Below are 53,406 nucleotides of genomic sequence, written 5' to 3'. Positions count from 1 at the left end.
CGGTGCTGTCCTCCCCGTTCTGGTGGGACGCCTTCTGGGTCACGCTCTTCATCACCGCCGTGTCAGTGGTGATCGAACTGGTTCTCGGAATGGGACTCGCCCTGGTCATGCACCGCACGATCTTCTGGCGCGGCGTCGTCCGCACGTCGGTCCTCATCCCGTACGGAATCGTCACCGTGGTCGCCGCTTTCTCCTGGCAGTACGCCTGGACCCCGGAACTCGGATACCTCGCCGAACTGTTGCCCAGCGGAGAGGCCCCGCTGACCGAACAGTGGCCCGCCCTCTGGCTGATCATCCTCGCCGAGGTGTGGAAGACGACGCCGTTCATGGCCCTGCTGCTGCTCGCGGGCCTCGCGCTGGTCCCCGAGGAGACCTTGAAGGCGGCCATGGTGGACGGTGCCACCGCCTGGCAGCGCTTCACCAAGGTCATGCTGCCGCTGATGAAACCGGCCATCCTGGTGGCCCTGCTCTTCCGCACACTGGACGCCTTCCGGATCTTCGACAACATCTACATCCTGACCGCCGGCGCCCACGGGACCGGCTCTCTGTCGATCCTCGGCTACGACAACCTGTTCACCGCGCTGAACCTGGGCATCGGGTCGGCGATCTCGGTCCTGATCTTCATCTGCGTCGGGATCATCGCCTTCACCTTCGTCAAACTGTTCGGCACCGCCGCACCCGGCGCGGAGGTGAAGCGCTGATGGCCGCGGCAGGAAGGACGCATGCCGCCCGATGGGGTGTCCTGAACGTGGTGGTGGTGCTGTACGCCCTGTTCCCGGTGTGGTGGATCGCCGCGCTGTCGTTCAAGGACCCCAGCACCCTCACGGACGGCGACTACATCCCCAGGGACTGGACCCTCGAGAACTACCGGGGCATCTTCGAGACCTCCGAGTTCACCCGCGCGCTGATCAACTCGATCGGTATCGCCCTGATCGCCACGGTGATCGCGGTGGCACTGGGCACCATGGCCGCCTACGCGGTGGCCCGGCTGCGGTTCCCCGGCAAGCGCGTACTCATCGGCATGTCACTGCTGATCGCCATGTTCCCGCCGATCTCCCTGGTGTCACCGCTGTTCAACATCGAGCGCATCATCGGCATCTTCGACACCTGGATCGGGCTGATCATCCCGTACATGACCTTCTCCCTGCCGCTCGCGATCTACACCCTGTCGGCGTTCTTCCGCGAGATCCCCTGGGATCTGGAGAAGGCCGCCAAGGTCGACGGGGCGACGCCCGCGCAGGCCTTCCGGATGGTGATCGTGCCGCTGGCCGCGCCGGGCGTGTTCACCACGGCCATTCTCGTGTTCATCTTCTGCTGGAACGACTTCCTGTTCGCGATCTCGCTGACGTCCACCGAGTCCGCGCGCACAGTGCCGGCCGCGATCGCGTTCTTCACCGGGAGCTCCCAGTTCGAACAGCCCACGGGGTCGATCGCCGCCGCCGCTGTGGTCATCACCATCCCGATCATCGTTTTCGTCCTGTTCTTCCAGCGGCGGATCGTCGCCGGACTGACCTCCGGGGCAGTCAAGGGGTGAACGGGCCGACCGCGGCAGACAGGCCACCGGTCCGAGACGCCGACCGCAGTGCTCGGACCCGGAAGGCATGAAGGCAAGGAGGCACCATCCATGGCCGAGATCATCCTTGAGGGAGTCACCAAGCGCTTTCCGGACGGGGCCCTCGCCGTGAAGGACGTGGACCTCGAGATCGCCGACGGCGAGTTCGTGATCCTGGTCGGTCCGTCGGGATGCGGCAAGTCCACCACCCTGAACATGATCGCCGGACTCGAGGACATCACCGAGGGCACCCTGCGCATCGGAGACCGAGTCGTCAACGACCTGGCTCCCAAGGAACGCGACGTCGCCATGGTGTTCCAGAGCTATGCCCTGTACCCGCACATGAACGTCCGGGAGAACATGGGCTTCCCGCTGCGCCTGGCAAAGGTGGACAAGGACACCGTCAACGCCAAGGTGATGGAAGCCGCCCGGATCCTCGACCTCACCGAGCACCTGGACCGCAAGCCCGCCAATCTCTCGGGCGGTCAGCGCCAGCGGGTGGCCATGGGACGGGCGATCGTCCGTGATCCCAAGGCGTTCTTGATGGACGAGCCGCTGTCCAACCTGGACGCCAAACTCCGGGTACAGATGCGCACCCAGATCTCCCGGCTGCAGCGGCGTCTCCGCACGACCACCGTGTACGTCACCCACGACCAGACCGAGGCGATGACGCTCGGCGACCGCGTCGTGGTCATGAGGCAGGGCCTGGTCCAGCAGATCGGCACCCCCGCCGAGCTGTACGACCTGCCGCGCAACATCTTCGTCGCGGGCTTCATCGGCTCCCCGGCGATGAACTTCTTGAACGCAACGGTGGAGGGCGGTGTCCTGCGCTCGTCCCTGGGCGACCTGACCCTCGACGACCGTACGAGGCGGGCGCTGGAAAGGCAGAACGCGCCCCGCGAGGTCATCGTCGGGCTGCGGCCGGAGGCATTCGAGGACGTGGCCCTGTCACACGACCGCGACCGGACGGGCCCCGTGTTCACCGCCACCGTGGAGGTACTGGAGTCACTGGGCTCCGATGCGTATGTCTACTTCACTGCGGAGGGCGGGCCCGCGACGACCGCCGAACTGGAGGAACTCGCCAAGGACTCGGGTCTGCGCGACACCGGCACCGACACCCAGAACATCGTGGCCCGCCTGGACGCCGCCACGCGTGCCCGCGAGGGTGAACCGGTAGAGCTGCAGGTCGACATGGCCAAGGCGCACGTGTTCGACCCGGCGACCGGAGCGAACCTCACGCATCCAGCGAGGGCGGACTGACGAGGCACCGCACAGGGCGCGATCCGCATCCATCCTGTCGTCCCGACCAGCTTCACCGCACGTCGGAAGGCCGTATCCACAGAGACGGGGAAGCGGCCCCGGTCGTGTGCGCGCACACGGTCGGCGCGCAGCCGCCCCTCCGTCCCGCCTGTGAGCAGCCCGAGCAGGCTGTGGATTCGCCCAACCCCCGCCGGCGTCCGTGATCCCGCTGCCAGGATGAGGCGCCATGATCCCGGGGCGCTGCTCGCGCATGCTGCGGGCCGCGGTGTTCGCGGCCGTCTGCGTGCTGCTCGCCGCCCTGGCGCATGTGCCGGTCTCCGGCCACACCCCCGCCTGGTGGGTGGTGGGCGCCGCAGCCGTCGGCACGGGCGGTGCGGGCTGGTGCCTGACCGGACGTGAGCGCGGCGCGCCGCTGGTGACGGCGGTCGTGGTCGGCGCCCAGGCTGCCCTGCACACGGCGTTCTCCCTCGCACCGGCGGCCGTCCCGGCGGCAGGCGGCACGGCCGGCATGGACCACGGGGGGCCCGCCCCCGCCGGACCGCCCTCCGCCGGCATGCTCGCCGCCCACCTGCCGGCCGCGCTCCTGTGCGGGCTGTGGCTGGCGCACGGGGAGCGGGCAGTGTTCCGTGTCCTGCGCGCCGTGGCCGAGTGGCTGACGGCACCGCTGGGACGGCCGGGGGAGCGGACCGTCCCGGCCCCTGCTCCCCGCGCCGGGGCGCGAGCCCGCGCGGCGCGGTCGGCGCGGTCGCTGGTCCTCGTCCACGCGATCACTTCCCGGGGGCCGCCCGAACGGTCCGCCGTCGCCCGACGACGGCCCGAACCGTACGGCTCACCCCCCCGACCCGAGAAGGATCCACGGCGATGCCCCCTGCCCTGACGACTTCCCGCGCGAGGACCGCGACGCCCGAGAAGGCCGCGACCCGCGCGGGGACGGCGATGCCCGAGAGGGCCGCGACCCGTGCGGGGGCAGCAGTGCCCGGGAAGGCCGCGAACCGCACGGGGACGGCGATGCCCGGCAAGGCCGCGGCCCACGTGAAGGCCGGAAAGCCCGGCCAGGGCGCGCGACACGAGAACATCCGGGAGCACACGAAGGCTCACCACCACCGTGCCCGCCGCTCCCGCGCCCGGGACACCCCGGCCGACGAGACGACCACGGCGCTCGCCCTGGCCGCCCGGCAGGGGGACGCCGACGCCGTCGAGCGGTTCGTGCGGGCCCTGCACCGGGACGTGCTGCGGTACGTCGCCCATCTGTGCGCCGATCCGCAGGCGGTGGACGATCTGGCGCAGGACACGTTCCTGCGGGCGCTGGGCAGCCTGCACCGGTTCGAGGGGCGGTGCTCGGCACGGGCGTGGCTGCTGTCGATCGCCCGGCGGGCGGTGATGGACAGCTACCGGTCCGCCGCGGCCCGCCCGCGCCTCGCGGACCTGCCGGACTGGCGGCCGGTCGTGGAACTCGCCCAGCCGCGCGGGCTGCCCGGCTTCGACGACGGCGTCGTCCTGCTCGACCTGCTGGCCGCGCTGCCCGCGGACCGGCGGGAGGCGTTCGTACTGACACAGCTGCTGGGGCTGCCGTACGAGGAGGCGGCCCGGGTGAGCGACTGCCCGGTGGGGACGGTCCGCTCACGGGTCGCCCGCGCCCGCGCCGCACTGGCCGAGCAGGTCGCGCGGTGAGGGATCACCGCAGCCGGCCGAGCCGCCGCAGCTCCTCCACCCTCAGCAGCCGGGCCAGGCCCACGTAGACCAGGCCCAGGGTGACGGTTCCCGCCGTGAGCGCGATCGCGGTGGGGACCGTTCCGCCGCCCAGCCAGGTGCCGCAGGCCCGGTCGGCCGCCCAGCCCAGGGCGGCCGCCAGGGCCGCCGCGCCGATCAGCCGGGTGTACGTCCGGCGCAGGGCACCGTCGTCGAGGCGGCCGCCCACCCGCCTGCGGATCAGGCGTGCGGTGAGGGTGAGGCCGGCGAGGTAGGACAGGGTGTAGGCGCCGGCCATGCCGGTCACCGCCCAGCGGACGGGCAGCAGCAGCTGGCAGGCGGTGGCCAGGGCGATGTTCACCGCCGCGATCCACACGGCGAGGAGGAACGGCGTCCGGGTGTCCCCGAAGGCGTGGAAGCCGCGCAGCAGCAGGTACTGGGCCGAGAACGGGATCAGCCCGAGGCCGAACGCCTGGAGCATGTGCCCGAGCGGCTGCGCCGAGGCCGCGTCGGACGCGCCGTGCGCGAACAGCAGCGTGGCGACGCGCGGCCCGAGCGCCAGGAAAAGGAAGGCGGCGGGCACGATCACCACCCCGCTCACCCGCAGTCCCCGGGACAGGTCCGCGCGCAGGTCCGCGATCCGGCCCTCCGCCACCGCCCGGCTCATCCGGGGCAGCAGCGCGGTCACCAGCGAGACCGTGACCACCGACTGCGGCAGCATCCAGATGGTCTGCGCGTACGTGTACGCCGTGTAGCCCGCGCCGGCGTCCGGCAGCGCCCGGTCGGCCGCGTTCGCGTAGTTGGTGACGACGGTGAGGGCGACCAGGTTCGTCAGGACGAACAGCAGCGTCCACTTGGCGGCGTGGACACCGGAGCCCAGGCCCGAGCCGCGCCAGTCGAAGCGCGGCCGGAAGCGGAACCCGGCCGCCCGCGCGAACGGGATCAGCGCCAGCGCCTGCACGGCGATCCCGGCCGTCGTCCCGATGCCGAGCAGCCGGACCTGGGCGGCGGTGATGTCCTCCACCCGCTGGGGCACGGTCATCAGCCCGAGATAGGCGCCGAACACACCCAGCAGGACGACGTTGTTGAGGACCGGCGTCCACATCATGGCGCCGAACTTCTCGCGGGCGTTGAGGACTTGGCCGTACATGTTGAACAGGCCGTAGAAGAAGATCTGCGGGAGCAGGAAACGGGCGAAGACGACGGTGAGTTCGTACGCCTCGTGGCCGTCCGGGGTGTCGCGCAGATACACGCTGACGATCTGCGGGGCCGCCCACACCGCCAGCGCGGTGCCCACGGCGAGCACGGACACCACCAGCGTGACCAGCCGCTGCTCGTACGCCCGCCCGCCGTCGGGACGGCCGGCCCGGGCCCGCACCAGCTGCGGCACCAGCACCGAGTTCAGCGCGCCGCCGATCAGCAGGGTGTAGAGGCTGGTCGGCACGGTGTTCGCCGTGTTGTACGTGGTGGCCAGCAGGCCGGTGCCCAGCGCGGCCCCCTGGAGCACCTGCCGGATCAGTCCGGTCGCCCGGGACACCACCGTCCCCAGCGCCATCAGCACCGAGGAGCGCGCCGCCCCGCCGGAACGTTTCGCTACCCGCTCTTGCGTCGTCGCCCCCATCGGGCAAACGTAAGCCATCAAGATCCGCGAGCCCAACCCGCCCGTGCGGAGCGGACGTTGCTAACGGCGGCTGCGGACCCGCGCGTCCCTCGGCGGTTTGATGAACTGCAGTTCCAGGGTGACCGGAGGGGCTGCGACACCCGGTCCGCCTGCCGCGGCCCACTGCAGGATCTCCTCGGTGCAGTCGTCGTCCATGGCGAAGCCGACCCAGGTGGCCCGGCCGCCGGCCCGGCGTCCGGCGGCGGAGGGCTGCACGACGACGACGTTCGCCTGGTCGCAGGGGCCGAGGCAGTCCGTCGTACGGACCTGGAAGGCGCCCCCCGCGTCGGAGGCCGCCGCGACCAGGCGCTCCAGCTGCCAGTCGTGGTCGTAACCGGGGTGTTTGCGGGCGTCGCCGCAACAGCAGCCCCTGCACACCACGAGGGTGCAGGGACGGCTGACGGCGGCGCCGATCAGCGCACGCTGACGAGGGACCATCCCGGTCAGGAGGCCGAGAGGCCGACGTGGGCCAGGGCCTGCCGGAGCAGGAACCCGTGCCCGCCCGGCATCTCGCTCTGCACCGCCGGCGACGCCGCCTCCTGCGGGCTGAACCAGACCAGGTCGAGGGCGTCCTGCCGGGGCCGGCAGTCGCCGGTCACCGGCACGATGTAGGCCAGCGACACCGCGTGCTGACGGGGGTCGTGGTACGGGGTGATGCCCTGCGTCGGGAAGTACTCCGCCACCGTGAACGGCTGGAGGGAGGCCGGGACGCGGGGCAGGGCCACCGGGCCGAGGTCCTTCTCGAGGTGGCGCAGCAGTGCGTCACGGACGCGTTCGTGGTGCAGGACCCGGCCGGAGACCAGGGTCCGGCTGACGTTGCCGTCCGGTCCGATGCGCAGCAACAGGCCGATGCTGGTGACTTCGCCGCTGTCGTCGACGCGTACGGGCACGGCCTCGACGTAGAGGATCGGCATCCGGGCGCGGGCCATCTCGAGCTCGTCGGCGCTCAGCCAACCCGGCGTGGTCTCGGTCAAGTCTGACATTGCTTGATCATACTTTCAGTGTCCGTCGGGAAGCCGGTAGACCCGGCGGGCGTTGTCCGCTCCGGCCCAGCGTGCCAGGCGCAGCGCGTCGGGCAGGCTCAGTTCGTCGGCGTCCACCCGGTCCTGGAGCAGTTCTCCGAGGCCCCGCCGGAACGCCAGCGCGCCGAGCGCGTAGAACTCGGAGACACCGTAGGCGTCCGAGCTGTACAGCAGTTTGCGGAACGGTGTGATCTCCAGCGCTTCCTCCAGCACCGCCCGCGCCCTGACCGGTCCGACGTGGTGCAGGGTGAGCCCCACGTCCAGGTACACCTGCTCGAACACGGCGGCCAGATAGGCGGCCTGCCGCTGGTAGGGCCAGCAGTGCAGGAGCAGCACCGGGACCGTGCCCGCGGTCAGGTGCAGCCAGTCCGTGAGGTGGGTGGGGTCCACGCGGTGCAGCCGGATGTCGTTGTCGCCGAAACCGGTGTGCAGTTGGAGGGGGAGGCCCAGGTCCACGGCCGTCCACAGCAGGTGCCGTACCAGGACCGGTTCGTCGAGCCGTCCGCCGCGCGCCAGCCAGCGCCGGGCCGCGCGGGTGACGTCCGCCTCCGAGGGGCGGGCCGGGTCCAGGTCGAAGCCTGTGCGATAGGCGGCCACCGACTTCACCGCGACCACCCCGGGCCGCCGCACCGCGTCCAGGGCGGCGGCCCGGAACGCGTCGGCGTACCCGCCCGCGTCGGCACCGCGCGCGGCGACCGATTCCGCCACCGCCTCCAGCCGGACGACCTCCCGGGCCGCGCCGCCTCCCGCCCGGGCCAGCTCGGCGGGCGTGGTGAGGGGATGCGGGGCGAAACCGGTGTCGACGCAGAAGACGCCGGTGCGGGCCGCCGTCAGGAAGCGCCGGTTCACCTCCCGCGGCCCCAGTTCGGCGCGCCGCGCCAGGTAGACGTCGGCCGGGGCGTGCCGGTCCAGGTCCAGCAGGGGCGCGCAGTGCCGGCGTACGGCCACGCCGGCCGGGGTGTCGAAGGGGGAGACGCCGGGCCAGCGGTCGCCCTCGGTGAGCAGGGCCTCGAAGCCCGGCCGGGTCAGCGGGCCGGGGACCACCCCGTGGCAGTGGTGGTCCACCAACTCCAGTCCGTCGAGCGCCTCGTGGACCGGTCCGGGGCCCATCTCAGTACACCCAGCGGTAGGCGGCGGCCACCCGCGCGTCGTCCAGTCCGTCCACGGCGTCGATCTCGCCCTGCCGTACGGCGGTCACCGCGTCGGCGAGGACCGGCCCCAGTGCCGCCCGCAGCACCTCGTCCCCGCGGAACTCCGCGACGGCCTCGCCGAGCGAGACCGGCAGCCGCCGTACGCCCCTGGCCGCGGCCTCGTCGGCGCCGAGGTGGGCCGGATCGCCGGTGATCTCCTCCGGCAGGACGGCTTTTGAGACCAGCCCGTCCATGCCTGCGGCGATCAGACAGCCGAGCAGGAGATAGGGGTTGGCGGCCAGGTCGACCGGTTTGACCTCGAGGTTCGCCTGCTCGGCGCGTCGGCCCGCCGTGCCCCGCACCAGCCGCACCGCCGACTCGCGGGTCTCCAGACCCCAGGCGGTGAACACCCCGGCCCACTGGGACGGTCTGAGCCGCAGATAGCTGGCCGGGCTGGGCGCGGTCACCGCCGTCAGGGCGGGCAGCCGGGCCAGCACACCGGCCGCGAACGCCTCCGCCTCGGCCGTCATGCCGTGCCGCCGGTCGCCGCCGGAGTGCAGGTTCACCCCCTCGCGCCAGGCGGACAGGTGGACGTGCCCGCCGTTGCCGACGCCCTCCGCGGCGACGGCGGGGGAGAACGACACCCGCAGACCGTGCCGGCGGGCCACCGCGCGGATCGTCTGCCGGACCAGGACACTGCGGTCGGCCGCCGCCACCGGGTCCAGCGCCCCCACCGAGATCTCGAACTGGCCGGGCGCGTACTCCGGATGGACCTGGTCGACGTCCACGCCCTGCGCCGCGCACGCCGCCAGCAGGTCGGCGGTGTACTCGCTCAGCTCGACCTGCCGGGTCGCCCCGTACGCCGGTCCGGTGGTCGCCGGCACGAACTCCCCCGCGGGCGCGGAGTCCAGGCCGACGGCCCACTCGATCTCGATGCCCGCCTTGAAGGCGAGGCCGTGGTCGCGGGCCGCGTCGGTGACGATCCGGCGCAGGAAGGTGCGGGAGCAGCCCGGGTGCCGTGCCCCGTCCTGGGTGACGCGGTCCACCGGCGCCCACGCCCACCCCGGCTGCCCGGCCAGCACGACCAGCCGGTCCAGATCGGGGTAGAGGCGCAGATCGCCGTCCGGGGAGCCCAGGACGTCCGTGGTGACGATGTGGTCGTTCGCGAGGAACGTGTCGAACACCGGGGACATGCCGACGCCCCAGGCCGCCGCCGACGCCAGCCCCGCCGTCGGGACCGTCTTGACCCGGCCGACGCCCGCAGTGTCGACGTAGGACAGGACGATCCCGTGCACGCCTCTGCCGGACAGTTCCCCGCTCAGCGCGGACGCCCGCTCGACGTCTCCGGGACGCCCGCCGGGGACGGGGTCGGCAAGGGTGGTCATACGTCCTCCACGGATACGTCCGTCGGTGTACGTCCGGCTGTGCGGGTCAGGGTTTCACGGCCACCGCGCCGTACTGCGGCACCACCGGGGCACGGTCGTCCGCGGCGCGCCAGCGCGAGCAGGACACCAGGCCCGGCTCCAGCAGGTCCAGGCCCTCGAAGAACGCGGCGATCTCCGCGCCGCCGCGGGCCGTGATCGGCGGGGTGGCGTTCTCGTTCCAGAACCTCATCGCCGGGATCTGGCCCTCGCCGCCCACCTCGGGGTCGTGGGTGGGGTGGGTGAGGACCAGGCAGCTGCCGGAGGGGATCTCGGCGACGATCTTCTGGACGATGTCCCGGGCCGCGTCGTAGTCCAGGACGAAGTTCAGGATGCCCAGCATCATCACCGCGACCGGCCGGCCGAAGTCGAGAGTGGCGGAGGCCCGCTCGAGGATCGCGGCCGGGTCGTGGACGTCCGCGTCGATGTAGTCGGTGGCGCCCTCGGAGGTGCCGGTCAGCAGGGTGCGGGCGTGCGCCAGCACGATCGGGTCGTTGTCGACGTACACGATCCGCGCGTCCGGCGCGATGCGCTGGGCTATCTCATGGGTGTTGTCGGCCGTCGGAAGCCCGGTGCCGATGTCCAGGAACTGCCGCATCCCCCGCTCCTCGGCGAGGAAGCGCACCGCCCGGCCCAGGAACCAGCGGTCCGCGCGGGCGATGTCCCGGATGAGCGGGAACATGCCGGCGACGTGCTCGCCGACCCGCTGGTCGACCTCGTAGTTGTCCTTGCCGCCGATCCAGTAGTTCCAGACCCTCGCGTTGTGCGCCACGCTGGTGTCCAGCCGTGCACCGCCCACGTCACCGCTCCTTCTCCCGCCGTACCCTTCGGCTGCCATTGTGCCGCCGCATGATCACCGCTGTCCCGGGATTCACGGGGTCCCCCGGTAGGGTGACAATCCGGTCATCAGCCGAGGACCAGCAGCACAGGAAGCAGGACATGCCCTACTCGCACGCCCCCCAGCCGACCGCGCCCGAACCCCCGGCCGGTCCCGTCGACATCCGGCTGGTCGTCACCGACATGGACGGCACGCTGCTCGACGACGACAAGCGGACCCCCGAGGGGCTGTGGGAGACGCTGGCGCGGCTGCGGCGGCGCGGGGTGCTGTTCAGCCCGGCGAGCGGCCGGCAGTACGCGACGCTGGCGGCGGAGTTCGCCGAGGTCGCCGACGGGATGGTGTTCATCGCGGAGAACGGCACCTATGTGGTGCGCGACGGGCGGGAGCTGAGCTCCGATCCGCTGCAGCCCGGGGTGGTCGCGAGGATCGTGGACGCCGTGCGGGGCCTCGCGGCCGGCGGGGTCGACCTGGGCGCCGTCGTCTGCGGCAAGCGGTCCGCGTACGTCGAGCGGGCCGACGAGGCCTTCCGGGCCGAGGTCGACAAGTACTACGTGCGCTGCGAGGTCGTCGAGGACCTCACCGCCGTCGACGACGACGTCATCAAGGTCGCCCTCTTCGACTTCGGCCACGCCGAGGAGACCACCGCCCCGGGCCTCGCGCCCTTCACGGACACCCACCAGGTCGTCGTCTCCGGCGAGCACTGGGTCGACGTCATGAACCGCACCGCCAACAAGGGCGCCGCCCTGCGCCGGCTCCAGCGTGAGCTCGGCATCACACCCGCGCAGACCATGGTGTTCGGCGACTACCTCAACGACCTGGAGATGCTGGACGCCGCCGACTGGTCGTTCGCGATGGCCAACGCCCACCCGGAGGTGGTCCGCCGGGCCCGCCACCTCGCGCCCTCCAACAACGACAACGGCGTGCTGCGCACGATCGCCCGCGTCCTGGACCTCTGAGACCCGCGGCCACGGGCCGGTTCCTCGACCGTCCGGCCGGCCGCGCCGTACCCTCCGCGTATGACCGAACCGGCCGACGTCGCCCGTGTCACCCGGGACATCACCTCGGGCCTGGGGACGGCAGACCTGGAGGGCTTCTACCAGGACCTGCACCGTCACCCCGAACTCTCCTTCCAGGAACACCGCACCGCGGCGAGGCTCGCCGCGCGGCTGCGGACCGCAGGGTTCGAGGTGACCGAGGGCGTCGCGCGCACCGGCGTGGTCGGGGTGCTCGCCCACGGCGAGGGGCCGGTGGTGTGGCTGCGCGGCGACATGGACGCGCTGCCCGTGCGGGAGGAGACCGGACTGCCGTACGCCTCGGCCGTCGACGGAGTGATGCACGCCTGCGGTCACGATCTGCACGTCACCTGGCTGGCGGCGGCCGCCGGGGCCCTGGCCGCCGCCCGGGACGTCTGGTCCGGCACGCTGGTCGTGGTCGGGCAGCCCGCCGAGGAGGCCGGGGGCGGGGCGGCGGCGATGGTCGCCGACGGTGTCCACGAGCGCTTCCCGCGTCCCGACGTGCTGTTCGGACAGCACGTCACGCCGGGGCTCGCGGGATTCTGTCCGCACACCCCCGGACTGACCCTGTCGGCCTCGGACGACGTCGACGTCGTCGTGCACGGCGTGGGCGGGCACGGTTCGCGGCCCGAGTCCACCGTCGACCCGGTCGTCACGGCCGCGTACATCGTCACCCGGCTGCAGACGGTCGTCTCCCGCGAGGTCGCGGCGGGCGAGCCGGCGGTGCTGACGGTGGGGCGCTTCCACGCCGGGACCCAGGGCAACATCATCCCCGCCGAGGCGCGCCTCTCGCTGAACGTGCGCACCCAGGACACCCGGGTGCGCGAGCGCGTCCTCACCGCGATCCGGCGGATCGTCGAGGGGGAGTGCGCCGCCGCCGGCTGCCCGGTGCCGCCGGAGATCACCGTCCACCCCGGCTGCCCGAGCACCGTCAACGACGCCGCCCTGGACCGCGAGATCGCCGCCGTGCACCGTGAACTGCTCGGCGAGCACGCCGTGTTCGACTTCGGCCAGGCGATGGGCAGCGAGGACTTCTCACTGCTCGCGCCCAAGGGGGTGCCCTACGACTACTGGTACCTGACCTCGACCCCGGCCGCCGTGTGGGAGGCGGCGCCGGGGGAGGAGTTGACGGAGAGGCTCGCCCGCGTGCCGGGAAACCACAGTCCGTTGTTCGCGCCGGACCCGTCGGTCCTGCTGCCGGGTGTACGGACGCTGGTGGCGGCCGCCCTGTCCCGGCTGGATACGTTCAGGCCCTGAGCGGGTCGTGGCCGATCGTCATCAGCCGGTGGCGCCGAGCGGTGTCCTCGGCCCCCGGTCCGTTCTCCGGGTCCGGCTGCGCGGCGACCGTGTCGACGACCCGGTACATCACCCGGATGTCGTCGTCGGTCAGGTCGGTGCGCCTCTTCTGCAGGATCGCCAGGACGTGCTGCCCCGTCGGCGTCCCCGCCTCCCCGGGCAGCGGCTGCGCGGTCTCGTCCGCGTCCCGCACCCGCAGCCAGGCGGCCAGTTCCTGCGAGGTCATGTTCACCGCGCGGCGGAAGTCCTCCCACAGCGCGTCGAGTTCGAGGGCGTCGGTCATGGCGTGCCCCTTTCCTGACGGGTCCGGTAGGCGTGCTGAGGGATCCCCGGGCTCAGTGGCCGCGCGGCCCGTTCTCCGCCTCGAACATCCAGCGCTGCTTCTCCAGCTCGGCCGTGAGGCCGATCAGCAGGTCCTGGGTGACCGGGTCCGGCTCCGCGGTCGCCGTGATCCGCTCGCGCAGCCGTCCGATCGCGGTGCCCAGCGCCTCCGCGACCACCCGGACGACCTCCTCGTCCCGCAGCCACCCGTCCTTCGGCCCGGGCAGGGTGAACGCCGAGGCGATCGTCTCCGGCCGCCCGTCCGGCGGCAGACCGAGCGCGGCGGCACGTTCGGCGACCGTGTCCGCGTACGAACGGGCCGCCGCCACCACCTCGTCGAGCTGGAGGTGGATCGAGCGGAACCGCGGGCCCACGACGTTCCAGTGCGCCTGCTTCCCGATCAGGGAGAGCCCGAGGAGATCCACGAGGGTGCCCTGCAACGCGTCGTGGGTGACCTGGCGGGCGGGTTCGGGAAGGGGGCTCCTCACGACGGTCATACCGTGCTCCTCCATGTCCTCGGCGCGTCCTGTCCCGCGGTACGGAGCAGTGCGACGCGTTCCGCCTCGCCCGTCCCGCCCCACACGCCCGAGGTCTGTCCGCTGCCGAGCGCGTAGTCCAGACAGTCGGCGACGACCGGGCAGCGGGCGCAGACGCGCTTGGCGTCCGCGACCTCCCGCAGGGCCGGTCCTGTCGTGCCCACGGGAAAGAACAGCTCGGGGTCCTCGCCCACGCAGGCGGCACTGCGCAACCACTTCATGGGGGCGCGGGTGCCCCGGGCGAACCGGTGCAAACGGCCGGGTCTCAGCGGGTGAGCGCCCGGTCCAGGAAGTCCGTCAGGTCCGCGAACACCTGCTTTCGGTTCGTCTCGTGGAACACCTCGTGCCGAGCCCCGGCGTAGATCCGCTCGGTCACCCCGTCCCCGCCGAGCCGTTCGACCCCGGCCCGGCTGCCGGGCAGCGGGACCAGCCGGTCGTCGTCGCCGTGCAGCCACAGCAGCGGGAGCGGGCCGACGGCGCCCTCCTCGGCGACGGTCTCCAGGGCGCGTACGAAGGCCTCCAGCGTGGGTCGCTTCATCGGCCCGTGCCAGACCAGGGGATCCGCCGCGTACGCCGCCGCGACCGCCGGGTCACGGGAGAGGGCGGCGGGGCTGACGGGGATGTCGGGGATCTCCTCGTACGCCAGCAGCCGTCCCGGCAGCTCCCAGGTGCCGACGACCGGCCCGGACAGCACGAGCGCGGCGAGCCCGGCACCGTACCGCTGGGCGTAGCGGGCCGCCACCAGACCGCCCATGGAGTGCCCGATCACGACCAGCGGCAGGTCCGGGTGCGCCGCGCGGGCGAGTTCCGCCACGGCCCGCACGTCGGTGACCACGTCCTCGAAGTCCTCGATCCGCACCCGCTCGCCGGCCGATCTGCCGTGCCCCATGTGGTCGGGCGCGAACACGGCCGCGCCGTGCCCGGTCAGGACACCGGCCAGTTCCTCGTAGCGGCCCGCGTGCTCTCCGTACCCGTGGACGACCAGGGCGACGTAGCGGGCCCGTTCGTTCGGCCACTCGTGTGCCGTGATCGTGCCCCGTGTGCCGGCGAGGACGTGCTCGGCCATGACTCCTCCAGCTGCGTCGGTGAAGGCCTGCGGGGATCTTCCCAGGGGGCCGGGCCGGGGTCTACAGTCAAAAACTAGCAGCGCTAACCAAGGAGTCCCGTCGTGCGTCCCGTCCACTTCGCCGCCGCCCGCCGCACCCCCATCGGCAGACTGCGCGGCGCCCTGTCCGCCGTACGCCCCGACGACCTGGCGGCGGCCGTGATCCGCGCCCTGGTCGCCGACGTGCCCGCGCTCGACCCGGCCCGCGTCGACGACGTCTACTGGGGCGCCGCCAACCAGGCCGGCGAGGACAACCGCAACGTCGCCCGGATGGCCGCCCTCCTCGCGGGGCTCCCGGAGACCGTGCCGGGCGCCACGGTGAACCGGCTGTGCGCCTCCGGTCTGGAGGCCGTCACGACCGCCGCCCGCACCATCGCCGCGGGCGAGGCCGACATCGTGCTCGCCGGCGGCTCCGAGTCGATGAGCCGCGCCCCCTTCGTGCTGGCCCGCCCCGACGAGGCCCTGCCGCACCGCGTCGAGACCGTCGACACCCGCCTCGGCTGGCGCCTGGTCAACCCCGCGATGAAGGACCTGCACGGTCTGCTGTCCATGGGCGAGACGGCCGAGGAGGTCGCCGCACGGTACGGCGTCTCCCGCGAACGCCAGGACGCGTTCGCCCTGCGCAGCCACCGACACGCCGCCGTCGCCCGCAAGAACGGCCACTTCGACGACGAGCTCCTCCCGGTCACCCGCCCGGACGGCGTGGTCGTCGACGCCGACGAGAGCATCCGCGAGGACACCTCGTACGAGAAGCTGGCGAGCCTGAAGCCCGTCTTCCGGCAGGGCGGCACGGTCACCGCGGGCAACGCCTCGCCCATGAACGACGGGGCGGCCGGACTCCTCCTCGTCAGCGAGGAGGCCCTCAACGAGCTGGGTCTGGAGTCCCTGGGGCGGTATGTCGCGGGCGCCTCCGCCGGGGTGCATCCGGACGTCATGGGCATCGGGCCGGTCCCGGCGACCCGGAAGGCGCTCACGCGCGCGCAGTGGCGCGTCGAGGACGTCCAGGAGGCCGAGTTCAACGAGGCGTTCGCCGCCCAGGCGCTCGCCTGCGTCGACCAGCTCGGCATCGACCCCGACCTGGTCAACCCCAGCGGCGGCGCGATCGCCCTCGGCCACCCCCTCGGCTGCTCCGGCGCCCGCATCCTCACCACCCTGCTCCACCGCATGCGCCGCACGGGAGCGGAGCGCGGCCTGGCGACCATGTGCGTGGGGGTGGGACAGGGCAGCGCGGTGCTGGTCGAGCGCCACTAGCCTCGGGCGCCGCTGCGGAGCGGCTCCGGCCCGGTGGTCATCTGGCGAGACGGTGCTGATGCCGCCGTATGCGTGCGCATAGCATCGGTCTCCGCATGAACACGATGACTCTGTGGCACATCACCGGCTGGGAGTTCGCCGCCCTCGCCTTCGCGGCTCTGCTCGTCGGCTTCTCCAAGACGGCGGTGAGCGGCGCCAACACCGTCAGCCTGGCGATCTTCGCCGCGGTGCTGCCCGCCCGGGCCTCCACCGGCGTCCTGCTGCCGCTGCTGATCGCGGGGGACGTGCTGGCCGTCCTGACCTACCGGCGGCACGCCCACTGGCCCACCCTGTGGCGGCTGTTCCCGGCGGTCGCGGCGGGTGTCGTCGTCGGCACGGTCTTCCTGATGTGGGCCGACGACGGTGCCGTCCGCACCTCGATCGGCGCGATCCTGTTGCTGATGGCCGGCGTCACGGTGTGGCGCCGCCGCACCACCGGGGCGGCCGACGATCCCGACGCCGTGGTCACCCGCGCCGGCCGCGTCAAGGCCCGCTCCTACGGCGTCCTGGGCGGCTTCACCACGATGGTCGCCAACGCCGGCGGGCCCGTGATGTCGCTGTACCTGCTCTCGGCGGGCTTCCGCAAACTCGGCTTCCTGGGCACCTCCGCGTTCTTCTTCCTCATCGTCAACGTCACGAAGGTGCCGTTCAGCGTCGGCCTCGGCCTGATCGACGGCCGCTCGCTGCTCCTGGACGCCGCGCTCGCCCTGTTCGTCGTCCCCGGCGCGCTGCTCGGCAAGTGGGCCGTGCACCGCATCGACCAGCGGCTGTTCGAACAGCTCGTCATCGCGGCGACCGTGGTGGGCGGCGTCCAGCTGCTGCTGCGCTAGCCAGACCCAGGAGCTCCGGCAGGTCCGCGAAGGAGTCGACGACGTGGTCGGGGGTGCCGCTCGCCTCCCGGTGCGTCCGCGGCAGGTACTTGCCCGTCCGCACCAGCACCCCGGTGATCCCGGCCCGCTGGGCCGCCAGGACGTCCGACTCGATGTCGTCGCCCACCATCAGCGCCTCGTCCGCCCCGGCGCCGAGGTGCCCGAGGGCCGCGGCGAAGAACGCCGGGGACGGCTTTCCGGTGACCGCGGCCTCGACCCCCGCGGCCGCTTCCAGACCGGCCACGAACGCGCCCGAGTCCAGCCGCAGTCCGGTGTCCGTGCGCCAGTACAGGTTCCGGTGCATCGCCACCAGCCGCGCGCCCCGCTGGAGGTGCCCGAAGACGCGGTCCAGCGCCGCGTACCCGAACTCGGGGCCGGCACCGCCGACGACGACCACGTCGACGTCCCCGGCGTCCTCGGAGTCCCCGGCCCCCTGGTCCACGAGCGTGACCCCGGCCAGGTCCTCCGCGATGTCACCGCTGTTCAGCAGCGCGCACCGGGCTCCGGGACACCGCTCGGCGAGATGCGCGGCGGTCACCGCCGGGGCGGTGAGGACGTCCTCGGCGGTCACCGGGAAACCGGCGTCCGCGAGCGTGCGCGCGATCGAGGCACGGGTCCGGGAGGTCGTGTTGGTCACCAGGGCGACGGCGAGCCCCGCCTCCCGCAGCGCCCGCAGCGCCTCGACCGCGCCCGGCAGCGGCTTCCAGGAGACGGTGAGCACCCCGTCGATGTCGACCAGGAGTGCACGCACGCCGGCCGGCGCCGCATCCGTACGGGCATCCACACGGGCATCCATACGGGGACGATAGCGCCGGGATCAGCCGTCCGCCGGGAGGATCATGCACGTGGTCGTCGCGTGGGCGATCAGCCTGCCCCGCTCGTCGACGACCCTGCCCTCGGCGGTGGCGGTGCGGCGGCCCGCGTGGATGACGGTGCCCTCGGCGGTCAGGGTCTGCCCGTCGGTGCGGGCGGCCCGTATGTAGTTCACCTTCAGCTCCAGCGTGGTGTAGCCGGTGCCGGCGGGCAGGGTGGTGTGCACCGCGCAGCCCAGGACCGAGTCCAGCAGGGTCGCGGCGATGCCGCCGTGCACGGTGCCGAGGGGGTTGGCGAAGTCCGGACGGGTGTCGAGGGAGATCACGATCCGCCCCGGCTCCACCTCGTCGAAGCGCATCCCGAGCAGCCGCCCGATGGACGGCGTGTCGCTCAGGTTCCCGGCCTGCACGAGACGCATGAGTTCGAGGCCGGACAGGGCGGAGAGGTCGGTGGTGGTCACGGCGGATCCTTTCGGAGGGGCTTGCTGTGTGCTGTGGTCGGGGTGCTCAGTCGCCGAGCGGGTTGTCCCGGTCCCGCAGGGCCGTCAGCACGGGCGCGTACATGCGCGACCTGATGGCGCGCAGGGTGTCGCCCGCCTTCCCGGCCTGGGCCGCGGCGAGCTCGACCGCCGTGGTCCGTACGGCGTCCTCGTCGGCCGCGTGGTCCACGATCCCGGCGGCCAGCGCCTCCCGGCCGCCGTAGCGGCGGGCGGTGACCATGGCCTCGTGGGCGGTCCGCGGGGCGAGCCGGGCCTGGATGAGGGCGGACATGCCCGGCGAGAACGGGATGCCGAGGTCGGCCTCGGGCAGGCTCCAGAAGCCGCGGTCGGCGCGCATCACCCGGACGTCGTGGGCCAGTGAGAACATCGCGCCCGCCGCGAAGGTGTGCCCCTGCAGCGCGGCCACCGTCACGACCGGCAGGGTCAGCAGCCGGGCGAAGAGCGCGTGCACCGAGATCACGTAGTCCCGCTGCCGGTCCGCATGGGCGAGCAGCCAGTCCAGGTCGAGGCCGCCCGAGTAGAACTTGCCGGTCGCGGCCGTCACCAGGGCGCGCGGCCCGTCCGACTTCTCCACCTCGTCCAGGGCGGCGTCGACGGCGGCGAGCCAGTCGGGGTGGAAGCGGTTCTCCCCGTCCCCGAGGTCGAGGACGAAGACGTTCTCCTGACGGTCGAGCTCGGGCACGGCCACTCCTTCGGACACGGGGCACGGTCGGACGAGGGACACGTCCGGCGGACGGGAGACAGGGCCGGACGCACACGGTCGGACGGCACGGACATGCGGACGGGAGACAGGCTCGGACGCGAGAGAGGTCCGGACCGGGTCCGGACCGGACCGGGTCCGGACCTGTCAGCCCCGCGGTCCCGTGGACCGCAGGGCGTGTTCCAGCAGGTCGTGGATCTCCGCGGCGGCCGCGTCGATCGGGGCGGTGCTCCGCTCGGCCCGGCACATCACCACCGCCCCCTCGACGGCGGCGACGACGAACGCCGCCAGCCGCCGGCTGCGCTCCTCGGTCAGCCCGTGGCGCAGCAGCAGCGTGGCCAGCGCCTGCTGCCAGCGCGCGAAGGCCGCGGCCGCCGAACGGGCCGCCTCCGGGGCGGCGTCGGCGCTCTCCACGGCGACCGCGACGACGGGGCAGCCGACGCGGAAGTCGCCGCGCACCAGCCGGTCCCGCCACAGGGTGAAGAACCCGTCGACGGCCCGCAGCGGATCGGGGTCGTCCAGGGCGTCCTCGATCAGCCGGGCGATGAAGTCCCCGGCGAACACGACGGCCTCGTCGATCAGTTGGGTACGCCCGCGCGGGAAGTGGTGGTACACCGAGCCGCGCGGCGCTCCGCTGTGCGCGAGCACCCGGTCGATGCTCACCCCGGCGGCGCCGTGCTCGCCGAGCAGGCCGGCGGCGCCGGTGATCATCCGTTCACGGCTGTCACTTCTGCGCGGGCTCATGGCACACCTCTCCGCGGGTGCGCCGGGCGCGACCCTGCTCCTGTTCAGTGATTATGCTCTATGGCATAGAACATGCAAAGGTCGTGGCCGACGGACGGGGCTACCCCTTCCCGGGGCCCCGGCGCAGCAGGTACGTGTCCATGATCCAGCCCTTGCGCTCGCGCGCCTGCGCACGCAGCCGCTCGATACGGGGGGCGGCCTCGGCGATCGGACCGGAGACGAGGATCTCGTCCGGGGTGCCGATGTAGGCGCCCCAGTAGATCTCGATGTCCTCCTCGGCGTACTGCCGGAACGTCTGGTGGGCGTCCAGCATCACCACCACGTCGTCCACCCCCTCAGGGAACCCCTCGGCGAGCCGCCGCCCGGTCGTGATCTGCACCGGTCGCGCCACCCGGTTCAGGCCCGTGCGGTGCCGGGCGACCAGCGCCGAGACACTGCTGATGCCGGGCACGACGTCGTACTCGAACGCCACCCCGCCCCGCTCCAGCACCTCCTCCAGGATCCCGAGCGTGCTGTCGTACAACGCCGGATCGCCCCACACCAGGAACGCTCCGCTCTCCTCCTCGCCGAGCTCCTCGGCGATCAGCCGCTCGTAGATCTGCGCGCGGGCACTGCGCCAGTCGCCGACCGCGGGGGAGTAGCCGGCCCCGCCGGCCCGGCGGTCCCGCTCCGGATCCCGGGCCTCGACCACCCGGTACGCGCCCTCCGGTATGTGCGTCTCGAGCATGTCCCGGCGCAGCCGCGTCAGATCGCTCTTCACCTCGCCCTTGTCCAGGACGAAGAACACGTCCGTGCTCCGCAGGGCCCGCACCGCCTGCAGGGTGAGCTGGTCGGGGTCGCCCGCTCCGATACCGATGACATGAATCTTTCGCACGCCACCGAGTCTGCCGTACGCCACTGACAGTGACCGGGGCGGGATCAGCGCAGCCGGGGCGCGTGCCGTCCCGCGTCCACCGCCGAGCCCGTCCGCTCCACGTCGTCCGCCAGCGCGCGCGCCCAGCCGGCGAGGCCCGCGAGGTCCATCCCGTACGGACGCTCCCGCCCCGCGCCCGCCGCCCACTCCTCCACGGAGCCGGCGCCGCGCCGCAGCAGCCGCGGACCGCCCGTGAGGTTGCCCCGGGCGGCGTGGGTGAGGCCCACCGCGAGCTGGGCGAGCGCGCGCCACAGGGTGCGCTCCGCCTCGGGGCCGGCCTTCCAGGCGTCCTCGAAGACCTCGTGCGCGTGGAACGGCTTTCCCGCGTCCAGCAGGGCCTGCGCCTCGGCGACGGTCTCCTCCGGGGACCGCGCGACCCCCTCGGGCTGCCGCTCCACCCCTGGTGCCCCGTACGGCAGGGGGCGCCCCAGCCCGTCCCGGGGCCGGGCGCTGCGTGCCCGCCCCTCGTCGTCCCGGTCCCGCGCCCCGGCCGGCCGGGCGGCGCCCGTACCTCCCGTGCTCCCCGCGCTGTCCGCGCCGCCTGTCCTGCCCGAACGGTCCATGCGCCGATTGTCCCCCGCCCGGGTCCCCTTCGGTGCGGCGCCCGGTGTGGGGTAAAGTGCTGTTCGCGCGATCACGTGGAACCCCGCGACGATCGCGCACCGGGACGTGGCGCAGCTTGGTAGCGCACTTGACTGGGGGTCAAGGGGTCGCAGGTTCAAATCCTGTCGTCCCGACCGGAGATTCTTTCTCGGTCGCAGCTTCGGAGCCCTGTCTCACTTCGGTGAGGCGGGGCTTCGCGCGTTCACGGCCCCTCCCGGCCGGCATGTGCGGGCGCGGCGGTGCGGCGCCGCCGACACGCCGGTCTCCCCCCTCGAAGCACTCGTTCATAGTAATGGGCGCTTTGGTGTGACTTGTCTGCTTCATATGCCTCTGGACTGGGCTTTTCCGCCGGTTGTGGGCCCCCGATGTCTCCTGTGGCCCGGAGTGGGCGGGGCGACTGGACTTGCCGCCGGTCACGCTCCGGGGCCTTCTGAACACGGGGAACCTCCCCACACCTTCCTTGTTCACCCACGAAGAAAGGCGCGGAATGCCATCTCTCAAGCGCTTCGGGCCCGCTGTCGCGTCGGCCGCCGTCCTGGCCTCCCTGGCCATGGCCGTCGCTCCGGCGGCCTCGGCGGCCGCGGACCCGCAGACCGGCAACCCTCTCCCGGTCGTCCAGGAGGCGAAGACCGAGGGCACCAAGGCGGCCACCTGTGCCGCTCTCACCGCTCAGCTCACCACGCAGTTGCAGGCCGCCCAGTCGGCTCTGGCCGCCGCGCCGCCCGACGTCGTCGCGGCCCAGGCGGCCATCACCGCCGCCCAGGCCACCGTCGTCCAGCTCCAGGCGCAGCTGTGTCTGCCGACGGTGCCCTCGGTGCCGCCCACCTGCGCGGCCCTCGCCCTGCAGCTGCAGCAGGACCTGCAGGCCCTGGTGGCCGCGGTGACGACCTTCCCGCTCAACCAGACGCAGATCAGCCTGGCGTTGAACGCGGTGCTCACCACCACCGCGGCACTCCAGGCCAACGCCTGCACGAGCGCCACCTGATCCGGGGGCCGCGGCACGACGCCGGTCCGGCGAGCGGTCCGGGAGTGCCGGTGGCCCGTTGAAGAGGTCTGACCTCGCGCTCGCGACGTGTCGCGTCGGGTCCGGCGGTTGCGCACCGCCGGACCCGACGCCGTGTTCGGCGCCATGCGCGGGCAAGGGCCTTGCGGTGAAGCGCACTTCAAGTTGAAGACTCCCCTTCGAGCCGGAGCCGGCGGTGGCTCCGGCCGAACGGGAGGACCCGCCGTGAAGTACCGCACCATAGGAACCGATCCCGCCACCCGGCGCGAGGTCAGCGTGCTCGCGCTCGGCGCGATGCTGTTCGGATCGGCGACCGACGAGAAGACGTCGTTCGCGATCCTCGACCGTTACGTGGAGGCCGGCGGCACGTTCGTCGACACGTCCGACAACTACGCGTTCTGGGAGGACGGGAGCCAGGGTGGCCAGAGCGAGGAACTGCTCGGCCGGTGGCGGCGCAGCCGCGGCATCGGTGACGAGATCGTCATCGCCACCAAACTCGGTGCCCGGCCGCTCGCCCCGGGCACCGGCTACGTCGACAACCCCGAGGGGCTGTCGGCCGCGGTGATCCGGGAGTCGGCCGAACGCAGCCGGGACCGGCTCGGCGTGGAGAGGCTGGACCTGCTCTACGCCCACATCGACGACCACACCGTCCCGCAGCGCGAGACCGTGGAGGCGTTCGCGGAACTCGTCGCCGAGGGCACGGTCGGCCTGCTCGGGGTGAGCAACCAGGCGATCTGGCGGGTGGAACGGGCCCGCGCCCTCGCCGCCGCGGCGGGGCTGCCCGGCTACGAGGTCCTGCAGTACCAGCACAGCCATCTGCGCCCGCGCACCGACATCCCCGACGACCTCTTCCCGGACGGGAGCCTCGGCCACGCCGGCCCGGAACTCCTCGGCTATCTGCGGGCCGAGCCCGGTCTGACCCTGGTCGCGTACTCGCCGCTGCTCAAGGGCGCGTACACCCGCCAGGACCGGCCGCTGCCGGCGGACTACGACCACCCGGGCACCCCGGCCCGGCTCGCCGTCCTGCGGGAGGTGGCGCGCGAGACCGGCGCGAGCGTCAACCAGGTCGTGCTGGCCTGGCAGTTGGGCGGCGAGCTGCCCGTCCTCCCGCTCGCCGGAGCGTCCTCGCCGGCGCAGCTGGAGGAGAATCTCGCGGCCGTGGACCTGGAACTGACCGAGGACCAGCGGGCGCGGCTGGACGCCGTGCACTGAGGGCCGGGCGGCGCGGCCCACCTGCCGGTTAGGCTGGGATCATGCCGTCCACCCGCCGTACCGCCCGACAGGCCGACCTGCTGGAACGACTCGTCGCGCTGCTCACGGCGGAGGGGTTCTCGGATCTCACTCTCGACGGCCTCGCCGAGCGGCTGCGCTGCTCGAAGACCACGCTCTACCAGCTCGCCCGCAGCAAGCAGGGGCTGGTCGTCGAGGCGACCAAGCACTACTTCCGCGGGGCGACGGAGGCCGTCGAGAAGCGGGTGGCGCAGACCGTGGATCCCTCGGACCGGGTCAGGGTGTACCTCACCACCGTGGCCGAGCAGCTGCGCCCGCTCTCGCGCCGTTTCCTCGACGACGTGGCGGACTTCCCGCCCGCCCGCGAGGTGTACGAGGCCAACACGCGGATGGCCGCGGAGCGGGTGCGGCAGCTGATCGCCGAGGGGGTCTCCGGCGGCGCCTTCCGTGACGTGCACACCGCGTTCGTGGGCGAGGTCGCCGCCGCGACCATGCGCCAGATCCAGCAGGGCGAGCTGAAGGCGCGGACCGGGCTGACCGACGCGGAGGCGTACGAGCAGCTCGCCTCGCTGATCGTGCACGCCGTCTCGTCCTGATCCCTCGCTGAAGTCCTCGGTGAGCGGGGGTGCTGAGGGGCGCCCTCTTGCCGTACTGTGAATGATACGTTCGTACGCACTCCAGTATCACTTCCAGTACTACTCGTGGAGGTCACCATGCCTGCCACTCGCGCCCTGCCGACCGAGGAAGCGGTGGAGCTCATCCAGCTCACCCGCACCCTCGCCGCCAAGGAACTCGCACCCCGGGTCGCCGAGGCGGAGGCGGACGGGGCGTTCCCCCGGGACGCCTTCCGCACCCTCGGCCGCAGCGGCCTGCTCGGGCTGCCCTTCGCCGAGGAGTACGGCGGGGCGGGACAGCCGTACGAGGTCTATCTCCAGGTGCTGGAGGAGATCGCCGCGGTGTGGTCGAGCGTCGCCGTGGGCGTCTCCGTGCACGCCCTGTCCTGCTTCCCGCTCGCCCGCTTCGGCACCGAGGAGCAGCGGCTGAAGTGGCTGCCCGACATGCTCGGCGGGGAGCTGCTCGGGGCGTACTGCCTGTCGGAGCCGCATGCCGGCTCCGACCCGGCGGCCATGCTGACCCGGGCCGTCCGCGACGGCGACGCGTACGTCCTCAACGGCGCCAAGGCCTGGACCACCCACGGCGGCTACGCCGACTTCTACACGGTCATGGCCCGCACCTCCGACGACCGCAGCCACGGCATCTCCTGCTTCCTCGTCCCCGCGGACACCCCGGGGCTCAGCGCCGACCCGCCGGAGCGGAAGATGGGGCTGACCGGCTCGGCGACGGCCACCATGCGGCTGGACGACGTGCGGGTGCCGGTGGAACGGCGGATCGGGGAGGAGGGGCAGGGTCTGAAGATCGCGCTCGCCTCCCTCGACTGCGGCCGTCTGGGCATCGCCTCCGTCGCCACCGGCCTCGCCCAGGGCGCCCTCGACCACGCCGTGCGGTACGCGCGTGAGCGGGAGACCTTCGGCAAGCCGATCATCGAGCACCAGGGGCTGGCGTTCGTCCTGGCCGACATGGGGGCCGCGATCGAGTCGGCGCGGGCCACCGCGCTGTCCGCCGCGCGGCTGAAGGACCTCGGTCTGCCCTTCACACGGGAGGCGTCGATCGCCAAACTCGTGGCCACGGACAACGCCATGAAGGTGACCACGGACGCCGTGCAGGTCCTCGGCGGATACGGGTACACCCGCGACTTCCCCGTCGAGCGCTACATGCGCGAGGCCAAGGTCATGCAGATCTTCGAAGGAACCAACCAGATCCAGCGCATGATCATCTCCCGTGCGCTGGACCGGAACGAGGGCGGTGTGCTCACCGCCCTCGGCAAGGAGTGATGATGCAGCTCGAGAACACCGCCGCCCTCGTCACCGGCGGTGCGTCCGGCCTCGGCGCGGCCACCGCGAAGGCGCTCGCCGGGCGTGGCGCGCAGGTCTTCGCCCTCGACCTCAAGGACGGCGTCGACAAGGCCCCCGAGGTGGACGGCGTCACCTATGTCCCGGCCGACGTCACCGACCCCGAGCAGGTCCGTGCCGCCGTCGCCGTCGCGGCGGGTGCGGGTGTCCCGCTGCGCACGGTCGTCAACTGCGCCGGCATCGGCCCGTCCGCGCGGATCCTCGGCAAGAAGGGCGTCCACGACCTGGGCCTGTACGCCAAGGTGATCCAGATCAACCTGATCGGCACCTTCAACGTGCTCGCGCTCGCCTCCGAGGCGATCGCCGGGACCGAGGCGGACGAGAACGGCCAGCGGGGCGTGATCGTCAACACCGCGTCCATCGCCGCGTACGACGGCCAGATCGGCCAGGCCGCCTACTCGTCCTCCAAGGGCGGCGTGGTGGGCCTGACCCTGCCCGCGGCCCGCGACCTGGCCCAGTACGGGATCCGGGTGTGCACCATCGCCCCGGGCATCGTGGAGACGCCGATGCTGGCCACCGTGTCCGAGGAGTTCCGGGCCGGTCTCGCGGCGGGCGTGCCCTTCCCGCACCGCCTCGCCCGGCCCGAGGAGTACGCGCAGCTCGCCCTGTCGATCATCGACCACGACTACCTCAACGGCGAGACCATCCGCATGGACGGCGCGCTGCGGATGGCCCCGAGGTAGTCCCTACGCCCTGACCAGCAGCTGGAAGTCGAAGGCGTACCGGGACGCGCGGTAGATGTGCGTCCCGTACTCGACCGGCCGCCCGGTGTCGTCGTACGCCGTGCGCTGCATGGTCAGCAGGGCCGCGCCCGCCTCCTCCGCGAGGAGCGCGGCCTCCTCGGCGGTGGCCGAGCGGGCGCCGATGGTCTGGCGGGCGCTGTGCAGGGTGATGCCGCTCGCGCGCATCAGGTGGTACAGGCCGGTCGCCTCCAGCCGCTGCGTGTCGAGGTCGAGCAGGGCCGGGGGCAGGTGGTTGCACAGGAACGCCACCGGCTGGCCGTGGGCCGAGCGCAGCCGCTCCAGAAGCGTGACCTCGGCGCCCTCCGCGATCCCCAGCGCGGCCGCCACGTCCGCGGTGGCGGGGACGCGTTCGTGGCGCAGGACGTGGGTGGTGGGCCCCTGCCCGGCCGCCTCCAGGTCGTCGTAGAGGCTGCTGAGTTCCAGCGGCCGTTTCACCTGGCTGTGCACCACCTGGGTGCCGACCCCCCGGCGGCGCACCAGCAGCCCCTTGTCGACCAGGGACTGGATCGCCTGGCGGACCGTGGGGCGGGACAGGCCGAGGCGGGTCGACAGGTCGATCTCGTTGCCCAGCAGGTTGCCCGGGGCGAGCGCGCCGTGCTCGATGGCCGACTCCAGCTGCTGGGCGAGCTGGTAGTAGAGCGGCACCGGGCTGGAGCGGTCGAGCGCGAAGTTCAGCCCGTCCAGCGCCGAGGCGGCCACCGCGCGGGCACGTTCACCGGTCTTCGCCATCGGGGGCACCTCCTGTGTCGGCCGCGTAGCGGATGGTCTCTTCCAGCGTCCAGCCCGCCAGCAGTCCGTGGACGAGCCGTCCGCCGAAAGCCTCGCCCGCCCCGGCCGGCAGCTCGGCGGTGGTGCCGTCGCGGTGCACGGCGAGGACACCCCCCGACTCGGGTCCGACGACGGCCAGTTCCACCCCGGCCGCGAGCAACTCCTCCGCGCAGGCGCGGGGTTCGCGTACGCCGGTGGCGATCGCGCAGTCCTCGGGGGTGCCCACGGCGATCGTCGCGTGGCGCAGCCCCTCCGCGTAGCAGGGCCGGGCCGCCTCCGGATCGGACCAGAGCGCGGGCCGCCAGTCCAGGCCGAACACCGTGACGGCCGTCCGGTCGCGCACCTTGAGGGCGGCGAGGGTGGCCGAGCGGTCCGGCTCCCGGCTCAGCCCGGTGCCGGTGAACCAGAAGACCCGGGCCGCGCGGATCGCGAAGAAGTCCAGGTCGTCGGCGCGGGTCACCACGGCGGCGGAGCGGCCCAGCCGGGCGGCGGTGGCCGCCACGCCCGCGGCGGCGCCGTCGGAGAACCTCCTCGAATCGTCCACGCGTGCGAGGGGTACACCCGCGTGCGAGGGGTAGAGATCGATTCCGGTGCGACCCATCGTGATCAGGTCCAGGGGCTGGGCGGACTCGGCCATGCGCGGCACTCCTCACGGTGGTCGGGGGGCCTGGCGTCTCCCAGGTGTAGGTCCCGGTGGCCTCCGCTGTCAATGGTTTGTTCTTACATTCGGACCTGCTCGTGAAATGATGTCTTAACAAAGTATTGACAGCGGGCGTGCCAGGGGATTGGATCCCGTCCCAGCAGTGCACAAGGCGAGTCCGTACAAACCGAACAGTCGCGGACCCGGCCGCATGGCCCCACCCTGAGCAGTAACGGGCCCCGGATCCTCGAGATCGCCTCCCCCCTTTCCCCGGTCGTTTCCCCCGTCGCACAGTGAGGTGCAGGAAAGATGGACAGCTCTTCGCCCCGCTCCCGCAGAATCGCCCCGGTCGTGGCCATGGCCGCGGCGGTGGCCCTGACCCTCGCGGGCTGCTCCAGCGGCTCCGGCGGCAAGAAGGCCGAGGAGAGCGCGGACGGCGCCTCCGCGGGCAAGGCGAGCACCCCCCAGATGACGGTCGCGCTGGTGACCCACCAGTCGCCCGGTGACACCTTCTGGGACATCGTCCGCAAGGGAGCCGAGGCCGCCGCGGCCAAGGACAACGTCAAGCTGGTCTACTCCGCCGACCCGAACGCGGGCAACCAGTCCAACCTCGTCCAGAACGCGATCGACCAGAAGGTCGACGGCATCGCGATCACCCTCGCCAAGCCCGACGCCCTCAAGGACGTGGTGGCCAAGGCGAAGGCCGCGAACATACCCGTGGTCGGCCTCAACTCCGGTGTGAGCGAATGGCAGAAGCTCGGACTGATGGAGTTCTTCGGCCAGGACGAGACCGTGGCCGGTGAGGCGCTCGGCAAGCGGCTCAACGAGGAGGGCGCCAAGAAGGCCGTCTGTGTCATCCAGGAGCAGGGCAACATCGGTCTGACCCAGCGCTGTGACGGCGTGAAGAAGACCTTCTCGGGCACCACCGAGGTCCTGAACGTCAACGGCACCGACATGCCGTCCGTGAAGTCGACGATCACCGCCAAGCTGAGCCAGGACAAGGCCATCGACTACGTCGTCACGCTCGGCGCCCCGTTCGCGCTGACCGCCGTGCAGTCGGCGTCCGACGCCGGCAGCAAGGCGAAGATCGCCACCTTCGACCTCAACAAGGACCTGACCGGAGCCATCAGCAAGGGCACCATCCAGTTCGCCGTCGACCAGCAGCCCTACCTCCAGGGCTACCTGGCGATCGACTCGCTGTGGCTCTACAAGAACAACGGCAACTACATGGGCGGCGGGGAGCAGCCGGTGCTGACCGGTCCGGCGTTCGTCGACAAGACCAACGTCGACTCGGTGGCCGCGTTCGCCGCGAAGGGCACCCGGTGATGAGCATGACCCAGCACGCCGGGCCGGCGGTGACCACACCGCCGGCCTCCGGCCCGAAGCAGACCGACGGCCGGACCGCCCGACGACCCCTGGCACTCCGCCTGTTGGCCCGTCCCGAGGTGGGCGTCTTCCTCGGCGCCGTCGCCGTGTACGTCTTCTTCCTCATCACGGCCCCGCCGGTGCGCGAGGCCTCCTCGATGGCGAACATCCTGTACCAGTCGTCCACCATCGGGATCATGGCCCTGCCCGTGGCCCTGCTGATGATCGGCGGCGAGTTCGACCTCTCCGCCGGTGTCGCCGTGATCACCTCGGCCCTGACGGCGAGCATGCTCAGCTACCAGCTGACCATGAACGTGTGGGTCGGTGTGGTCGTCGCGCTGCTGGTCTCCCTCGGCATCGGCTTCTTCAACGGCTGGATGGTGATGAGGACCGGGCTGCCCAGCTTCCTGATCACCCTGGGCTCCTTCCTGATCCTGCAGGGCGTCAACCTCGCGGTGACCAAGCTGGTCACCACCAACGTGGCCACCGACGACATCAGCGACATGGACGGCTTCGACCAGGCGAAGAAGATCTTCGCCTCGTCCTTCGACATCGGCGGCGTCCAGGTCAAGATCACCATCTTCTACTGGCTGGCCTTCGCGGCCCTGGCCACCTGGGTCCTGCTGCGCACCAAGTACGGCAACTGGGTCTTCGCCGTCGGCGGCAACAAGGAGAGCGCACGGGCGGTCGGCGTGCCCGTGAACTTCACCAAGATCTCGCTGTTCATGCTGGTCGGTCTCGGCGCCTGGTTCGTCGGCATGCACCAGCTGTTCACCTTCAACACCGTGCAGTCCGGCGAGGGCGTGGGCCAGGAGCTGATCTACATCTCGGCGGCCGTGATCGGCGGCTGTCTGCTGACCGGCGGCGCCGGCTCCGCGATCGGCCCGGTCTTCGGCGCGTTCATGTTCGGCATGGTGCAGCAGGGCATCGTGTACGCCGGCTGGAACCCGGACTGGTTCAAGGCCTTCCTCGGCGTGATGCTGCTCGGCGCCGTCCTGATCAATCTGTGGGTCAGCCGCACGGCGACCCGGAGGTGACCCCCATGACATCCACGAACGGAACCGGCACCCACGGGGCCGTCATCGCCGACACCGCCCCGGACAACGGGGACGGGGCGATCGTCGAGCTGCGCAACGCCGGCAAGTCCTACGGCAACATCCGCGCCCTGCACGGCGTCGACCTGAAGGTGCACCCCGGCCGGGTCACCTGCGTCCTCGGCGACAACGGCGCCGGCAAGTCCACCCTCATCAAGATCGTCTCCGGGCTGCACCAGCACACCGAGGGCGAATTCCTCGTCGACGGCACCCCGGTGCGCTTCTCCACCCCCCGCGAGGCCCTCGACAAGGGCATCGCCACCGTCTACCAGGACCTGGCCACCGTGCCCCTGATGCCGGTGTGGCGCAACTTCTTCCTCGGCTCCGAGATGACCAAGGGCCCCTGGCCCGTGCGCCGCCTCGACATCGAGAGGATGAAGGAGACCGCCGACCACGAACTGCGCGAGATGGGCATCGTCCTCGACGACCTGGAGCAGCCCATCGGCACGCTGTCGGGCGGCCAGCGCCAGTGCGTGGCCATCGCCCGCGCCGTCTACTTCGGCGCCCGCGTCCTGATCCTGGACGAGCCCACCGCCGCCCTCGGCGTCAAGCAGTCCGGTGTCGTGCTGAAGTACATCGCCGCCGCCCGCGACCGCGGCCTCGGCGTCATCTTCATCACCCACAACCCCCACCACGCCTACATGGTCGGCGACCACTTCAGCGTGCTGCGCCTGGGCACCATGGAACTCTCGGCCGACCGCAGCGAGGTCAGCCTGGAGGAACTCACCAACCACATGGCCGGCGGCGCCGAACTCGCCGCGCTCAAGCACGAGCTGGCCCAGGTCCGCGGCGTCGACGTCGAGGAGCTGCCGGACGAGGGAGACCTCACCGCCCCGGTGACGGGCGGCGCCGAGGGGAAGGCCTGAGATGGCCGCCCCGCTGGACCGGATCCGCGTCGGATCGGCCCCGGACTCCTGGGGCGTCTGGTTCCCCGACGACCCCCGGCAGGTGCCCTGGGAACGGTTTCTGGACGAGGTCGCGCAGGCGGGCTACTCCTGGATCGAACTCGGCCCGTACGGCTATCTGCCGACCGACCCGGCCCGCCTCACCGACGAGGTCGACCGACGGAACCTGAAGGTCTCGGCGGGCACCGTCTTCACCGGTCTGCACCGCGGGCCGTCCGTCTGGGAGTCCACCTGGGAGCACGTCAGCCAGGTGGCCGCCCTCACCCGGGCGATGGGCGCGCAGCACCTCGTCGTCATCCCGTCCTTCTGGCGCGACGACAAGACCGCGGAGATCCTGGAGCCGCCGGAGCTGACGGCCGCACAGTGGGCTCACCTCACCAAGGGCATGGAGCGCCTCGGCCACGAGGTGAGGGAGGAGTACGGCCTCGACATCGTCGTCCACCCGCACGCCGACACCCACATCGACACCGAGGAGCACGTCGAGCGCTTCCTGGACTCCACCGACACCGAACTTGTCAACCTCTGCCTGGACACCGGGCATTACGCCTACTGCGGCGGCGACAGCGTCAAGCTGATCGAGACCTACGGCGAACGCATCGGCTATCTGCACCTCAAGCAGGTGGACCCGGCGGTCCTCGCCGAGGTGGTGCGCGACGAGGTGCCGTTCGGCCCGGCCGTCCAGCGCGGGGTGATGTGCGAACCACCGGCCGGAGTACCGGAGTTGGAGCCGGTGCTGGTCGCGGCCCAGAAGCTCGGCGTCGACCTGTTCGCCATCGTCGAGCAGGACATGTACCCGTGCGAGCCCGACAAGCCCCTGCCGATCGCGGAACGAACCCGTTCCTTCCTGCGGTCCTGCGGGGCGTGACCTGGGCCCTGTGACCCGCCGCCGGGGCGCCGTCGCCGACAGGCGGCGGTGCGCGCCCGCTCGTATGGTGGTGAGGGGCGCACGCGGTCCGTGCCGCTGATGCGGCTTCGGGCTGCGGCGCACATCTCCTCATGCGGGAGCGAGCCCATGACACACCCGTACATCAGACTGCGCCGGGGGGCCGTCGTCGCCGCCGCGGTGGGGGCGCTGGTGGCGCCGGCCGCGGGCGGGGCCGCGGTGGCCCTGCCGTCCGCGGGCGGTTCCGTCGTCACCGGCACCGAACCACCCTCGCCGTCCTCGTCCGGGGACGGCGTCGTCGCGCTCACCCCCGCCGTGCGGCAGCAGGTCGACGCGGCCGTGCGGCGGGTCATGAAACAGGCGAACGTACCCGGCGTGAGCGTCGGCATCTGGACGCCCGGCAAGGGCCGGTACGTGAAGTCCTTCGGCGTCGCCGACAAGAGCACCGGGCGGCCGATGAACCCGGACCTCTTCATGCGCATCGGCAGCGAGACCAAGACGTTCACCGTCACCGCGGTCCTGCAGCTGGTCGACGAGGGCAAGATCGGTCTCGACGACACCATCGACCAGTACGTCGACGGCGTGCCGAACGGAGACGAGATCACCCTGCGTCAGCTCGCCGGGATGCGCAGCGGTCTGTTCAACTACTCGGAGGACGAGGACTTCTTCAAGGCGCTGACGTCCGACCCCGACCGGCCCTTCACCCCGCGGCAGCTGCTCGGCTACTCCTTCAAGCACCCCGTGCTGTTCCCGCCCGGAGCGCAGTTCTCGTACTGCAACACCAACCTGATCCTGCTCGGCCTGGTCGTCGAGCAGATGAGCGGTCAGCGGCTCGACGACTACGTCCAGGAGCACATCCTGGACCCGGCCGGCCTGGACGACACCCTGTTCCCCGTCGGCGCCGAGTTCCCGACGCCGCACTCGCAGGGCTACACCGACCAGACCGCGACCGGCGAGGTCGAGGACGCGGCGAACTGGAACCCGTCCTGGGGCTGGGCGGCCGGCGCGATGATCTCCAAGCTGGAGGATCTGCGGGTCTGGGCGCGCACGGTGGCCACGGGCGTCCTGCCGGACGGACGGCGCATGATCAGCCCCGCCACCCAGAAGCAGCGGCTGACCACCCCGCCGACCCCCATCCCCGGCGCCGGGTACGGCCTCGGCATCTTCGACGTCCAGGGCTGGATCGGCCACAACGGCTCCCTGCCCGGCTACGAGTCCCTGACCATCTATCTGCCGTCGGCGCAGGCGACCCTCGTGGTGGTGCTCAACACCGACGTCAACTACCGGAACCAGGAGCCCAGCACCCTGTTCGGCGACGCGATCACGACGATCGTCTCCCCGGACCACGTCTTCGACCTGCCGGCGGAACCAGCGGCGCGCTGAGGACGTTGAAGAGTGCGGAAGGTGTGCGCAGTCGTGAGCGGGGAGGGTGAGATGCGGGAGGAAGAGCAGACCGGCAGTGCGGAGGCCCGGCGCCGGGCCAGGTTCGGTGCGCTGCCCGAGCGGGTGCGTCCCGAGGACACCGTGGAGGAGCGGCCGGCCACGCCGCGGGACCCGGCGCGGGACGCGTACGACCCGGACGAATGGATGGTCCGCTACTGCCTGTGAGGGCGGCCCCGGCGGGACCGCCCTCCCGGAAGGCGAGCCGGGTCAGGAGGCCCGCACCTCCGCGATCGTCACGGGCCGGTGCTCGTGCAGCGAGAGCGTGCAGGCCTCCGCGATCCAGCCCGCCTCCAGGGCGTCCTCGATCGTGCAGGGAGAGGGCCGGGAGCCGGCCACGACCTCGGTGAACGCGGTGAGTTCGGCGCGGTAGGCGGCCGTGAAGCGGTCCATGAAGAAGTCGTGCGGGGTACCGGCGGGGAAGGTGACGCCGGGCTCCACCGAGCGCAGCGGCAGCTTGTCCTCCAGACCCACGGCGATGGAGTCCTGGAAGCCGTGGATCTCCATGCGGACGTCGTAACCACGCGCGTTGTGCCGGGAGTTGGAGATCACCGCGAGGGTGCCGTCGTCGAGGGTGAGCAGGGCGCCGGTGGTGTCGGCGTCGCCCGCCTCCTTGATGTAGTCGGCGCCCCGGTTGCCGCCGACCGCGTAGACCTCGGTCACCTCACGCCCCGTCACCCAGCGGATGATGTCGAAGTCGTGGACCGAACAGTCGCGGAAGATGCCCCCGGAGGCGGCGACGTACGCGGCCGGCGGCGGCGCCGGGTCCAGGGTGGTCGAGCGGACGGTGTGCAGGGTGCCCAGCTCGCCCGACCGGACCGCCGCCCGCGCGGCGGCGAACCCGGCGTCGAAGCGGCGGTTGTAGCCGATCTGGATGGGCACGTCCTTGCCCTGGACGGCCTTGAGCACCTCGACGCCCTCACCCATCGTCCGGGCGACGGGCTTCTCGCAGAAGACGGGGACGCCGGCCTCCACGGCCGCCAGGATCAGACCCGGGTGGGCGTCGGTCGCGGCGGCGATCACCACCCCGTCCACGCCGGCGGCCAGCACGGCCTCGGGGGAGTCGGCGACCTCGGCGCCGAACCGCTCGGCGGCGGACTTGGCGGCCTCCGCGAACGGGTCGGCCACGACGAGGGACTCGACGGCGTCGAGCCCGGAGAGGGTCTCGGCGTGGAAGGCGCCGATGCGGCCGAGGCCGAGGATTCCGATGCGCATGGGGTGCAGCTCCTTGAGACTCGTGCGGGGAGGGGGGACGGGAGGGAGGGCCTAGTCGAGGCCGCCGAGCACGTTCTGGTCCCAGTCGATCACCGAACCGGTGACCACGCCGGACCGCTCGGACAGCAGGAACACCACGAAGTCGGCGATCTCGTCCGGCTGGCCGAGCCTGCCCATCGGCAGCCGTGCGGCGGCCTGCTCGCGCCAGTCGTCCCCGGCGCCGTGGAACGCCTTCTGCGTGGCGTCCTCGCCCTCGGTCGCCGTCCAGCCGATGTTCAGGCCGTTGATCCGGATCCGGTCGAAGCGGTGGGCGTGCGCCGCGTTGCGGGTCAGACCGGCCAGCCCGGCCTTGGCCGCGACGTACGGGGCGAGGTAGGGCTGCCCGCCGTGCGCCGAGGTGCTGATGACGTTGACGATCGAGCCGGGCGCCTCGCGTGCCAGCATGTCGGCGACCGCCGCCTGCATGGCGAAGAACGGCGCCCTCAGGTTGATCGCGACATGCTGGTCGAACAGCTCGGGCGTGGTGTCGAGCAGCGTGCCCCGGGAGGTCAGCCCGGCCGAGTTGACCAGGCAGTCGACCCGCCCGTACGCGGCCACGGTCTCGGCCACCGACGCCGTCGCCTGCCCGGCGTCCGCCAGGTCGGCCCGTACGAAGACCGCCTTGCCGCCCGCCTCGGTCAGCTCGGCGGCCAGCGCCTCGCCCGGTTCCGGCCGCCGTCCGGTGACGGCGACGAGGGCGCCCTCGCGGACCGCGGCCCGCGCGACGGCCGCGCCGACCCCCTGGCTGCCGCCGTTGACGAGCACGACCTTGTCGTCGAGAAGTCCCATGGACCGCGATTCCTTTCAGCTGGTGCGTCGTTCGGTGCCGGTCCGCAGCGCGTCCCGGAGTGCCCGCGGGGTCCACTCCTCGCGCAGCGCCCGCCGCAGGAGGTCCGCCTGGGTGGGCGGGGCCAGACCGTCGACCGGCGGGTCGCTGTCGAGGTTGGTGGGGAAGGGGTAGCCCTCGGCGCTCGCCGCGATCACGCGCTCCAGCCACTCCTCGGGCACGCCGTCCGCCCGGCGCCGCAGCAGCACGGGGAAGACCGCGTTCGCGACCGCCTCCCGGTCCACGGTCTCCATCGCGCGCCCGAACGCCGAGGACACCTGGAGCAGGTTGGCCGTCCGGCGCACGTCCGCGGTGCGGTTGGTGCCTGCGGCGTGGAACACGGCCGGGTTGAAGAAGGCGGCGTCGCCCTTGGCCAGCGGCAGCTGGACGTGGTGCTCCTCGAAGTACGCCTGGAACTCCGGCAGCCGCCAGGCCAGATAGCCGGGCTCGTACGTCTGTGAGTACGGCAGGTAGAGCGTGGGACCGGACTCCACCGGCATGTCGCAGTGCGCGACCGCCCCCTGGAGCGTGAGCACGGGGGAGAGGCGGTGGACGTGCGCCGGGTAGGCGGCGGCCGTCTCGTTGGAGAGGAACCCGAGGTGGTAGTCGCGGTGCGGGCTCTGCGCCGCGCCGCCCGGGTTGACCACGTTGACCTGCGAGGTCACCTGGTAAGCGGGGCCCAGCCAGGCCCGCGAGACCAGCGCGAGGACGTCGTTGGCGTAGTAGTCGGCGAAGGCTTCCGGGTCGTACAGCGCCGCCTTCTCCAGCGCGTTCCAGACCCGGTCGTTGGCGCCGGGCCGCGCGAAGTGGTCACCGGCGGCCGCTCCCGAGGCGTGCTGCTCGGCGATGAGCCCGTCGAACACGGCGCTGAGCCGGTCGACGACCACCGGGTCGGGAAAGGCACCGCGGAAGACGGCCACCCCGGGCCCGTCGGTGAAGGCGCGCACCAGCTCGGCGCGCAGCTCACGCTCCGCCGAGGAGGCACGGAGCCGCTCACCGTCGTAGACGAGGACGTTCCCCTGCACGGCGGAGGCGTGCGGGAAGTCGGCGAGGTCGGTCGTGCGCTCGACGAGCGCGCGGAACGCCCGCAGGTCGCAGTCCCGCTCGCTCAGCCAGGCACTGCTCGGCACGGAGAGGAAGGACATCGTCGTCCCTTCGATGACAACGGCGGCTCAGCGCTGCCATTCTTGTCATGACAAACCCGTCGAACAACCAGCAGGCGGCCTTCAAAAACCCCTCAAGCACACCCTTCGACCCGTGAGGAGCCTTCCGTGGGCCATCCCTTCCCGCTCCGCGAGATCGCACGTCAGGCGGGCCTCAGCGAGGCCACCGTCGACCGGGTGCTGAACGGCAGGGGAGGGGTGCGCGAGTCCACCGCCCAGGAGGTGCGGCGGGCCATCGCCGACCTGCACCGTCAGCGCACCCAGGTCCGGCTCGTCGGCCGCACCTTCATGGTCGACATCGTGATGCAGGCCCCGGAGCGGTTCAGCACCGCGGTACGGGCCGCCCTGGAGGCCGAGCTGCCCTCCTTGCACCCGGCCGTGCTGCGCTCCCGCTTCCACTTCCGGGAGACCGGACCGGTCGGGGAGCAGGTCGCCACCCTCGACCGGATAGCCCGGCGCGGCTCGCAGGGCGTGATCCTCAAGGCACCCGACGTCCCCGAGATCACGGCCGCCGTGGGCCGTCTGGTCGCCGCCGGCATCCCGGTCGTCACCCTCGTCACCGACCTGCCCGCCAGCGCCCGCCTCGCCTATGTCGGCATCGACAACCGGGCCGCCGGCGCCACCGCCGCGTACCTGATGGGCCAGTGGCTCGGCGACCGCCCAGGCAACATCCTGACCAGCCTGTCCAGCGGCTTCTTCCGCAACGAGGAGGAGCGCGAGATGGGCTTCCGCGGGGTGATGCGGGCCCGGCACCCCGAGCGGACCCTGGTGGAGATCACCGAGGGCCAGGGGCTGGACGCCACCCAGTACGACCTCGTCAGGGCCGCCCTGGCCCGTGACCCGGCGATCCGGGCGGTCTACTCGATCGGCGGCGGGAACTTCGCGACCCTGAAGGCCTTCGCCGACGCGCGCCGCGAGTGCGCCGTGTTCGTCGCGCACGACCTCGACCACGACAACACCCGCCTGCTGCGCGACCACCGTCTCTCCGCCGTCCTCCACCACGACCTGCGCCAGGACATGCGGGAGGCCTGCCACATCGTGATGCGGGCGCACGGCGCGCTGCCGGCCGCGGGACCGGCGCTGCCCTCGCCGATCCAGGTGGTGACGCCGTACAACATGCCGACGGCCGGCCTGCCTACGGCGCCGGCACGCTGACCCAGCCGCCGGTCCGCGCCGACCGCGTCATCGCCTCCAGCACGGCGGCGCTGTGCACGGCGTCCGCGAGCGTCGCCCCGTACGGGGTGCCCTCGGCGACCGAGCGCAGGAACCGGTACGCCTCCACGACCTTGAGGTCGTCGTAGCCCATGGCGTTCGCGGCGCCCGGCTGGAACGCGCCGAACTCGCCGTCGCCCGGGCCGACGTACACCGTGCTGACCGGCTGGTCCTGGTACGCCGTGCCGCGGCTGACGCCCAGCTCGTTCATCCGGCGGAAGTCCCAGAAGACCGCGCCCTTGGTGCCGTGCACCTCGAAGCCGTAGTTGTTCTGCTCGCCGACCGAGACCCGGCACGCCTCCAGGACCCCCCGGGCGCCGGAGGCGAAGCGGAGCAGGCAGTTGACGTAGTCCTCGTTCTCGACCGGGCCGAGCGCACCGCCCGAGGCGCGGCTGTGGCCGGCCGTCGCCCCCGTCGGACGGGCCCGCTCGGGGACGAAGACCGCTGTATCGGCCGTCAGGGAGGTGATGTCGCCCAGCAGGAAGCGGGCCAGGTCGGCGCCGTGCGAGGCCAGGTCGCCGAGCACTCCGCTGCCGCCGCGCTTCCGCTCGTACCGCCAGGTCAGGGCGCCGTCCGGGTGGGCCGCGTAGTCGCTGAGGAGACGGATGCGGACATGGGTGACCGCGCCCAGCTCGCCGGAGGCGATCAGGTCGCGGGCGGTCTCCACCGCGGGCGCGTTGCGGTAGTTGAACCCGACCGCGGCCTGCACCCCCGCCCCGGCCACCGCGTCCGCCACCGCGGCGGCGTCCTCCCGGGTCAGGCCCACCGGCTTCTCGATCCAGAGGTGCTTGCCGGCCTCGGCCATCGCGACACCGATCTCGCGGTGCAGGAAGTTCGGCGCGGTGATGCTGACGGCCCGGACGCGGGGGTCGGCGGCCACCTCGCGCCAGTCCCGGGTGGTGGAGGCGAACCCGAACTGCGCCGCGGCCTCCTCCGCCCGGCCGGGGACCTCCTCGGCGACGGCCACCAGCTCCGGACGCAGGGCCAGCTGGGGATAGTGGTGCCGGACGCGGGCGTACGCCTGGGTGTGCACCCGGCCCATCCAGCCGAATCCGACGACGGCGACACCGAGCGAATCCACCATGACAGCCCTCGCAGTCCCTCTCCGGCCCGCTTTTGGACCGGTCCATTTCCTGTCCAGGCTCACCCTGGAGGCGGTCTGCCGAGGGTGTCAAGCCCTTCGCGGCCCTTTGACAACCGGTCAGCGGCATGGAACGGTCCACACCATGAGACCGCCGACCATCCGCGACGTCGCCGACCGCGCCGGAGTGTCCAAGTCGCTGGTCTCCCTCGTCCTGCGCGGCTCCGACCAGGTGCGCGCCGAGAAGCGGGAGGCCGTCCTGCGGGCCGTGCGCGAGCTGGGCTACCGGCCCAACGCGGCCGCGCGCAGCCTCAGTGAGCAGCGCACCCGCACGGTCGGCGTGCTCCTGCACGACCTGCGCAACCCCTGGTACGTCGACCTCCTGGACGGCCTCAACTCCCTGCTGCACGCGGGCGGCCTGCACATGCTGCTCGCCGACGCCCGTCTCAACCGCCGCGTCGGCCAGGACCCGGCCGGTCCCTTCCTCGACCTCGGCACCGACGGCCTGGTCGTGGTGGGGACGCTGCCCGATCCGGCGGCGCTCGGCACGATCGCCGAGCGGATCCCGGTCGTCGTCGCGGGCGCCCGGGAGCCCGTCCCGGCCGGGGTCGACGTGGTCGCCGGCGACGACGAGCAGGGCGCCCGGCTGGTCACCGAACACCTTCTCGGGCTCGGGCACCGCCGGATCGCGCACATCGCGGGCTACGGCGCGGTCGGTGAGCTGCGCCGGCGCAGCTTCGAGGCGGTGATGCGGGCCCGGGGGACGGGGCGGGCCCTGGTCGAGGCGAGCGACATGACCGAGGAGGGCGGTCACCGCGCCGCCGTACGGCTGCTCGGCCGTCCGGACCGGCCCACGGCCGTCTTCGCCGTCAACGACATCGCGAGCGTCGGTGTGCTGTCGGCGGCCGAGGAGCTGGGCCTGCGGGTCCCGCGGGACCTGTCCGTCGTGGGTTACGACAACACCAGCACGTCCCGGCTGCGCCATCTGTGGCTGACCACCGTGGACAACGCGGGCCACGAGGTCGGCCGGCGGGCGGCCCGCTGCCTCCTGGACCGGTTCGAGGGGCGCGGAGGGGACGGCCGGGTCCAGTTGGCCGCGCCGACGCTGGAGATCCGTGGGACGACGGCGCCTCCGGCCGCCGGCTGACCGAGCGCCAAGACTGCGCGGCCGCGGAGGCCGGGCGCCGCCGGAGGCCTGCCGGCGCCGTCGGAGGCCAGTGCCGTCGGAGGGCTGAGCGCCATCAAGGGGTGAGCGCTGGTGGAGATCGAGCGCCCGCAGAGGTCGGCCGCCTGTAGAGGCCAGCGCCCTCGGGGGCCAGCGCCCTCGGAGGCCAGTGCCGGAGGTCGAGTGTCGTCATGGGGCGGGCGCTGCTGGAGGCTGAGCGCCTTCTGTGGCCGGCGCCGTCAGGGGTCGAGCGCTGTCGGTGGTCGCGCGGTCTCGGAGGCGGGCGCCGGAGGTCGAGTGTCGTCATGGGGCGGGCGCCGCTGGAGGCTGAGCGCCCTCTGCGGCCGTGCCCTCAGAGGCTGAGTGCCGTCGGCGGTCGCTCGGCCTCGGAGGTCGCGCGTCTCGGAGGGTGCGCGTGGGCTCAGAGGTCGATCGCGTAGGCCTTGCGCAGTGTCTCGTGCACCGTCCACGTCGTCCGGTCGCCCGCGCGCAGTACCGCCATGTCGCCGGGGCCGACGGTGAGGGTGGGGCCGCCCTCGACCTCGATGGTCGCCGACCCGCTGAGCACGACGAACATCTCGTCCGCCTCGGTGTCCGTGACGACGCCGGGGGTGATCTGCCAGACGCCCCGGATCCGCCGGCCGTCCGGTGACTCCCACACCACCTTGCCGGTCACCTCGGGCGTCCCGGAGACGATCTGCGCCGGATCGAGCGGCTCGGGCCGCAGGTCGGCGTCGGGGATGTGGAGAGCGAAGCTGTGCGTCATGGGGCGACCCTAGCGAGGGCGTCCGGCCGCCGGGCGTGGACACAGTGTGCGGTATCGCCGCAGGCGGGAGGACACTTCGTCGCGGCCGACGACACCGGCGGACGGGGTGGAGGGGCCCCGCGCCGGGGGACGGCGGGCCGGCCGATCCACAGGCAATACGGCGGACAAAATTGTTGACAATCTTGTTTGGCTAGATTTAGGTTCGACAGGCACTCACTCAGGGAGGGCAACGATGCCGAAAGAAGCCCGTCCGAGCACCGGGGAGCAGGCCAAGCAGCATGCGCTCGCGCAGCTGCGGCAGGCGATCCTGCACGGCGAGATGGCACCGGCGCAGCGGCTGGTGGAGAACGAGCTCGCCGAGCAGTTCGGTGTGACGCGGGCCAGCATCCGCGCGGCACTCATCGATCTGGAGTCCCAGGGACTCGTCGAGCGGATCCGCAACCGCGGCTCGCGGGTGCGGGTGGTGACCGTGGACGAAGCGGTCGCCATCACCGAGTGCCGCATGGTCCTCGAAGGGCTGTGCGCGGCGAAGGCGGCCGTCGCGGCCAGCGACGAGCAGCTCGCCGAGCTGACCGAGCTCGGCACGGCGATGACCAAGGCCGTCGCCGACGGCGAGCCGGTCACCTACTCCGACCTCAACCAGGAGCTCCACGCCAAGGTCCGGGACTTCTCCGGACAGCGGACCGCCGTGGATCTGCTGGAGCGCCTCAATGCCCAACTGGTGCGCCATCGCTTCCAGTTGGCGCTGAGGCCGGGACGTCCGCAGCAATCCCTGAACGAGCACCTGACCATGATCGAAGCGATCCGGGCCAGGGACCCGCAGGCGGCCGAGACGGCCGTCCGCGCCCACCTCAGCAGCGTGATCGAGGCGCTCCGCGACTGATCGACGCGCTCCGCGACTGATCGCGGCCGTGCGGGGCGGGCGCCCACCTGTCACCAAGGAGAATGCAGCATGATGCAGGCCAACGCGCCCGCCGGCCCACCCCGTTCGACCCTCGTCGTCACCGCGCACGCCGGGGACTTCGTGTGGCGCGCGGGCGGCGCCATCGCCCTGGCCGCCGCACGCGGCGAGAAGGTCACCATCGCCTGTCTGACCTTCGGCGAGCGCGGCGAGTCCGCCAAGGCGTGGCGCGAGGGCAGGACGCTGGAGGAGATCAAGACGATACGCCGGGACGAAGCCGAGCGCGCCGCCGCCACCCTGGGCGCCGAGGTCCGTTTCTTCGACGCCGGCGACTACCCCCTGGTCGCCTCCGCCGAACTGACCGACCGGCTCGTCGCCCTCTACCGCGAGACCCAGCCCGACGTCGTCCTCACCCACCCCGCCGAGGACCCGTACAACGGCGACCACCCGGCCGCCCACCGTATGGCCCTGGAGGCGCGCGTGCTGGCGCAGGCCATCGGCTACCCGGGCGAGGGCGAGATCATCGGGGCCCCGCCGGTCTTCTACTTCGAGCCGCACCAGCCCGAGATGAGCGGCTTCAGGCCCGAGGTCCTGCTCGACATCACCGAGGTCTGGGAGAGCAAGCGCAAGGCGATGGAGTGCCTGGCCGCCCAGCAGCACCTGTGGGACTACTACACCGACCTCGCCGTCCGCCGGGGCGTCCAGCTCAAGCGCAACGCCGGCCCCAACCTGGGCCTCGCGCACAGGACCATGGCCGAGGCGTACATGCGTCCCTACCCGCAGATCGCGAAGGAGCTGGCATGAGCGGCGTGATCGTCACCGGTCCGCCGAAGGCGGAGCAGAAGGACGTGGACGCGCTGGCCGGCTTCGGTGTGGCCACCGTGAGCGAGGCGATGGGGCGGACCGGTCTGCTGGGACCGGGGATCCGGCCCGTCCAGCAGGGCGTACGGATGGCCGGCACCGCCGTCACCGTGCTCAGCTGGCCCGGGGACAACCTCATGATCCACGCGGCCGTCGAGCAGTGCGGCGAGGGCGACGTCCTGGTCGTCACCACCACCTCGCCGTCCACCGACGGCATGTTCGGCGAGCTGTTCGCGACCGCGCTCCAGCGGCGCGGGGTGCGCGGGCTGATCATCAACGCGGGCGTCCGGGACACCCAGGAGCTGCGGGAGATGGACTTCCCCGCCTGGTCGCGGGCGGTCTCCGCGCAGGGCACCGTGAAGGCCACCGGCGGTTCGGTCAACGTGCCGGTCGCGATCGACGGCCAGGTGATACGCCCCGGTGACGTGATCCTCGCCGACGACGACGGTGTCGTGGTCGTCGCGCGCGAGCGGGCCCGCGCCGTGGCCGAGGCGTCCCAGGCCCGCGAGGCCAAGGAGGCGCGCTCCCGTGCCGCCTTCCTCGACGGCGAACTGGGCCTGGACCGCTACGGGTTGAGGGAGACCCTGAAGCGGCTCGGTGTCGCGTACCGGACGTACGAGGAGTACACGGGGGAGTCGCGATGACCTCCGTGCCCGAGGAGGTGCCCTGTCTGCTGATGCGGGGCGGCACCTCCAAAGGTGCGTACTTCCTCGCCGACGACCTGCCGTCCGAACCCGCCCTGCGCGACGAGCTGTTGCTGCGCGTCATGGGCAGCCCCGACGGGCGGCAGATCGACGGCCTGGGCGGCGCCCATCCGCTCACCAGCAAGGTCGCGGTGGTGTCCCGGTCCGCCGACCCGAAGGCCGACGTGGACTACCTCTTCCTCCAAGTGGCGGTGGAGAAGGCCGAGGTGAGTGACCGTCAGAACTGCGGGAACATCCTCGCCGGCATCGGTCCGTTCGCCGTGGAGCGCGGACTCGTACCGGCCGGGGAGAGGGAGACCGCCGTCCGTATCCGCATGGTCAACAGCGGTGACTACGCGACGGCGACCTTCCCGACCCCCGGCGGGCGGGTGCGTTACACCGGGGACGCCGAGATCTCGGGCGTACCGGGGACGGCCGCGCCCGTGGTGATCGAGTTCCCGCCGGGCACGCATCCGCTGCTGCCCACCGGGAACGCCCGCGACGTGATCGACGGGGTGCCGGTGACCTGCGTGGACAACGGCATGCCGACGGTCCTGATCCCCGCCTCCGCCCTGAAGCTCACCGGCTACGAGCACCCCCGTGAGCTGGAGGAGGACGTGGCCCTGGCCGACCGCCTGCGCACGATCCGGCTCGCGGCGGGCCGGCTGATGGGCCTCGGCGACGTCTCGGGCACCACCGTGCCCAAGCTCACCCTGCTCGCGCCGCCCCGGAGCGGCGGCGCGGTCACCACGCGCACCTTCATTCCCGTGCGCTGCCATGCGTCCATCGGGGTGCTCGGCGCGGCCGGCGTGGCCGCCGGCCTGCGGATCGAAGGCGGCGTGGGCGCACGGATCGCGGATCTCCCGCCCGGGGGTGACCGAATCCGCATAGAACATCCCACTGGATTCCTGGACATCGAAAGTAGCCTCGGCAGCACCACCGGCGGCCTGCCCCGCGCCGGCCGCACCGCCGTGGTCCGCACGGCCCGCAAGCTCTTCGACGGCACGGTCTTCCCCCGGTCCGCCGAGACGGCGCCGATTCCCCCGCAATCTCCTGGAGGTCAACGATGACTCCGCCGCTCGGCGACATCGCCCACATCGGCCACGCGCAGCTCTTCACCCCGGACCTGGACGCCAGCGTCGCCTTCTTCACCGACTATCTGGGCCTCACGGTCAACGGCGAGCAGGGCGACACCGTCTACCTGCGGACCTTCGACGACTACGAGCACCACAGCCTCGTCCTCACCGCCCGTGAGCAGCCCGGCCTCGGCCGGCTGGCCCTGCGCACCTCCAGCGAGGAGGCCCTCCACCGCAGGGTCGACGCGGTCGAGGCGGCGGGCGGCAGCGGCACCTGGGCCGAGGACGAGCCCGGCATCGGCAAGCTCTACGTCACCACCGACCCGGACGGCCACGAACACGCGCTGTACTGGGAGAGCGAGCACTACCGCGCACCCGAGGGGCTCAGGCCCGCGCTGAAGAACCAGCCGCAGGCCAAGCCCAACCGGGGCGTGGGGGTGCGGCGCCTGGACCACGTCAACTTCCTCGCCGCCGACGTCCTGGCCAACGCCGAGTTCCAGGAACGGGTGCTGGGTGCCCGGCCCACGGAGCAGATCAGGCTCGACAGCGGGAAGATCGCCGCGCGCTGGCTGACGTACACGAACAAGTCGTACGACGTCGTCTACACCTCGGACTGGACGGGCAGCGCCGGGCGGCTGCACCACCTCGCCTTCGCGACCGACACCCGTGAGGACATCCTGCGGGCCGCCGACCTCGCGATCGACACGGGCGTCTTCATCGAGACCGGTCCGCACAAGCACGCCATCCAGCAGACGTTCTTCCTGTACGTCTACGAGCCCGGCGGCAACCGCGTCGAGTTGTGCAACCCGCTCACGCGGCTGGTGCTGGCGCCCGACTGGCCGCTCGTCACCTGGACCGAGGAGGAGCGGAAGAAGGGGCAGGCCTGGGGCCTGAAGACCATCGAGTCCTTCCACACGCACGGGACGCCACCGGTCGCGTAGCGCCCGGACGGCCTCAGGACTGGATTGTCGATGAGATTGTTGACAAAAGCGTTGACACTCTCGGGGCGGGTCCTTAGCGTCTAGCGCACCGGGTCAGCCGCACGAGCCGCTGAAGACCCGCCCCCGGCTCCCGGCTCCGTTCGAGCCGGGGGACCCCCGTTCGAGATCCCCTCCAGGGAACGCCTCCTGGACGAGAGGAAAACAACGATGTCCTCCTCCCCCGCTCTGTCCGCCCGCGGCAGCAGACTGGCCCTCCTGGTCGTCGGTCTGTGCTGGCTGGCCGTCCTCTTCGACGGCCTCGACATGTTCATCTACGGCTCGGTGCTGCCGCACCTGCTGGAGACGAAGACCTTCGGCCTCACCGCGGACACGGCCGGCGACCTCGGCAGCTACGCCACCTTCGGCATGCTGGTCGGCGCCCTGACGGCGGGGACCGTCGCCGACCGGATCGGGCGCAAGAAGCTGATGGTCGGCTGCGTGGTCCTCTTCTCGCTGGCGTCCGGGGTGTGCGCCCTCGCCGACGGCGTCGCGGTCTTCGGACTCGGCCGGACCCTGGCCGGCGTCGGCCTCGGCGGCCTGCTGCCCACCGCGATCAGCATGGTCTCCGACTACGCCCCGCGCGGCCGCGCCGCCATCGTCATCGGCCTGCTGATGACCGCCCACCACGCCGGCGGCATCCTCTCCGCCTACGTCGCCAAGTGGCTGATCGACCCGGTCGGCTGGCGCGCGGCCTTCTGGGTCTGCGTGGTGCCGCTGCTGTTCGCCCCCGTGCTCGCCAAGTTCCTGCCCGAGTCGCTGAGCTTCCTCGTCGCCAAGGGCCGCAACCAGGAGGCGGACGCGCTCGCCGCCCGCTACGACGTCGAGCTGCCCGCCGCGAAGTCCGGCCGCAGGACGGCCGCCGACCGCTGGGACGCCCTCGCCGGCCTCTTCCGCGGCGGCGAGTGGACCCAGACCCTGCTGTACTGGCTGGCCTCCTTCGGCGGTCTGCTCCTCGTCTACGGCGTCGCCACCTGGCTGCCGACCCTGATGCGCGCCGAGGGCTACGCGCTCGCCAACGCCCTGACGTTCGTCGTCGTCTTCAACCTCGGCGGCATCGCGGGCATGCTCGTGGCCGGCCGCGCCGCCGACCGCTTCGGCGCGCCCCGCATCTCGGCGGTCTGGTTCGCGCTCACCGCCGCCGGTGTCTATCTGCTCAGCGTGCACATGTCCACGAGCGTCACGATGATCGTGGTCTTCCTCACCGGCGTCTTCCTCAACAGCGCCCAGACGATGATCTACGCGACGGTGTCGATCCGGTCCGCCCCGGACAACCGTGCCACCGCCGTCGGCTGGACCTCCGGCATGGGCCGCTTCGGAGCCGTCTTCGGCCCCTGGCTCGGCGGCCAGCTGCTCGCCGCGGGCCACGGCGACTGGGGCTTCACCGCCTTCGCGCTCGCCGGTGTCTCGTCCATGGTCTTCATCGGGATCGCCGCGCTGCGCAGCGCGCAGCAGGCGCCGCGCACCACCGACCAGGAGCTGGTGGGCGCGCACTGACCGGCCTGCACGGACACCGGGGGAACGACCTGACGCCGGCCCCGCACCTCGTGTGCGGCGGCCGGCGTCCCGCTCCCCGTTCGGGGTGCGGGGAGCGGCGCGCGGGGTCACGCTCGTTGTATGGGTGAGCGTTGGGAGATCCGCCGGGCGGGCCCGGCGGACGCCCCGCACCGGGTCATGATGATCCCGGGCGGACTGTGCACCACCGAGTTCTGCGTGGACGTCATGGCCGAGCCCGCGGTGGCGGGGCTGGGGATGGTCGCGGTGACCCTGCCCGGCTTCGGCCGTACCGAGCCGCCCGAGGACGTGTCCATGGAGCACTACGCCCGGCTCATGGCGGACTTCGCCGCCGAGTCCGGCTGCGACGTGGTCGTGGGGCACAGTCTGGGCGCCAACGTGGCGATCGAGATGGCGGCCCTGGGCCTGTTCGAGGGCCCGCTGGTGCTGCTGTCGCCGACCTTCTCGCGCGGGGACGAGATGAAGTCCCTGGCCGTCGTGAACGCCGTGGGCCGGGTGCCGGGGCTCGGCGCGATGGTCTGGGCCGGCATGCTCGGGCTGCTGCCCCGGGCGATGAAACGCGAACTGCCGCCCCAGCGGGCGGAGGCGCTGGCGGCGGTGATGGCGGACAACGATCCGGCGACCTGCCGCCGGATCGTACGGGACTACTACGCCTACCTCGACCGCTATCCGTCCCTGGTGCCGAGGCTGTGCGAGGCCGGCGTACCGGCCTGGGTGGTGCGCGGCGACCACGACGAGATCGGGCTGACGGACGCCGAACGGCGCGGCCTCGCGGCCTGCCCGCACATCCGCACGGTCACGGTGCCCGACGCGGGGCACGCGGTCCTGGTCGAACAGCCGGCGGCCGTGGCCGAGGTCGTCGCGGAGGCGGTCACGGCCGGCGTGCGCTGAGCGGACGCGACGCGCCGGACGTCGCCCGCTCTGGCACGCGGGGTCCGCGGCGGGACTCCGCCGGTGCCGCGGACCAGAGTTGCGCGGACGCAGCGGCCCGGAGCCGACCGGGTGGACGCTCATCCATGCCGGACGACGTCGGGTCGCGGGCCCGGAATCCGGGGGTCGCCCTGCCGGAAGCCGCCGAACAGGGGAACAGCGGCTTCCGGCAGGAGCGCGAACGCCCGTGTCCGTCAGGAGACGCCGGGCGCGGTGGCCCGCCGGATGTGACGGGCCATCAGGGCGTAGGCGGCGCGGGCCTTCTCGTCGTCCTCGGTGTCGTAGCCGTGGTCGGCGCCGGTGACCTCGTGGTGCTCGGCGAGCGCGCCTGCCGCGCGCAGCCGCTCGGCGTAGCGCGTCGCCTCGGCGCGCAGCAGGTCGTACTCGGCGGTGATCACCAGGGCCGGGGCGATGCCCCGCAGATCGGCGGTGTCCGAGGGATGCGCCGGGGAGACGAGCCGGTCCGTGCGCTCGCGCGGGTCCGGCACGTACGACGTGTCGAAGACCTCCGCCATCCAGGGCCGCAGCCGGGGCCTGGCGACGGCGGCCTTCTTGTCCCTGGCGCCGGTGGCCAGGTCCAGTGGCGGATAGTGCAGGACCTGGAGCGCGATCCGGGGCTCGCCCCGCTCCAGGGCCAGGCGGGCCACGGCCGCGGTGAGCCCGCCGCCCGCGCTCTGTCCGCCCACGGTGAGCCGGCCGCCGTCCCAGCCGTGTTCCGCGCCGTGGCCGGCCACCCAGCGCACCACCTCGTACGCCTGCGTGGTGGGCGCCGGGAAGGGATGCTGCGGGGCGACGACGTACCGCACGTTGACCACGACCACCCCCGCCTCGACGGCGAGGAAGCGGCACAGCGCGTCGTCCATCACCGGCGTCGACACGACGTAGCCGCCGCCGTGGAAGTTGACGTGGACCGGTGGCCGGGTGGCCGTGCCGGCCGGCGGCAGGTACACCGTGACCGGTGCCGGGGCCACCGACGTGGGGACCGTCGCCTCACTCGTGTCACGCGGGTACTCGGGGAAGCGGGCCTGCCAGGCGGCCGTGGAGCCGGGGCCGCCCGACCGACGGCCCGCCAGCCGGGTCAGGCCCTGCATCGCTCTGGCGGCGCGGGCCGCCACCGCGGGTCTGGCCAGGATGGACATGCGGGTTCCGTTCGTCGAGCCGTACGTCGATTGCCAGGATTCCTGATGGTTCAGTGGGCCTGAAACTAGCACGGCGCACCCCGTGTGCCCACCCGTCAGTCGCGCCGGGCCACGATCCGGTAGGCGTTCGACACACCCAGCCGGTGCGCCAGCGGCCGCACCGCGAACCGGTCGAGCAGGGCACCCGCGGCGAGTGCCGGAACACCGGCGATCAGCAGACCGGCCCGCAGCGCGCGGCGCAGCGCGCCCGGCGGCTCGGGCAGCCACGGCGCGTCCTCGCGCGGCGCCGCGTGGTCCAGCGCCAGCCACACGGCGGCCAGCAGGTCCACCGGGTCGTGCGCCTGCGCGTGCTGCTCCGCGACCACCGTGAAGCCCAGCGCCGCCAGCCGGTCCCGCAGGTTGGCGACCGGTACGAAGTGCAGGTGCTGCGGCTGCAGCCACGGCAGCCACCAGCGGCCGAGCAGCCGCGCGTAACGGCTCTCGGGATCGGGGACCTCCACGAGCAGATGCCCGCCCGGCCGCACCGCCTCCCGCGCGGCCCGCAGCTCGCGATCGGGGTCCGTGCTGTGCTCCAGGTAGTGGAACATGCTCACCACGTCGTAGCGGGCGGCCAGTTCGGGCGCCAGCTCCGGGAAGCTGCCCCGGTGGCCGCGCTCCACCCGGCCCTCCCGCTCGGCGAGTTCGACGCCGTCGGTGAAGTCCAGCCCGTCGAACACCGTGTCCGGCAGCACCTGCCGCGCCGCCGCGCAGAAGTGACCGTGTCCGGTGCCGACGTCCAGCCATGTCTTCGGCGCGCGGTCGTGCGGCAGCATCGACTCGGCCCGCCCGCGGTACGTCTTCGTCCGCCCGCCGAAGGTGTCGCCGAGCTTCTTCTCGCCGAGGCCGTCGTAGAAGTCCCGGTAGTAGAACTCCAGCCCCTCCGCGTTCAGCCGGGGGTTCTGGAAGACGTGCCCGCAGCCCTCGCACCGGTCCAGGACGAACCGGCCCGGCTTGTGCTGAAGCAGGTCGCGGGTGCGCAGCCGGTGGGTGAGCCCGGTGCCGCCGCACCAGGGGCAGGTGGTGCGCCGGGGCTCGAAGAAGCGCGCCGTGCCGGCGGCGATGTCGGCCTGGTAGGCGGGCCGCAGCCGGGCGATCCGCTCGCCCTGCCCTCTCCTGTCGCTCATTCCGACTCCCTTGCCAGCTCCTCGAGACGGGACGCGGCGGCCGGTGCGCCGCCCGCGGCCCGGAAGGCCGTGCCGATCCGCCCGGCCGCCGCCCGGTATCCGGGCTCGTGCAGTACGGCGTCCAGCGCCGCCCCCAGCCTCGGCGCCGTGACCCGGCCGAACCGCACCCGCACCCCGGCCCCCGCGGCCACGACCTGCCCGGCCACCACCGGCTGGTCGTCCCGGATGGGGGCGACCACCAGGGGAACGCCGTGCCACAGCGCCTCGCACACGGTGTTGTGCCCGGCGTGGCAGACGACAGCGTCGACGCCCCGTTCCAGCAGGGCGAGTTGAGGCACGGACGGCACGATCAGTACGTCCTTGTCGTCACCGCCGTCCGCGCCGTCGCCGTCCGCGCCGAGGACGCCCCCCGGATCGACGATCACCGCCCGCACCCGGTCGGCCCGCTCACGCAGCGCCTCGCGGCAGACGTCGAGGAACCGGCCGCCGGCATCGGCGTTGGCGGTGCCGAGGGAGACCAGTACCGTGGCGCGGTCGCCGCCGAGCCACTCCCAGGGAAAACCGGACGGCACCGGGCGGGCCGTGATCGAGGGCCCGACCCAGCGGACACCCGCCACGGCACCCGCCAGCTCCGGGGTGCTGAAGGCGAGGACGAGACGCGGGGAGAACCGGGGGTCGGCGGTGCCCGCCGGATCGCCGACGGCGGCGCGCAGGGCGGCCAGCCGTTCGTCCAGCCACTCCCTGACCCTGGGCAGCCCGGCCAGCGGATCGGTGAGCTCCGCCGAGGTGGTCGCCGAGGTCGCCCACGGCAGACCCAGCCGCTCGGCGGTGAGCGCTCCCGCGAAGGCCTGCTGGTCGGCGACGACCACATCCGGACGGAACTCCGCCACCGCCGCCCGCACCCCCGGCGCCATCGCCTCGGCCAGCGGCAGCAGATACCACTCCCACAGGAACTTCAGCGCCTCCGGACCCCGCAGATCGGCGGGCCGCTCCCCCGGGGGAGCGCCGGCGCAGGCGAACACGGCCGCCCCGGACCCCGCGAGCCGTCCGACCAGCTCCGGATCGGGACACGCCCACGCCACCCGGTGCCCGCGCGCGACGAGTTCGGCGGCGACCCCGACGGCCGGGTTGATGTGCCCCACCAGCGGCGGCACGACGAACAGGAACCGGCTCACCGGGCCGCCACCCGGAGCGTCTCCTCCACGAGGGACAGGACGTGACCGCCCACCGTCCCCGGCGCCTCCACCAGGACCGAGTGCTCATGGCCCGGTACCACCACGGTCCGGCAGTCCGGCAGCACCGCCCGCAGCCAGGGCACCAGCCCGGCCAGGTCGGAGTCACCGCCGTACAGGCCGAGCACCGGGCAGCGCACCACCGCGATCTGCTCCTCCGTCAGCACCCGGCTGGCCGGGATGTCCCGGGCGAGCGTGGTCTCCCGCACCAGGCGCGCCGCGCCCTTGGCCAGCCGGGCGGTGTGCCGGCCGCGGTGGGCGCTCACCCAGGCGATGGCCTCGGGCTCGTTGTGCGCCAGCTGGGCCACCACCCAGTGCAGGATGCCGTCCAGCTTCTCCGCCCAGGCGGGGGTGGCCGGCTCGGACTCGATGAGGGAGACACCGGCCGCCCGCTCGGGGTGGCGGGCCGCGTAGCCGAAGGCGATCGTGCCGCCGTAGGAGTTGCCCACCAGATGCACCGGCCCGGTCACCCCCAGCCGGTCCAGGAGCGCCTCCAGGTCGTCGATGTTGTGGTCCAGGGTGTAGCCGTCGGCCGGGCGTTCACTGCGTCCGTGGCCGCGCAGGTCGTACATGACGACGTCGAGGCCGGCGGCCGCGAAGGCGGGGGCGACGGTGAAGTAGTAGCTGGCCAGGCTGTCGGTGAGCAGGCCGTGCACCAGCACCACGGTGGCGGTGGCCCGTCGGCCCTGGCGGGGGCCGATCCGCTGGACGTGCAGCCGGACGGCGCCGGTGTCGACCATCGCCATGGCTCAGCTCGCCCCCGCCGTCTCGAGGCTGGTCACCACGTGGGTGACGAGCCGGCCCACGGTGAGCTCGATGATCTCGTCGAACTCCATGCCGGCCAGGAACTCGGCGAAGTTGACCCGGTCGCCGTACCGCTCCTGGAGCAGGCCGGCCAGGGTCACCAGGTCGATGCTCTCCAGCTCCAGGTCGCGGTGGAAGGTGGTCTCCATGCCGATCTCGGCGTCGTCGACGCCGTACTCGTCCTCCAGGAGCCGCGTGAGCATGCCGGTGAGATCGGCGAGGACGCTCTCCTCGTCGGCGGTGACGGGGGTCATCGGTCGTACTCCTTCGCTTGAGTGGGTCCCGGGGTCCAGGCGACGACGTACTCCCGGGCCGGCAGGGCGGGCGGGTTGGCGGCCGGCTCGCAGTGGACGGTGTAGGCACGGGCCAGCCGGCCCGCGACGGTCAGCCGGTCGCCGGACGGGGTCGCGTCGAGCACGGTGAAGTCCCGCGGCCGCCCGCCGAATCCGGTTCCCTCCGCCTTGGCGACGGCCTCCTTCGCCGCCCAGAAGCGGGTGAACCAGCGGGCCGTGGAGTCGCCGGTGGTGGCCGACAGGCCGTGCAGGAGGCGGAGTTCATCGGCCCCCAGCGCCGCGGCGACCGTCTCCGGGGTGCGGTCGGTGACCTCCTCGATGTCGATGCCCGGCCCCGGCCCCGGTGTGTGCGGCCGGACGATCGCGACGCCCGCCTCCGCGCGGTGGGCCAGTGACACGCTCAGCGGCGGCAGGCTGCGCCCGTGCACTCCGGTGACCCAGGGGCGGCCCGACTCGTCGTTGCCCACCCGCAGTTCGGCCGGGAAGACCGGCCCCTCGCCGTGGTCCCACAGCCACCGCCGTACGGCGTCCTTGACCGCGATCCGGCCGAGCAGCCACTGTCTGCGGCCGCGCGGGGCGTGCGCCGCGTACTGCGAACGCTCCTCCCCGCCCAGGGAGTTGCGCATGATCAGCTCGCGGGAGGCGAGGTCCGGCCACCGCTCGTGCAGCAGCGACCAGCCACCCGGCCGGGCCTCGGACAGCGTGTTGCGCTCGGGGAAGCGCTCGACGGGCCGGGTCTTCGGGTCGTTGTCGAAGCGGCGGTCCTGCCAGCCGGACAGCTCGGCCCACACCGTGCCGTCGACCGTCAGCTGGACGTCGGCCTCCAGGACGGTGTCGGTGAGCGAGGTGATCCGGACGAAGCAGCCGACCTCGGTGCCGGGCGCCGGGTGCGGTCCGAAGAACCGCAGCTCCCGCATGCCGACCGGGAAGACGACGGTCCGCTCGGAGCGGGTCGCCATGATCCAGTAGCCGAGGATCTGCCCGACGTTGTCCAGCAGGGCGCCGGGTGCGGGCGGGGTCGTGATGATCCCGCGGACGTGCCGGTCGCCG

The 53,406-nt window shown here is 72.6% G+C and carries 58 protein-coding genes and 1 tRNA gene (2 of these 59 running past the window's edge); 30 read left to right on the top strand and 29 right to left on the bottom strand.

All coding sequences use genetic code 11. The annotated features are described in order from the left end of the window. From ACFY30_RS36360 to ACFY30_RS36340, 5 genes are all read left to right on the top strand, one after another. Positions 1-701 carry the 3' portion of a carbohydrate ABC transporter permease gene (locus ACFY30_RS36360; protein ID WP_390849407.1) on the top strand. It extends 259 nt beyond the left edge of the window, so only the last 701 of its 960 coding nucleotides appear in the window; its start codon lies off the left edge, out of view; it ends in the stop codon at positions 699-701. Further along, positions 701-1,534, top strand: a complete 834-nt coding sequence (locus tag ACFY30_RS36355; protein ID WP_390656235.1) for a carbohydrate ABC transporter permease — start codon at positions 701-703, stop codon at positions 1,532-1,534. The genes ACFY30_RS36360 and ACFY30_RS36355 overlap by 1 nt, the downstream gene beginning before the upstream one ends. A 90-nt stretch (positions 1,535-1,624) precedes the next feature. Beyond that, the gene (locus tag ACFY30_RS36350; protein ID WP_390849406.1) at positions 1,625-2,812 is read left to right on the top strand and encodes an ABC transporter ATP-binding protein; all 1,188 of its coding nucleotides are present in this window, start codon (positions 1,625-1,627) and stop codon (positions 2,810-2,812) included. A 226-nt stretch (positions 2,813-3,038) separates the two neighbouring features. Then, positions 3,039-3,689 (top strand): hypothetical protein, encoded by a 651-nt coding sequence (locus ACFY30_RS36345; protein ID WP_390849405.1) that lies wholly within the window; start codon positions 3,039-3,041, stop codon positions 3,687-3,689. A gap of 197 nt (positions 3,690-3,886) precedes the next feature. After that, entirely contained in the window at positions 3,887-4,483 is a 597-nt protein-coding gene (locus ACFY30_RS36340) for a sigma-70 family RNA polymerase sigma factor (RefSeq protein WP_390849439.1), read from the top strand. A gap of 4 nt (positions 4,484-4,487) precedes the next feature. Here ACFY30_RS36340 and murJ read toward each other — a convergent pair whose 3' ends face one another. From murJ to ACFY30_RS36310, 6 genes are all read right to left on the bottom strand, one after another. Further along, positions 4,488-6,056 (bottom strand): murein biosynthesis integral membrane protein MurJ, encoded by a 1,569-nt coding sequence (gene murJ / locus ACFY30_RS36335; RefSeq protein ID WP_390849438.1) that lies wholly within the window; start codon positions 6,054-6,056, stop codon positions 4,488-4,490. 126 nt (positions 6,057-6,182) lie between these two features. After that, on the bottom strand, positions 6,183-6,599 hold the full coding sequence (locus tag ACFY30_RS36330; protein ID WP_390849404.1) for a (2Fe-2S) ferredoxin domain-containing protein: 417 nt from the start codon (positions 6,597-6,599) through the stop codon (positions 6,183-6,185). 5 nt (positions 6,600-6,604) lie between these two features. Further along, entirely contained in the window at positions 6,605-7,144 is a 540-nt protein-coding gene (locus ACFY30_RS36325) for an NUDIX hydrolase family protein (protein ID WP_390656239.1), read from the bottom strand. 15 nt (positions 7,145-7,159) lie between these two features. Next, positions 7,160-8,293 carry an amidohydrolase family protein gene (locus ACFY30_RS36320; RefSeq protein WP_390849403.1) on the bottom strand — a complete coding sequence of 378 codons (1,134 nt, stop codon included), beginning with the start codon at positions 8,291-8,293 and terminating at the stop codon, positions 7,160-7,162. A 1-nt stretch (position 8,294) separates the two neighbouring features. Further along, positions 8,295-9,698: a glutamine synthetase gene (locus tag ACFY30_RS36315; RefSeq protein WP_390849402.1), complete on the bottom strand. Its 1,404-nt coding sequence runs from the start codon at positions 9,696-9,698 to the stop codon at positions 8,295-8,297. 46 nt (positions 9,699-9,744) lie between these two features. After that, the gene (locus tag ACFY30_RS36310) at positions 9,745-10,533 is read right to left on the bottom strand and encodes an SAM-dependent methyltransferase (RefSeq protein WP_390849401.1); all 789 of its coding nucleotides are present in this window, start codon (positions 10,531-10,533) and stop codon (positions 9,745-9,747) included. Positions 10,534-10,673: 140 nt separating this feature from the next. Between ACFY30_RS36310 and ACFY30_RS36305 the strand changes: the two genes are divergently transcribed. Together ACFY30_RS36305 and ACFY30_RS36300 are read left to right on the top strand one after the other, a co-directional pair. Further along, on the top strand, positions 10,674-11,528 hold the full coding sequence (locus tag ACFY30_RS36305; RefSeq protein ID WP_390849400.1) for a Cof-type HAD-IIB family hydrolase: 855 nt from the start codon (positions 10,674-10,676) through the stop codon (positions 11,526-11,528). 60 nt (positions 11,529-11,588) lie between these two features. Beyond that, positions 11,589-12,842 carry an amidohydrolase gene (locus ACFY30_RS36300; protein ID WP_390849399.1) on the top strand — a complete coding sequence of 418 codons (1,254 nt, stop codon included), beginning with the start codon at positions 11,589-11,591 and terminating at the stop codon, positions 12,840-12,842. Here ACFY30_RS36300 and ACFY30_RS36295 read toward each other — a convergent pair. Genes ACFY30_RS36295 through ACFY30_RS36280 form a run of 4 tightly spaced genes read right to left on the bottom strand, consistent with a single transcriptional unit; the run spans position 12,832 to position 14,804 of the window. Further along, positions 12,832-13,164 (bottom strand): DUF3140 domain-containing protein, encoded by a 333-nt coding sequence (locus tag ACFY30_RS36295; RefSeq protein ID WP_390849398.1) that lies wholly within the window; start codon positions 13,162-13,164, stop codon positions 12,832-12,834. The two genes, ACFY30_RS36300 and ACFY30_RS36295, sit on opposite strands and share 11 nt — an antisense overlap. Before the next feature lie 52 nt (positions 13,165-13,216). Further along, positions 13,217-13,699, bottom strand: coding sequence for a Dps family protein (locus ACFY30_RS36290; RefSeq protein ID WP_390849397.1), 483 nt, complete (start codon positions 13,697-13,699; stop codon positions 13,217-13,219). Further along, complete coding sequence (locus ACFY30_RS36285) at positions 13,696-13,959, bottom strand: WhiB family transcriptional regulator (RefSeq protein ID WP_390849396.1); 264 nt, start codon at positions 13,957-13,959, stop codon at positions 13,696-13,698. Before ACFY30_RS36285 ends, ACFY30_RS36290 begins: the two co-directional genes overlap by 4 nt. 44 nt (positions 13,960-14,003) lie before the next feature. Next, positions 14,004-14,804, bottom strand: a complete 801-nt coding sequence (locus tag ACFY30_RS36280; RefSeq protein WP_390849395.1) for an alpha/beta hydrolase — start codon at positions 14,802-14,804, stop codon at positions 14,004-14,006. 102 nt (positions 14,805-14,906) lie between these two features. Between ACFY30_RS36280 and ACFY30_RS36275 the strand changes: the two genes are divergently transcribed. Both ACFY30_RS36275 and ACFY30_RS36270 read left to right on the top strand, forming a co-directional pair. After that, the gene (locus ACFY30_RS36275) at positions 14,907-16,094 is read left to right on the top strand and encodes a thiolase family protein (protein WP_390849394.1); all 1,188 of its coding nucleotides are present in this window, start codon (positions 14,907-14,909) and stop codon (positions 16,092-16,094) included. A gap of 95 nt (positions 16,095-16,189) precedes the next feature. Further along, positions 16,190-16,963: a sulfite exporter TauE/SafE family protein gene (locus tag ACFY30_RS36270; protein ID WP_390849393.1), complete on the top strand. Its 774-nt coding sequence runs from the start codon at positions 16,190-16,192 to the stop codon at positions 16,961-16,963. Here the strand turns inward: ACFY30_RS36270 and ACFY30_RS36265 are convergent. From ACFY30_RS36265 to ACFY30_RS36240, 6 genes are all read right to left on the bottom strand, one after another. Continuing rightward, entirely contained in the window at positions 16,917-17,798 is an 882-nt protein-coding gene (locus tag ACFY30_RS36265) for an HAD-IIA family hydrolase (protein ID WP_390849392.1), read from the bottom strand. The two genes, ACFY30_RS36270 and ACFY30_RS36265, sit on opposite strands and share 47 nt — an antisense overlap. 21 nt (positions 17,799-17,819) lie before the next feature. Next, positions 17,820-18,275, bottom strand: a complete 456-nt coding sequence (locus ACFY30_RS36260; RefSeq protein WP_390656252.1) for a PaaI family thioesterase — start codon at positions 18,273-18,275, stop codon at positions 17,820-17,822. A 46-nt stretch (positions 18,276-18,321) separates the two neighbouring features. Further along, a complete protein-coding gene (locus tag ACFY30_RS36255; RefSeq protein ID WP_390849391.1) occupies positions 18,322-18,996 on the bottom strand; it encodes an enoyl-CoA hydratase-related protein in 675 nt (224 codons plus the stop codon). A 165-nt stretch (positions 18,997-19,161) separates the two neighbouring features. Continuing rightward, a complete protein-coding gene (locus ACFY30_RS36250; protein WP_390849390.1) occupies positions 19,162-19,758 on the bottom strand; it encodes a TetR/AcrR family transcriptional regulator in 597 nt (198 codons plus the stop codon). Between the two features lie 100 nt (positions 19,759-19,858). After that, positions 19,859-20,632: a precorrin-6A synthase (deacetylating) gene (cobF, locus tag ACFY30_RS36245; RefSeq protein ID WP_390849389.1), complete on the bottom strand. Its 774-nt coding sequence runs from the start codon at positions 20,630-20,632 to the stop codon at positions 19,859-19,861. Between the two features lie 44 nt (positions 20,633-20,676). After that, positions 20,677-21,234 (bottom strand): DUF309 domain-containing protein, encoded by a 558-nt coding sequence (locus ACFY30_RS36240; protein ID WP_390849388.1) that lies wholly within the window; start codon positions 21,232-21,234, stop codon positions 20,677-20,679. A gap of 100 nt (positions 21,235-21,334) precedes the next feature. Between ACFY30_RS36240 and ACFY30_RS36235 the strand changes: the two genes are divergently transcribed. From ACFY30_RS36235 to ACFY30_RS36210, 6 genes are all read left to right on the top strand, one after another. Then, positions 21,335-21,408: transfer RNA gene (locus ACFY30_RS36235), tRNA-Pro, on the top strand. Between the two features lie 353 nt (positions 21,409-21,761). Beyond that, positions 21,762-22,259 carry a hypothetical protein gene (locus ACFY30_RS36230; RefSeq protein ID WP_390849387.1) on the top strand — a complete coding sequence of 166 codons (498 nt, stop codon included), beginning with the start codon at positions 21,762-21,764 and terminating at the stop codon, positions 22,257-22,259. A 243-nt stretch (positions 22,260-22,502) separates the two neighbouring features. Further along, entirely contained in the window at positions 22,503-23,489 is a 987-nt protein-coding gene (locus ACFY30_RS36225; RefSeq protein WP_390849386.1) for an aldo/keto reductase, read from the top strand. 41 nt (positions 23,490-23,530) lie between these two features. Further along, positions 23,531-24,103 carry a TetR/AcrR family transcriptional regulator gene (locus ACFY30_RS36220; protein WP_390656259.1) on the top strand — a complete coding sequence of 191 codons (573 nt, stop codon included), beginning with the start codon at positions 23,531-23,533 and terminating at the stop codon, positions 24,101-24,103. Between the two features lie 117 nt (positions 24,104-24,220). Further along, the gene (locus ACFY30_RS36215; RefSeq protein ID WP_390849385.1) at positions 24,221-25,399 is read left to right on the top strand and encodes an acyl-CoA dehydrogenase family protein; all 1,179 of its coding nucleotides are present in this window, start codon (positions 24,221-24,223) and stop codon (positions 25,397-25,399) included. A gap of 2 nt (positions 25,400-25,401) precedes the next feature. After that, the gene (locus ACFY30_RS36210) at positions 25,402-26,160 is read left to right on the top strand and encodes an SDR family NAD(P)-dependent oxidoreductase (RefSeq protein WP_390849437.1); all 759 of its coding nucleotides are present in this window, start codon (positions 25,402-25,404) and stop codon (positions 26,158-26,160) included. Between the two features lie 3 nt (positions 26,161-26,163). On the opposite strand, the gene ACFY30_RS36205 is transcribed toward ACFY30_RS36210, so the two are convergent. Further along, positions 26,164-26,949: a GntR family transcriptional regulator gene (locus tag ACFY30_RS36205; RefSeq protein WP_390849384.1), complete on the bottom strand. Its 786-nt coding sequence runs from the start codon at positions 26,947-26,949 to the stop codon at positions 26,164-26,166. Next, positions 26,933-27,625: a PfkB family carbohydrate kinase gene (locus ACFY30_RS36200; protein WP_390849382.1), complete on the bottom strand. Its 693-nt coding sequence runs from the start codon at positions 27,623-27,625 to the stop codon at positions 26,933-26,935. Before ACFY30_RS36200 ends, ACFY30_RS36205 begins: the two co-directional genes overlap by 17 nt. A 312-nt stretch (positions 27,626-27,937) precedes the next feature. Here ACFY30_RS36200 and ACFY30_RS36195 point away from each other — a divergent pair, with 312 nt between their 5' ends. The 6 genes from ACFY30_RS36195 (at position 27,938) to ACFY30_RS36170 (ending at position 33,483) form a co-directional block, all read left to right on the top strand. After that, positions 27,938-28,954, top strand: coding sequence for a sugar ABC transporter substrate-binding protein (locus tag ACFY30_RS36195; protein WP_390849381.1), 1,017 nt, complete (start codon positions 27,938-27,940; stop codon positions 28,952-28,954). Continuing rightward, entirely contained in the window at positions 28,954-30,030 is a 1,077-nt protein-coding gene (locus tag ACFY30_RS36190) for an ABC transporter permease (RefSeq protein WP_390849380.1), read from the top strand. Before ACFY30_RS36195 ends, ACFY30_RS36190 begins: the two co-directional genes overlap by 1 nt. A 5-nt stretch (positions 30,031-30,035) precedes the next feature. Beyond that, positions 30,036-30,953, top strand: coding sequence for an ATP-binding cassette domain-containing protein (locus tag ACFY30_RS36185; protein ID WP_390849379.1), 918 nt, complete (start codon positions 30,036-30,038; stop codon positions 30,951-30,953). Position 30,954: 1 nt separating this feature from the next. After that, entirely contained in the window at positions 30,955-31,857 is a 903-nt protein-coding gene (locus ACFY30_RS36180) for a sugar phosphate isomerase/epimerase family protein (protein WP_390849378.1), read from the top strand. A 147-nt stretch (positions 31,858-32,004) separates the two neighbouring features. Continuing rightward, on the top strand, positions 32,005-33,258 hold the full coding sequence (locus ACFY30_RS36175) for a serine hydrolase domain-containing protein (RefSeq protein ID WP_390849377.1): 1,254 nt from the start codon (positions 32,005-32,007) through the stop codon (positions 33,256-33,258). Positions 33,259-33,291: 33 nt separating this feature from the next. Next, positions 33,292-33,483: a hypothetical protein gene (locus ACFY30_RS36170; protein WP_390849441.1), complete on the top strand. Its 192-nt coding sequence runs from the start codon at positions 33,292-33,294 to the stop codon at positions 33,481-33,483. A gap of 42 nt (positions 33,484-33,525) precedes the next feature. On the opposite strand, the gene ACFY30_RS36165 is transcribed toward ACFY30_RS36170, so the two are convergent. The 3 genes from ACFY30_RS36165 to ACFY30_RS36155 are packed head-to-tail and all read right to left on the bottom strand — an operon-like array spanning position 33,526 to position 36,540. Beyond that, positions 33,526-34,530, bottom strand: coding sequence for a Gfo/Idh/MocA family oxidoreductase (locus ACFY30_RS36165; RefSeq protein ID WP_390849376.1), 1,005 nt, complete (start codon positions 34,528-34,530; stop codon positions 33,526-33,528). A 51-nt stretch (positions 34,531-34,581) separates the two neighbouring features. Continuing rightward, the gene (locus ACFY30_RS36160) at positions 34,582-35,358 is read right to left on the bottom strand and encodes an SDR family oxidoreductase (RefSeq protein ID WP_390849375.1); all 777 of its coding nucleotides are present in this window, start codon (positions 35,356-35,358) and stop codon (positions 34,582-34,584) included. A 15-nt stretch (positions 35,359-35,373) separates the two neighbouring features. Beyond that, a complete protein-coding gene (locus ACFY30_RS36155; protein WP_390849374.1) occupies positions 35,374-36,540 on the bottom strand; it encodes a phytanoyl-CoA dioxygenase family protein in 1,167 nt (388 codons plus the stop codon). A gap of 126 nt (positions 36,541-36,666) precedes the next feature. Here ACFY30_RS36155 and ACFY30_RS36150 point away from each other — a divergent pair, with 126 nt between their 5' ends. Beyond that, positions 36,667-37,713: a LacI family DNA-binding transcriptional regulator gene (locus tag ACFY30_RS36150; protein ID WP_390849373.1), complete on the top strand. Its 1,047-nt coding sequence runs from the start codon at positions 36,667-36,669 to the stop codon at positions 37,711-37,713. Here the strand turns inward: ACFY30_RS36150 and ACFY30_RS36145 are convergent. After that, on the bottom strand, positions 37,694-38,854 hold the full coding sequence (locus tag ACFY30_RS36145) for a Gfo/Idh/MocA family protein (protein ID WP_390849372.1): 1,161 nt from the start codon (positions 38,852-38,854) through the stop codon (positions 37,694-37,696). The genes ACFY30_RS36150 and ACFY30_RS36145 overlap by 20 nt on opposite strands. 142 nt (positions 38,855-38,996) lie before the next feature. Here ACFY30_RS36145 and ACFY30_RS36140 point away from each other — a divergent pair, with 142 nt between their 5' ends. Beyond that, complete coding sequence (locus tag ACFY30_RS36140; RefSeq protein WP_390849371.1) at positions 38,997-39,998, top strand: LacI family DNA-binding transcriptional regulator; 1,002 nt, start codon at positions 38,997-38,999, stop codon at positions 39,996-39,998. 439 nt (positions 39,999-40,437) lie between these two features. On the opposite strand, the gene ACFY30_RS36135 is transcribed toward ACFY30_RS36140, so the two are convergent. After that, on the bottom strand, positions 40,438-40,782 hold the full coding sequence (locus tag ACFY30_RS36135; RefSeq protein WP_390849370.1) for a cupin domain-containing protein: 345 nt from the start codon (positions 40,780-40,782) through the stop codon (positions 40,438-40,440). Between the two features lie 232 nt (positions 40,783-41,014). On the opposite strand from ACFY30_RS36135, the gene ACFY30_RS36130 reads away from it, so the two are divergent. The 7 genes from ACFY30_RS36130 to ACFY30_RS36100 all read left to right on the top strand — a co-directional run bounded on the left by ACFY30_RS36130 (position 41,015) and on the right by ACFY30_RS36100 (position 47,686). Continuing rightward, positions 41,015-41,665 carry a GntR family transcriptional regulator gene (locus ACFY30_RS36130; protein ID WP_390849369.1) on the top strand — a complete coding sequence of 217 codons (651 nt, stop codon included), beginning with the start codon at positions 41,015-41,017 and terminating at the stop codon, positions 41,663-41,665. Positions 41,666-41,734: 69 nt separating this feature from the next. Further along, positions 41,735-42,487 carry a PIG-L deacetylase family protein gene (locus ACFY30_RS36125; RefSeq protein ID WP_390849368.1) on the top strand — a complete coding sequence of 251 codons (753 nt, stop codon included), beginning with the start codon at positions 41,735-41,737 and terminating at the stop codon, positions 42,485-42,487. Beyond that, positions 42,484-43,188, top strand: coding sequence for a 4-carboxy-4-hydroxy-2-oxoadipate aldolase/oxaloacetate decarboxylase (locus ACFY30_RS36120; protein WP_390849367.1), 705 nt, complete (start codon positions 42,484-42,486; stop codon positions 43,186-43,188). The genes ACFY30_RS36125 and ACFY30_RS36120 overlap by 4 nt, the downstream gene beginning before the upstream one ends. After that, positions 43,185-44,297: a 4-oxalomesaconate tautomerase gene (locus ACFY30_RS36115; protein ID WP_390849366.1), complete on the top strand. Its 1,113-nt coding sequence runs from the start codon at positions 43,185-43,187 to the stop codon at positions 44,295-44,297. The genes ACFY30_RS36120 and ACFY30_RS36115 overlap by 4 nt, the downstream gene beginning before the upstream one ends. Beyond that, positions 44,294-45,244, top strand: a complete 951-nt coding sequence (locus ACFY30_RS36110) for a catechol 2,3-dioxygenase (protein WP_390849365.1) — start codon at positions 44,294-44,296, stop codon at positions 45,242-45,244. The genes ACFY30_RS36115 and ACFY30_RS36110 overlap by 4 nt, the downstream gene beginning before the upstream one ends. Positions 45,245-45,451: 207 nt before the next feature. Beyond that, entirely contained in the window at positions 45,452-46,777 is a 1,326-nt protein-coding gene (locus ACFY30_RS36105) for an MFS transporter (RefSeq protein ID WP_390849364.1), read from the top strand. A gap of 120 nt (positions 46,778-46,897) precedes the next feature. Then, positions 46,898-47,686 carry an alpha/beta fold hydrolase gene (locus ACFY30_RS36100; protein WP_390849363.1) on the top strand — a complete coding sequence of 263 codons (789 nt, stop codon included), beginning with the start codon at positions 46,898-46,900 and terminating at the stop codon, positions 47,684-47,686. Between the two features lie 233 nt (positions 47,687-47,919). Here the strand turns inward: ACFY30_RS36100 and ACFY30_RS36095 are convergent, their stop codons facing one another. The 6 genes from ACFY30_RS36095 to ACFY30_RS36070 all read right to left on the bottom strand — a co-directional run. Next, positions 47,920-48,864, bottom strand: a complete 945-nt coding sequence (locus ACFY30_RS36095; protein ID WP_390849362.1) for an alpha/beta hydrolase — start codon at positions 48,862-48,864, stop codon at positions 47,920-47,922. A gap of 95 nt (positions 48,865-48,959) precedes the next feature. Further along, positions 48,960-50,027, bottom strand: a complete 1,068-nt coding sequence (locus ACFY30_RS36090; protein WP_390849361.1) for a class I SAM-dependent methyltransferase — start codon at positions 50,025-50,027, stop codon at positions 48,960-48,962. Then, positions 50,024-51,202, bottom strand: coding sequence for a glycosyltransferase (locus ACFY30_RS36085; protein ID WP_390849360.1), 1,179 nt, complete (start codon positions 51,200-51,202; stop codon positions 50,024-50,026). The genes ACFY30_RS36090 and ACFY30_RS36085 overlap by 4 nt, the downstream gene beginning before the upstream one ends. Continuing rightward, a complete protein-coding gene (locus ACFY30_RS36080) occupies positions 51,199-52,005 on the bottom strand; it encodes an alpha/beta fold hydrolase (protein ID WP_390849359.1) in 807 nt (268 codons plus the stop codon). Before ACFY30_RS36080 ends, ACFY30_RS36085 begins: the two co-directional genes overlap by 4 nt. 3 nt (positions 52,006-52,008) lie before the next feature. After that, entirely contained in the window at positions 52,009-52,317 is a 309-nt protein-coding gene (locus ACFY30_RS36075) for an acyl carrier protein (RefSeq protein WP_390849358.1), read from the bottom strand. Beyond that, positions 52,314-53,406: the 3' portion of a beta-ketoacyl synthase N-terminal-like domain-containing protein gene (locus tag ACFY30_RS36070; protein WP_390849436.1), read on the bottom strand. Its footprint extends 3,755 nt past the window's final position; the window shows 1,093 of its 4,848 coding nt (coding positions 3,756-4,848); the start codon falls outside the window, past its right edge — the gene reads right to left on this strand; its stop codon occupies positions 52,314-52,316. The genes ACFY30_RS36075 and ACFY30_RS36070 overlap by 4 nt, the downstream gene beginning before the upstream one ends.

This window comes from Streptomyces sp. NPDC000345, assembly GCF_042898825.1.
GTDB lineage: Bacteria > Actinomycetota > Actinomycetes > Streptomycetales > Streptomycetaceae > Streptomyces.
The sequence above is the reverse complement of the archived record's forward strand: the minus strand, read 5'-3'. Positions and strand labels throughout refer to the sequence as shown.

Excerpts from the sequence above, each read along its gene's own strand:
- ACFY30_RS36220 (WP_390656259.1), top strand. The coding sequence starts at position 23,531 with ATGCCGTCCACCCGCCGTACCGCCCGACAGGCCGACCTGCTGGAACGA.
- ACFY30_RS36240 (WP_390849388.1), bottom strand. The coding sequence starts at position 21,234 with ATGGACCGTTCGGGCAGGACAGGCGGCGCGGACAGCGCGGGGAGCACG.
- ACFY30_RS36230 (WP_390849387.1), top strand. The coding sequence starts at position 21,762 with ATGCCATCTCTCAAGCGCTTCGGGCCCGCTGTCGCGTCGGCCGCCGTC.
- ACFY30_RS36105 (WP_390849364.1), top strand. The coding sequence starts at position 45,452 with ATGTCCTCCTCCCCCGCTCTGTCCGCCCGCGGCAGCAGACTGGCCCTC.
- ACFY30_RS36145 (WP_390849372.1), bottom strand. The coding sequence starts at position 38,854 with ATGGTGGATTCGCTCGGTGTCGCCGTCGTCGGATTCGGCTGGATGGGC.
- ACFY30_RS36265 (WP_390849392.1), bottom strand. The coding sequence starts at position 17,798 with ATGGATGCCCGTGTGGATGCCCGTACGGATGCGGCGCCGGCCGGCGTG.
- ACFY30_RS36320 (WP_390849403.1), bottom strand. The coding sequence starts at position 8,293 with ATGGGCCCCGGACCGGTCCACGAGGCGCTCGACGGACTGGAGTTGGTG.
- ACFY30_RS36110 (WP_390849365.1), top strand. The coding sequence starts at position 44,294 with ATGACTCCGCCGCTCGGCGACATCGCCCACATCGGCCACGCGCAGCTC.
- ACFY30_RS36080 (WP_390849359.1), bottom strand. The coding sequence starts at position 52,005 with ATGGCGATGGTCGACACCGGCGCCGTCCGGCTGCACGTCCAGCGGATC.
- ACFY30_RS36200 (WP_390849382.1), bottom strand. The coding sequence starts at position 27,625 with ATGGCCGAGTCCGCCCAGCCCCTGGACCTGATCACGATGGGTCGCACC.
- ACFY30_RS36180 (WP_390849378.1), top strand. The coding sequence starts at position 30,955 with ATGGCCGCCCCGCTGGACCGGATCCGCGTCGGATCGGCCCCGGACTCC.
- ACFY30_RS36250 (WP_390849390.1), bottom strand. The coding sequence starts at position 19,758 with ATGAGCCCGCGCAGAAGTGACAGCCGTGAACGGATGATCACCGGCGCC.
- ACFY30_RS36115 (WP_390849366.1), top strand. The coding sequence starts at position 43,185 with ATGACCTCCGTGCCCGAGGAGGTGCCCTGTCTGCTGATGCGGGGCGGC.
- ACFY30_RS36140 (WP_390849371.1), top strand. The coding sequence starts at position 38,997 with ATGAGACCGCCGACCATCCGCGACGTCGCCGACCGCGCCGGAGTGTCC.
- ACFY30_RS36300 (WP_390849399.1), top strand. The coding sequence starts at position 11,589 with ATGACCGAACCGGCCGACGTCGCCCGTGTCACCCGGGACATCACCTCG.
- ACFY30_RS36185 (WP_390849379.1), top strand. The coding sequence starts at position 30,036 with ATGACATCCACGAACGGAACCGGCACCCACGGGGCCGTCATCGCCGAC.
- ACFY30_RS36125 (WP_390849368.1), top strand. The coding sequence starts at position 41,735 with ATGATGCAGGCCAACGCGCCCGCCGGCCCACCCCGTTCGACCCTCGTC.
- ACFY30_RS36345 (WP_390849405.1), top strand. The coding sequence starts at position 3,039 with ATGATCCCGGGGCGCTGCTCGCGCATGCTGCGGGCCGCGGTGTTCGCG.
- ACFY30_RS36295 (WP_390849398.1), bottom strand. The coding sequence starts at position 13,164 with ATGACCGACGCCCTCGAACTCGACGCGCTGTGGGAGGACTTCCGCCGC.
- ACFY30_RS36285 (WP_390849396.1), bottom strand. The coding sequence starts at position 13,959 with ATGAAGTGGTTGCGCAGTGCCGCCTGCGTGGGCGAGGACCCCGAGCTG.
- ACFY30_RS36290 (WP_390849397.1), bottom strand. The coding sequence starts at position 13,699 with ATGACCGTCGTGAGGAGCCCCCTTCCCGAACCCGCCCGCCAGGTCACC.
- ACFY30_RS36075 (WP_390849358.1), bottom strand. The coding sequence starts at position 52,317 with ATGACCCCCGTCACCGCCGACGAGGAGAGCGTCCTCGCCGATCTCACC.
- ACFY30_RS36325 (WP_390656239.1), bottom strand. The coding sequence starts at position 7,144 with ATGTCAGACTTGACCGAGACCACGCCGGGTTGGCTGAGCGCCGACGAG.
- ACFY30_RS36195 (WP_390849381.1), top strand. The coding sequence starts at position 27,938 with ATGGACAGCTCTTCGCCCCGCTCCCGCAGAATCGCCCCGGTCGTGGCC.
- ACFY30_RS36210 (WP_390849437.1), top strand. The coding sequence starts at position 25,402 with ATGCAGCTCGAGAACACCGCCGCCCTCGTCACCGGCGGTGCGTCCGGC.
- ACFY30_RS36090 (WP_390849361.1), bottom strand. The coding sequence starts at position 50,027 with ATGAGCGACAGGAGAGGGCAGGGCGAGCGGATCGCCCGGCTGCGGCCC.
- ACFY30_RS36315 (WP_390849402.1), bottom strand. The coding sequence starts at position 9,698 with ATGACCACCCTTGCCGACCCCGTCCCCGGCGGGCGTCCCGGAGACGTC.
- ACFY30_RS36135 (WP_390849370.1), bottom strand. The coding sequence starts at position 40,782 with ATGACGCACAGCTTCGCTCTCCACATCCCCGACGCCGACCTGCGGCCC.
- ACFY30_RS36190 (WP_390849380.1), top strand. The coding sequence starts at position 28,954 with ATGAGCATGACCCAGCACGCCGGGCCGGCGGTGACCACACCGCCGGCC.
- ACFY30_RS36120 (WP_390849367.1), top strand. The coding sequence starts at position 42,484 with ATGAGCGGCGTGATCGTCACCGGTCCGCCGAAGGCGGAGCAGAAGGAC.
- ACFY30_RS36215 (WP_390849385.1), top strand. The coding sequence starts at position 24,221 with ATGCCTGCCACTCGCGCCCTGCCGACCGAGGAAGCGGTGGAGCTCATC.
- ACFY30_RS36350 (WP_390849406.1), top strand. The coding sequence starts at position 1,625 with ATGGCCGAGATCATCCTTGAGGGAGTCACCAAGCGCTTTCCGGACGGG.
- ACFY30_RS36160 (WP_390849375.1), bottom strand. The coding sequence starts at position 35,358 with ATGGGACTTCTCGACGACAAGGTCGTGCTCGTCAACGGCGGCAGCCAG.
- ACFY30_RS36155 (WP_390849374.1), bottom strand. The coding sequence starts at position 36,540 with ATGTCCTTCCTCTCCGTGCCGAGCAGTGCCTGGCTGAGCGAGCGGGAC.
- ACFY30_RS36205 (WP_390849384.1), bottom strand. The coding sequence starts at position 26,949 with ATGGCGAAGACCGGTGAACGTGCCCGCGCGGTGGCCGCCTCGGCGCTG.
- ACFY30_RS36165 (WP_390849376.1), bottom strand. The coding sequence starts at position 34,530 with ATGCGCATCGGAATCCTCGGCCTCGGCCGCATCGGCGCCTTCCACGCC.
- ACFY30_RS36330 (WP_390849404.1), bottom strand. The coding sequence starts at position 6,599 with ATGGTCCCTCGTCAGCGTGCGCTGATCGGCGCCGCCGTCAGCCGTCCC.
- ACFY30_RS36100 (WP_390849363.1), top strand. The coding sequence starts at position 46,898 with ATGGGTGAGCGTTGGGAGATCCGCCGGGCGGGCCCGGCGGACGCCCCG.
- ACFY30_RS36130 (WP_390849369.1), top strand. The coding sequence starts at position 41,015 with ATGCCGAAAGAAGCCCGTCCGAGCACCGGGGAGCAGGCCAAGCAGCAT.
- ACFY30_RS36305 (WP_390849400.1), top strand. The coding sequence starts at position 10,674 with ATGCCCTACTCGCACGCCCCCCAGCCGACCGCGCCCGAACCCCCGGCC.
- ACFY30_RS36095 (WP_390849362.1), bottom strand. The coding sequence starts at position 48,864 with ATGTCCATCCTGGCCAGACCCGCGGTGGCGGCCCGCGCCGCCAGAGCG.
- ACFY30_RS36280 (WP_390849395.1), bottom strand. The coding sequence starts at position 14,804 with ATGGCCGAGCACGTCCTCGCCGGCACACGGGGCACGATCACGGCACAC.
- ACFY30_RS36355 (WP_390656235.1), top strand. The coding sequence starts at position 701 with ATGGCCGCGGCAGGAAGGACGCATGCCGCCCGATGGGGTGTCCTGAAC.
- ACFY30_RS36175 (WP_390849377.1), top strand. The coding sequence starts at position 32,005 with ATGACACACCCGTACATCAGACTGCGCCGGGGGGCCGTCGTCGCCGCC.
- ACFY30_RS36270 (WP_390849393.1), top strand. The coding sequence starts at position 16,190 with ATGAACACGATGACTCTGTGGCACATCACCGGCTGGGAGTTCGCCGCC.
- murJ (WP_390849438.1), bottom strand. The coding sequence starts at position 6,056 with ATGGCGCTGGGGACGGTGGTGTCCCGGGCGACCGGACTGATCCGGCAG.